This is a genomic window from Gemmobacter sp. 24YEA27 (genome assembly GCF_030052995.1).
Taxonomy (GTDB): domain Bacteria; phylum Pseudomonadota; class Alphaproteobacteria; order Rhodobacterales; family Rhodobacteraceae; genus Pseudogemmobacter.
The window spans coordinates 2,221,048-2,276,789 of the sequence record NZ_JASJPW010000001.1; the positions used below are offsets into that span (position 1 = coordinate 2,221,048).

The 55,742-nt window shown below is 63.5% G+C and carries 52 protein-coding genes, 2 tRNA genes, 1 other RNA gene and 8 pseudogenes (2 of these 63 only partly in view); 15 read left to right on the plus strand and 48 right to left on the minus strand.

Going from position 1 to position 55,742, the window contains the following annotated elements; genetic code table 11:
* The 8 genes from QNO18_RS11080 to QNO18_RS11115 all read right to left on the minus strand — a co-directional run.
* Positions 1–816 carry the 5' portion of a 2'-deoxycytidine 5'-triphosphate deaminase gene (locus tag QNO18_RS11080; protein WP_283177714.1) on the minus strand. Its footprint begins 261 nt before the window's first position, so 816 of the gene's 1,077 nt are visible here — the first part of the coding sequence; it begins with the start codon at positions 814–816; the stop codon falls past the left edge of the window.
* A 115-nt stretch (positions 817–931) separates the two neighbouring features.
* A tRNA-Pro gene (locus QNO18_RS11085) sits at positions 932–1,010 on the minus strand.
* A 113-nt stretch (positions 1,011–1,123) separates the two neighbouring features.
* A complete protein-coding gene (locus QNO18_RS11090; RefSeq protein WP_283177715.1) occupies positions 1,124–2,242 on the minus strand; it encodes a MerR family transcriptional regulator in 1,119 nt (372 codons plus the stop codon).
* A 137-nt stretch (positions 2,243–2,379) separates the two neighbouring features.
* A complete protein-coding gene (gene ihfA / locus QNO18_RS11095; protein WP_092896980.1) occupies positions 2,380–2,682 on the minus strand; it encodes an integration host factor subunit alpha in 303 nt (100 codons plus the stop codon).
* A 119-nt stretch (positions 2,683–2,801) separates the two neighbouring features.
* Positions 2,802–3,773, minus strand: coding sequence for a beta-ketoacyl-ACP synthase III (locus QNO18_RS11100; protein WP_198838791.1), 972 nt, complete (start codon positions 3,771–3,773; stop codon positions 2,802–2,804).
* Complete coding sequence (gene plsX, locus QNO18_RS11105; protein WP_283177716.1) at positions 3,770–4,936, minus strand: phosphate acyltransferase PlsX; 1,167 nt, start codon at positions 4,934–4,936, stop codon at positions 3,770–3,772. Before plsX ends, QNO18_RS11100 begins: the two co-directional genes overlap by 4 nt.
* Positions 4,937–4,963: 27 nt before the next feature.
* Positions 4,964–5,170, minus strand: a complete 207-nt coding sequence (rpmF, locus tag QNO18_RS11110) for a 50S ribosomal protein L32 (RefSeq protein ID WP_092896987.1) — start codon at positions 5,168–5,170, stop codon at positions 4,964–4,966.
* Between the two features lie 369 nt (positions 5,171–5,539).
* Positions 5,540–6,058, minus strand: coding sequence for a DUF177 domain-containing protein (locus QNO18_RS11115; protein WP_283177717.1), 519 nt, complete (start codon positions 6,056–6,058; stop codon positions 5,540–5,542).
* Between the two features lie 289 nt (positions 6,059–6,347).
* Between QNO18_RS11115 and bamE the strand changes: the two genes are divergently transcribed.
* Positions 6,348–6,788, plus strand: a complete 441-nt coding sequence (bamE, locus tag QNO18_RS11120) for an outer membrane protein assembly factor BamE (protein ID WP_283177718.1) — start codon at positions 6,348–6,350, stop codon at positions 6,786–6,788.
* Between the two features lie 58 nt (positions 6,789–6,846).
* Here bamE and msrB read toward each other — a convergent pair whose 3' ends face one another.
* Positions 6,847–7,245: a peptide-methionine (R)-S-oxide reductase MsrB gene (gene msrB / locus QNO18_RS11125; protein ID WP_283177719.1), complete on the minus strand. Its 399-nt coding sequence runs from the start codon at positions 7,243–7,245 to the stop codon at positions 6,847–6,849.
* A 56-nt stretch (positions 7,246–7,301) separates the two neighbouring features.
* Here msrB and QNO18_RS11130 point away from each other — a divergent pair, with 56 nt between their 5' ends.
* Positions 7,302–8,054, plus strand: coding sequence for an ornithine-acyl-ACP acyltransferase (locus QNO18_RS11130; protein WP_283177720.1), 753 nt, complete (start codon positions 7,302–7,304; stop codon positions 8,052–8,054).
* Positions 8,055–8,066: 12 nt separating this feature from the next.
* Here the strand turns inward: QNO18_RS11130 and QNO18_RS11135 are convergent, their stop codons facing one another.
* Genes QNO18_RS11135 through QNO18_RS11145 form a run of 3 tightly spaced genes read right to left on the minus strand, consistent with a single transcriptional unit; the run spans position 8,067 to position 10,339 of the window.
* Complete coding sequence (locus QNO18_RS11135) at positions 8,067–9,050, minus strand: methyltetrahydrofolate cobalamin methyltransferase (protein WP_092896998.1); 984 nt, start codon at positions 9,048–9,050, stop codon at positions 8,067–8,069.
* A 25-nt stretch (positions 9,051–9,075) separates the two neighbouring features.
* Entirely contained in the window at positions 9,076–9,990 is a 915-nt protein-coding gene (locus QNO18_RS11140) for a methylenetetrahydrofolate reductase (RefSeq protein WP_283177721.1), read from the minus strand.
* Between the two features lie 34 nt (positions 9,991–10,024).
* Positions 10,025–10,339, minus strand: a complete 315-nt coding sequence (locus QNO18_RS11145; RefSeq protein WP_092897005.1) for a virulence factor — start codon at positions 10,337–10,339, stop codon at positions 10,025–10,027.
* Positions 10,340–10,588: 249 nt separating this feature from the next.
* On the opposite strand from QNO18_RS11145, the pseudogene QNO18_RS11150 reads away from it, so the two are divergent.
* The 4 genes and pseudogenes from QNO18_RS11150 to QNO18_RS11165 all read left to right on the plus strand — a co-directional run bounded on the left by QNO18_RS11150 (position 10,589) and on the right by QNO18_RS11165 (position 14,134).
* Positions 10,589–11,721: pseudogene (locus QNO18_RS11150) on the plus strand (Ppx/GppA phosphatase family protein).
* Between the two features lie 26 nt (positions 11,722–11,747).
* Positions 11,748–12,494: an RlmE family RNA methyltransferase gene (locus tag QNO18_RS11155; protein WP_283177722.1), complete on the plus strand. Its 747-nt coding sequence runs from the start codon at positions 11,748–11,750 to the stop codon at positions 12,492–12,494.
* A gap of 409 nt (positions 12,495–12,903) precedes the next feature.
* Positions 12,904–12,987, plus strand: a tRNA-Leu gene (locus tag QNO18_RS11160).
* Positions 12,988–13,132: 145 nt separating this feature from the next.
* On the plus strand, positions 13,133–14,134 hold the full coding sequence (locus QNO18_RS11165) for a site-specific integrase (RefSeq protein WP_283177723.1): 1,002 nt from the start codon (positions 13,133–13,135) through the stop codon (positions 14,132–14,134).
* On the opposite strand, the pseudogene QNO18_RS11170 reads toward QNO18_RS11165, so the two are convergent.
* The 21 genes and pseudogenes from QNO18_RS11170 to QNO18_RS11270 all read right to left on the minus strand — a co-directional run bounded on the left by QNO18_RS11170 (position 14,103) and on the right by QNO18_RS11270 (position 34,137).
* Positions 14,103–14,888 (minus strand): annotated as a pseudogene (locus tag QNO18_RS11170) (IS5 family transposase). The gene QNO18_RS11165 and the pseudogene QNO18_RS11170 overlap by 32 nt on opposite strands.
* Before the next feature lie 342 nt (positions 14,889–15,230).
* A complete protein-coding gene (gene lexA / locus QNO18_RS11175) occupies positions 15,231–15,962 on the minus strand; it encodes a transcriptional repressor LexA (RefSeq protein ID WP_283177724.1) in 732 nt (243 codons plus the stop codon).
* Positions 15,963–16,133: 171 nt separating this feature from the next.
* Complete coding sequence (gene glp, locus QNO18_RS11180; RefSeq protein ID WP_283178786.1) at positions 16,134–17,297, minus strand: gephyrin-like molybdotransferase Glp; 1,164 nt, start codon at positions 17,295–17,297, stop codon at positions 16,134–16,136.
* A 59-nt stretch (positions 17,298–17,356) separates the two neighbouring features.
* Complete coding sequence (gene moaC, locus QNO18_RS11185; protein ID WP_283177725.1) at positions 17,357–17,875, minus strand: cyclic pyranopterin monophosphate synthase MoaC; 519 nt, start codon at positions 17,873–17,875, stop codon at positions 17,357–17,359.
* Between the two features lie 8 nt (positions 17,876–17,883).
* Positions 17,884–18,705: an indole-3-glycerol phosphate synthase TrpC gene (gene trpC / locus QNO18_RS11190; protein ID WP_283177726.1), complete on the minus strand. Its 822-nt coding sequence runs from the start codon at positions 18,703–18,705 to the stop codon at positions 17,884–17,886.
* A 144-nt stretch (positions 18,706–18,849) separates the two neighbouring features.
* A complete protein-coding gene (locus QNO18_RS11195; protein ID WP_283177727.1) occupies positions 18,850–19,533 on the minus strand; it encodes a uracil-DNA glycosylase in 684 nt (227 codons plus the stop codon).
* A gap of 828 nt (positions 19,534–20,361) precedes the next feature.
* Positions 20,362–21,375 carry an anthranilate phosphoribosyltransferase gene (gene trpD / locus QNO18_RS11200; RefSeq protein ID WP_283177728.1) on the minus strand — a complete coding sequence of 338 codons (1,014 nt, stop codon included), beginning with the start codon at positions 21,373–21,375 and terminating at the stop codon, positions 20,362–20,364.
* Positions 21,372–21,959 (minus strand): aminodeoxychorismate/anthranilate synthase component II, encoded by a 588-nt coding sequence (locus tag QNO18_RS11205; protein WP_283177729.1) that lies wholly within the window; start codon positions 21,957–21,959, stop codon positions 21,372–21,374. The genes trpD and QNO18_RS11205 overlap by 4 nt, the downstream gene beginning before the upstream one ends.
* A 190-nt stretch (positions 21,960–22,149) precedes the next feature.
* A complete protein-coding gene (locus tag QNO18_RS11210; RefSeq protein WP_283177730.1) occupies positions 22,150–22,521 on the minus strand; it encodes a hypothetical protein in 372 nt (123 codons plus the stop codon).
* 172 nt (positions 22,522–22,693) lie between these two features.
* Positions 22,694–23,338 (minus strand): hypothetical protein, encoded by a 645-nt coding sequence (locus QNO18_RS11215; protein ID WP_283177731.1) that lies wholly within the window; start codon positions 23,336–23,338, stop codon positions 22,694–22,696.
* 44 nt (positions 23,339–23,382) lie between these two features.
* Positions 23,383–23,826 carry a D-aminoacyl-tRNA deacylase gene (gene dtd / locus QNO18_RS11220; protein ID WP_283177732.1) on the minus strand — a complete coding sequence of 148 codons (444 nt, stop codon included), beginning with the start codon at positions 23,824–23,826 and terminating at the stop codon, positions 23,383–23,385.
* Positions 23,823–24,756: pseudogene (locus QNO18_RS11225) on the minus strand (carbohydrate kinase). Before QNO18_RS11225 ends, dtd begins: the two are co-directional and overlap by 4 nt.
* A 51-nt stretch (positions 24,757–24,807) precedes the next feature.
* Positions 24,808–25,788: a phosphoribosylaminoimidazolesuccinocarboxamide synthase gene (locus QNO18_RS11230; RefSeq protein WP_283177733.1), complete on the minus strand. Its 981-nt coding sequence runs from the start codon at positions 25,786–25,788 to the stop codon at positions 24,808–24,810.
* Positions 25,789–26,001: 213 nt separating this feature from the next.
* Positions 26,002–27,135 carry a primosomal protein N' (replication factor Y) - superfamily II helicase gene (locus QNO18_RS11235; protein ID WP_283177734.1) on the minus strand — a complete coding sequence of 378 codons (1,134 nt, stop codon included), beginning with the start codon at positions 27,133–27,135 and terminating at the stop codon, positions 26,002–26,004.
* Between the two features lie 3 nt (positions 27,136–27,138).
* A pseudogene (locus tag QNO18_RS11240) lies at positions 27,139–28,235 on the minus strand (SPFH domain-containing protein).
* A 156-nt stretch (positions 28,236–28,391) separates the two neighbouring features.
* Positions 28,392–28,892 carry a DUF4241 domain-containing protein gene (locus tag QNO18_RS11245; RefSeq protein WP_283177735.1) on the minus strand — a complete coding sequence of 167 codons (501 nt, stop codon included), beginning with the start codon at positions 28,890–28,892 and terminating at the stop codon, positions 28,392–28,394.
* Positions 28,889–29,116 (minus strand): hypothetical protein, encoded by a 228-nt coding sequence (locus QNO18_RS11250; protein WP_283177736.1) that lies wholly within the window; start codon positions 29,114–29,116, stop codon positions 28,889–28,891. The genes QNO18_RS11245 and QNO18_RS11250 overlap by 4 nt, the downstream gene beginning before the upstream one ends.
* Positions 29,113–30,072, minus strand: coding sequence for a DUF2927 domain-containing protein (locus QNO18_RS11255; RefSeq protein WP_283177737.1), 960 nt, complete (start codon positions 30,070–30,072; stop codon positions 29,113–29,115). Before QNO18_RS11255 ends, QNO18_RS11250 begins: the two co-directional genes overlap by 4 nt.
* Positions 30,069–31,250: a toxic anion resistance protein gene (locus QNO18_RS11260; RefSeq protein ID WP_283177738.1), complete on the minus strand. Its 1,182-nt coding sequence runs from the start codon at positions 31,248–31,250 to the stop codon at positions 30,069–30,071. The genes QNO18_RS11255 and QNO18_RS11260 overlap by 4 nt, the downstream gene beginning before the upstream one ends.
* Positions 31,251–31,265: 15 nt before the next feature.
* Positions 31,266–32,180 (minus strand): 5-bromo-4-chloroindolyl phosphate hydrolysis family protein, encoded by a 915-nt coding sequence (locus QNO18_RS11265; RefSeq protein ID WP_283177739.1) that lies wholly within the window; start codon positions 32,178–32,180, stop codon positions 31,266–31,268.
* Positions 32,181–32,709: 529 nt separating this feature from the next.
* On the minus strand, positions 32,710–34,137 hold the full coding sequence (locus tag QNO18_RS11270) for a pseudouridine synthase (protein ID WP_283177740.1): 1,428 nt from the start codon (positions 34,135–34,137) through the stop codon (positions 32,710–32,712).
* Positions 34,138–34,242: 105 nt separating this feature from the next.
* Between QNO18_RS11270 and QNO18_RS11275 the strand changes: the two genes are divergently transcribed.
* The gene (locus QNO18_RS11275) at positions 34,243–34,704 is read left to right on the plus strand and encodes a nucleoside deaminase (RefSeq protein ID WP_283178787.1); all 462 of its coding nucleotides are present in this window, start codon (positions 34,243–34,245) and stop codon (positions 34,702–34,704) included.
* Positions 34,705–34,943: 239 nt separating this feature from the next.
* Here the strand turns inward: QNO18_RS11275 and QNO18_RS11280 are convergent, their stop codons facing one another.
* Positions 34,944–35,639: a metal-dependent hydrolase gene (locus tag QNO18_RS11280; RefSeq protein WP_283177741.1), complete on the minus strand. Its 696-nt coding sequence runs from the start codon at positions 35,637–35,639 to the stop codon at positions 34,944–34,946.
* A gap of 263 nt (positions 35,640–35,902) precedes the next feature.
* Here QNO18_RS11280 and gatC point away from each other — a divergent pair, with 263 nt between their 5' ends.
* The 5 genes from gatC to rnpB all read left to right on the plus strand — a co-directional run bounded on the left by gatC (position 35,903) and on the right by rnpB (position 39,665).
* The gene (gene gatC, locus QNO18_RS11285) at positions 35,903–36,190 is read left to right on the plus strand and encodes an Asp-tRNA(Asn)/Glu-tRNA(Gln) amidotransferase subunit GatC (protein WP_092897176.1); all 288 of its coding nucleotides are present in this window, start codon (positions 35,903–35,905) and stop codon (positions 36,188–36,190) included.
* A 2-nt stretch (positions 36,191–36,192) separates the two neighbouring features.
* Entirely contained in the window at positions 36,193–37,677 is a 1,485-nt protein-coding gene (gatA, locus tag QNO18_RS11290; RefSeq protein ID WP_283178788.1) for an Asp-tRNA(Asn)/Glu-tRNA(Gln) amidotransferase subunit GatA, read from the plus strand.
* Positions 37,678–37,767: 90 nt separating this feature from the next.
* Positions 37,768–38,541, plus strand: coding sequence for a hypothetical protein (locus QNO18_RS11295; RefSeq protein WP_283177742.1), 774 nt, complete (start codon positions 37,768–37,770; stop codon positions 38,539–38,541).
* A 76-nt stretch (positions 38,542–38,617) separates the two neighbouring features.
* Entirely contained in the window at positions 38,618–39,211 is a 594-nt protein-coding gene (locus QNO18_RS11300; protein WP_283178789.1) for an N-acetylmuramoyl-L-alanine amidase, read from the plus strand.
* Between the two features lie 34 nt (positions 39,212–39,245).
* An RNA gene (rnpB, locus tag QNO18_RS11305) (RNase P RNA component class A) lies at positions 39,246–39,665 on the plus strand.
* Between the two features lie 183 nt (positions 39,666–39,848).
* On the opposite strand, the pseudogene QNO18_RS11310 reads toward rnpB, so the two are convergent.
* The 5 genes and pseudogenes from QNO18_RS11310 to QNO18_RS11330 form a co-directional block, all read right to left on the minus strand.
* A pseudogene (locus tag QNO18_RS11310) lies at positions 39,849–40,816 on the minus strand (IS5 family transposase).
* Between the two features lie 790 nt (positions 40,817–41,606).
* A pseudogene (locus QNO18_RS11315) lies at positions 41,607–42,080 on the minus strand (ATP-binding protein).
* 68 nt (positions 42,081–42,148) lie between these two features.
* Positions 42,149–42,340, minus strand: a pseudogene (locus tag QNO18_RS11320) (ATP-binding protein); the annotation flags it as partial.
* Between the two features lie 45 nt (positions 42,341–42,385).
* Positions 42,386–42,864 (minus strand): annotated as a pseudogene (locus tag QNO18_RS11325) (IS21 family transposase); the annotation flags it as partial.
* 331 nt (positions 42,865–43,195) lie between these two features.
* Positions 43,196–43,741 carry an HNH endonuclease gene (locus QNO18_RS11330; protein WP_198836412.1) on the minus strand — a complete coding sequence of 182 codons (546 nt, stop codon included), beginning with the start codon at positions 43,739–43,741 and terminating at the stop codon, positions 43,196–43,198.
* 776 nt (positions 43,742–44,517) lie between these two features.
* Here QNO18_RS11330 and QNO18_RS11335 point away from each other — a divergent pair.
* Positions 44,518–44,991 (plus strand): lytic transglycosylase domain-containing protein, encoded by a 474-nt coding sequence (locus QNO18_RS11335; RefSeq protein ID WP_283177743.1) that lies wholly within the window; start codon positions 44,518–44,520, stop codon positions 44,989–44,991.
* A 70-nt stretch (positions 44,992–45,061) separates the two neighbouring features.
* On the opposite strand, the gene QNO18_RS11340 is transcribed toward QNO18_RS11335, so the two are convergent.
* The 4 genes from QNO18_RS11340 to QNO18_RS11355 form a co-directional block, all read right to left on the minus strand.
* The gene (locus QNO18_RS11340) at positions 45,062–46,186 is read right to left on the minus strand and encodes an aminotransferase class V-fold PLP-dependent enzyme (protein ID WP_283177744.1); all 1,125 of its coding nucleotides are present in this window, start codon (positions 46,184–46,186) and stop codon (positions 45,062–45,064) included.
* Between the two features lie 73 nt (positions 46,187–46,259).
* On the minus strand, positions 46,260–46,718 hold the full coding sequence (locus QNO18_RS11345; RefSeq protein WP_283178790.1) for an Lrp/AsnC family transcriptional regulator: 459 nt from the start codon (positions 46,716–46,718) through the stop codon (positions 46,260–46,262).
* A 36-nt stretch (positions 46,719–46,754) separates the two neighbouring features.
* Positions 46,755–47,111: a hypothetical protein gene (locus QNO18_RS11350; RefSeq protein ID WP_283177745.1), complete on the minus strand. Its 357-nt coding sequence runs from the start codon at positions 47,109–47,111 to the stop codon at positions 46,755–46,757.
* A gap of 214 nt (positions 47,112–47,325) precedes the next feature.
* On the minus strand, positions 47,326–47,790 hold the full coding sequence (locus tag QNO18_RS11355) for an Lrp/AsnC family transcriptional regulator (protein ID WP_283177746.1): 465 nt from the start codon (positions 47,788–47,790) through the stop codon (positions 47,326–47,328).
* A 132-nt stretch (positions 47,791–47,922) separates the two neighbouring features.
* Between QNO18_RS11355 and ilvC the strand changes: the two genes are divergently transcribed.
* Both ilvC and QNO18_RS11365 read left to right on the plus strand, forming a co-directional pair.
* Positions 47,923–48,945, plus strand: a complete 1,023-nt coding sequence (gene ilvC / locus QNO18_RS11360) for a ketol-acid reductoisomerase (protein WP_198836408.1) — start codon at positions 47,923–47,925, stop codon at positions 48,943–48,945.
* A gap of 400 nt (positions 48,946–49,345) precedes the next feature.
* Positions 49,346–50,647 (plus strand): MFS transporter, encoded by a 1,302-nt coding sequence (locus QNO18_RS11365; RefSeq protein WP_283177747.1) that lies wholly within the window; start codon positions 49,346–49,348, stop codon positions 50,645–50,647.
* Between the two features lie 57 nt (positions 50,648–50,704).
* On the opposite strand, the gene QNO18_RS11370 is transcribed toward QNO18_RS11365, so the two are convergent.
* The 5 genes from QNO18_RS11370 to QNO18_RS11390 form a co-directional block, all read right to left on the minus strand.
* Positions 50,705–51,547: a hypothetical protein gene (locus QNO18_RS11370; protein WP_283177748.1), complete on the minus strand. Its 843-nt coding sequence runs from the start codon at positions 51,545–51,547 to the stop codon at positions 50,705–50,707.
* A 108-nt stretch (positions 51,548–51,655) separates the two neighbouring features.
* Positions 51,656–52,999 (minus strand): phosphoglucosamine mutase, encoded by a 1,344-nt coding sequence (glmM, locus tag QNO18_RS11375; RefSeq protein WP_283177749.1) that lies wholly within the window; start codon positions 52,997–52,999, stop codon positions 51,656–51,658.
* Between the two features lie 69 nt (positions 53,000–53,068).
* Positions 53,069–54,112 carry a dihydropteroate synthase gene (folP, locus tag QNO18_RS11380; RefSeq protein ID WP_283177750.1) on the minus strand — a complete coding sequence of 348 codons (1,044 nt, stop codon included), beginning with the start codon at positions 54,110–54,112 and terminating at the stop codon, positions 53,069–53,071.
* A 63-nt stretch (positions 54,113–54,175) separates the two neighbouring features.
* Positions 54,176–55,072, minus strand: coding sequence for a dihydroneopterin aldolase (locus QNO18_RS11385; RefSeq protein ID WP_283177751.1), 897 nt, complete (start codon positions 55,070–55,072; stop codon positions 54,176–54,178).
* Between the two features lie 204 nt (positions 55,073–55,276).
* Positions 55,277–55,742, minus strand: partial view of a cell wall hydrolase gene (locus tag QNO18_RS11390; RefSeq protein ID WP_283177752.1) — the end only. It continues 575 nt past the right edge of the window; the window shows 466 of its 1,041 coding nt (coding positions 576–1,041); the start codon falls outside the window, past its right edge; it ends in the stop codon at positions 55,277–55,279.

Genomic DNA, 55,742 nt, shown 5'->3' on the forward strand with positions numbered 1-55,742 from the left:
GTAGGGCGCCATTTCGGCGGCATGATCGGGCGGGATCGTCACGGCCTCGCGCGAGACGAGGATATAAAACGCGCCGGGGTCGAGGATAATACTGCCGTCTTCGCTATGGACCTCTTCCCAGAAATCGCGTGCCGGGTAATGGGCGATGCGGTCAAGGTCGATCACCCCGGTATGGGGTTTGGCACGGTAGCCGGCCAGGGTGCCTTCGGTCGGGCGCAGATCGACGGAAAAGCCGAGGCCTTCGGAAATCACCGGGGTGCCATCGACCAGCGGCACCTCCTGGTGCAGCTTCGCAAGATCGGCATCCGAGAGGCGGGCTTCGCCGGCACGAAAGCGGATCTGGTTCAGGCGCTGGCCCTCGCGCACCAGGACCGAGAAAGAGCGCGGGCAGACCTCGGCATAAAGCGGGCCGCGGTAAGCTTCGGGGATCCGGTCAAATTCGGTGCCGCCATCGGTGATGGTGCGGGTCAGCAGATCCAGCCGCCCGGTCGAGCTTTTGGCATTGGCGACCGCGGTGATGCCTTTGGGCAAAGCGAGGCTCTCGGCCAGTTCGATCAGATAGACGCAGCCCTTCTCCAGCACCGCGCCTTCGCTGAGGTCGATGCGATGCATTGCAAATTCTTCAAGCCGCGCACTGACGCGGCGGTCGCGGCCGGCGAGGAACGAGGCCCGCACCCGCCAGGCATACCGCCCGAGGCGCAGGTCAAGGCTCGCGGGTTGCACCTGGGCATCAAGGATCGGGCTGGTTGCCAGGATGGCGCGCGATTCTATCAGGCTGCGAATTGCGTGATCGGGCAGGACGCCGCTCTTTGCCATGCTGTGCTTCCTTTCGTCCGATCCGTTGCCGTCCGGTTTTTATCCGAAACTCTCGCTCCGGGATGCCGCAAATGAAAACCGCCCGCGCTGCGAAAGCAGGCGGGCGGTTTTTCGATGGTCGGGCCGGTGAGATTCGAACTCACGACCTCCCGCCCCCCAGACGGACGCGCTAAACCAGGCTGCGCTACGGCCCGACACTGGCGCCTGAATAACGATTTCCCACGCAGGTTCAAGCACAAAGCAGCGCCGTCCTCGTCGATTTTCATCCCGGCTCTTTCGCGGGTTTAGATCCCGTGCAGGGCAGGGTTCAGCCGCTGTGCTTTTGCGCTTCGGAAAGCCTCTGGCGGAGTGCAGCGATCCGCCGTGAAAGGGCGCGAAGGGAATCATTGCGCGGAGAAAAGCTGCCCGGCGGCAGCGCCCGAAGCCTTGCGGCGAGTGTCTGCGGACGGAAGGCGGGGGCTTCGCTGGCTGCCGCAGGCTCTGGCCCGGCTGCGCCGGGGGCATCCGTGTCATACGCTGCATCCGCGCTCTGTTCTGCCACAGGATCCGTCTCGGCAACGGTCACGCGGTCCGTCTCGGGAAGCGGGAAGGCAGTGATGCTTGCCGTTTCTGCGGCGAGGTCATCTTCAGGGCCGATATCAAAGGCGAAAGGCGCCTCTTCATGATCGGCCAGATCCGCATCCGCACCGGCCACGGCAGGAAAATGATCTCCGGGCTGCGCAGACAGACGATCGGAATTGTGATCCTGCGCCTCTTCCTCTTCCTCTTCTGCCTCTTCCGCAGCGGTCATCACCAGGGTTTCGCCCGGATCATGGGCCGGTTCAAAGCCCGGGAACATCGACTGACGCGGATCGAAGGCAGACAAGGGAGGCTCTTTCTCGGGCGGTTCTGTGGCTTGCGGCATGGTTTCCGGGGCAGATTCCCGGGACGGCTCGCCGGGGAAGGCAATGACGGTTCCGGTGATCTCGCCTGCGGAAAGATCACCTGCGTCAGAATCAGGCCTGTCATTGCGCGCCTGTGCGTCATGCACTTCGCTCTCAAGCGCTTCGATACTGGCCTCATTGGCCTCGCGCGGGGTCAGCCTGGTCACCTCGGCGCCGCGCCGCGTGGTTTTGACCGACATCGCAGAGATCAGCGCCTCTTCCTCGGCGCTGGTGTCATCGGTCAGACCGGCGACATGGCGCACACCCTGTTCGCGCAGGATCTTCTGCACGCCCCGGATCGTCATGCCTTCTTCATGCAAAAGCCGCCGGATCCCGGCCAGAAGCGCCAGATCCGAAGGGCGGTAATAGCGCCGCCCGCCCGCCCGTTTCACCGGGCGAATCTGCGGGAACCGCGTTTCCCAGAAGCGCAGCACATGGGCCGGGGTCTCCAGCACCTCGGCGACTTCCGAGATGGTCCGGAAGGCGTCGGGAGATTTGTCCATCGGACGCTCCTGCCTCATCATGGCCGCAGCGTCTGAACCGCTCCGGCCGCTTTGCATATTCTCTGCCTTTGTCGACCGGGACTGCGGCGGGCGTCAGCCGGGCTGCGGGTCACAGTGCAGCACCGGCCAGCGGGGCTTCAGCTGCCGGATCCAGCCGCCACGCGGTCTTTCATCAGATGCGAGGGACGGAAGGTCAGCACCCGGCGGGGCGAGATCGGAACCTCGTCGCCGGTCTTCGGGTTACGCCCGACCCGCGCCGTTTTCGCCCGCACCGAGAAGGTGCCGAAAGACGAAATCTTGACGGTCTCGCCGGCAACCAGCGCGTCGGAGACATGCTGCAGCACGGTTTCAACCAGGTCGGCAGATTCATTGCGGCTCAGCCCGACTTCGCGGAACACCGCTTCGGTCAGATCCATCCGCGTAAGCGTTTTCTCACTCATGTCTCAAGGTCCCCCCCGGGATTGACCTCGCAAGGATGGCGAGTCCGGAATTGCTTTGTCAATATCAAAGACTTGTGCCGCAGGCTTCAGGCCGCGTTTCCGGCGAAAACCGGCTGGAATTACCAGCGCAGAACGACCGAACCCCAGGCGAGACCGCCACCGATTGCCTCGGCGACCAGCAGGTCACCCTGTTTGATCTGGCCACGTGCATGGCCGACCGACATGGCGAGGGGAATCGATGCGGCCGAAGTATTGCCGTGATCCTGCACGGTGACGACCACCCGCTCCATCGGAACCTTCATCCGTTTCGCGGTCGATTCGATGATGCGGATATTGGCCTGATGCGGCACGATCCAGTCGACATCGTCGCCCGTCAGCCCCAGCTTGTCGAGCGAGGCATGCGCGGTCTCGGCCAGTTTCTCGACAGCATGGCGGAAGACTTCCTTGCCTTCCATCCGCAGATGCCCGGTGGTGCCGGTCGAGGTGCCGCCATCGACGTAAAGCAGATCGCGGAAGCGCCCGTCTGAATTCAGATCGGTGGCGAGGATGCCGCGATCTGCGTTGTCACCCTGGCCTTCGACCGCCTCCAGCACCAGCGCGCCGGCACCGTCGCCGAACAGGACGCAGGTGCCGCGATCAGTCCAGTCCATCAACCGCGAGAAGGTCTCGGCCCCGATCACCAGCGCGCGTTTCGCCTGGCCCGACACGATCAGTGCATTGGCATTCGAGAGCGCGAAGACGAAACCGGCGCAGACCGCCTGCACGTCAAAGGCGAATCCCTTTGTCATGCCGAGCCGGCCCTGCACCATGGTCGCAACCGAGGGGAAGGTCAGGTCAGGAGTCGAGGTGGCGACGATAATTGCGTCAATATCATCGGCGGTCAGTCCGGCCTGGGCCAAAGCGGCCTCGGCCGCCTTGCAGGCCAGATCCGAGGTCATCTGACCTTCGGCCGCGAAATGGCGGCGCTCGATCCCCGAGCGCGAGCGAATCCATTCGTCAGAGGTCTCGACCAGTTTTTCGAATTCGGAATTCGGAACTACCCGCTCGGGCAGGTAATGCCCCACGCCCCTGACGACTGCACGCAAAGTCATACGGATGAACCGCCCTCTTTCGCGGGACCGGTTCCGGTTGTACCGGCAGGTCCCTCCATGGACCCCTCTGGCCCCGTTTCCTCAGACGCGCCATCCTGACGCGCCGTTTCGATAGATGCAAGCCGGGCCGCGATCCGTTCGGTCAGCCCGCTGAGCGCGAGACGCCGCGCCAGCCCGATGGCTGCCGAAATGCCGGTCGCATCGGATCCGCCATGCGATTTGACCACGGTGCCTTTCAGCCCGAGGAAGACTCCGCCATTGACGCGGCGCGGGTCGATATTCTTCTGAAACCGTTTAAGCGAGCGCATCGCCAGCAGTGCCGCGATTTTGGCAAAGAACCCGGCGGTAAAGGCTTCGCGCAGGCGTTCGACCACCAGTTTCGCGGTGCCTTCGCCGGTTTTCAGTGCGACATTGCCGGTAAAGCCATCGGTCACGATCACGTCAGCGCGGGCGCCGGGGATCTCATTGCCTTCGACAAAGCCGACATGGGTAAAGCCGCCCGAAGCCGCATGGGCGGCAAGGATCTCATTGGCTTCTTTCAGCTCGGCCCGGCCCTTGTGGTCCTCGGTGCCGACATTCAGCAAACCGACCCGCGGGCGCTGGATCGACAGGCCGAGCGAGGCATAGGCCGACCCCATCACCGCATATTGCAACAGATCCGAGGGCTCTGCCTTCACATCGGCGCCGACATCCAGCATCACATTAAAGCCGCCGGGATTGCGCGAGGGCCAGAGGCAGGCAATCGCCGGGCGGTTGATCCCCGGCAGCTTGCGCAGCCGGATCATCGACACCGCCATCAGCGCGCCGGTATTGCCGCATGAGACCGCAGCGCCCGCCTCGCCATTTCTGACACAGTCGATCGCCGCCCACATCGAGGTGTTCTGGCCATGGCGCATCACCTGGGCGGGCTTGTCCTCCATCGTCACGACTTCGGTCGCGTGACGCAGTTCGACCCGGCCTGCGAGGACCGGGGTCTTTGCAACCAGGGCAGAGAGCTGCGCCTCGTCGCCATGAAGGATGACGAAGAGGTCTGGATGCCGGGCGATGGAATCAGCAAGGCCGGCGACAAAAACCGCCGGGCCCTGGTCACCGCCCATAGCATCCGCAGATATGATGACGCGGGCAGCAGTGCCGGCAGGCGAGGTGTCTTTCACGCTCTTCATGCTGGGGTGCCGCTGCCCTGGGCAGGCTTATGCTGCGTCTTCGTCGATATCGACTTCGCGCGCCACAGCCACGACTTCTTTCGAATCGTAGTGGCCGCAGGACGGGCAGACATGGTGCGGGCGCTTCAGTTCGCCGCAGTTGTTGCACTCGTTCGGATTCGCGGCAACCAGCGCATCATGAGCGCGGCGCATATTGCGGCGGGATTTGGTAACTCGGTTCTGAGGGACGGCCATGTCACAACCTCGGGGCTTGGCTAGCGGGGACAAGCCCCTGATTTCTATAGGGCCTTCTGTTGCCAGCGGGCCTGCTTTTCCTTGTGATACAACGCTGGCCGGACCATGCCCTCAGGGTCACAAGGACCATTTGGACAATAGAAAACCATTGCTGTTTCACAGCTTGAATGAGGCGCGGAAAATACTCGCTTTCGGCGGAGGTTCAACCCCTATTCCGCTGCGATCCTGACCTTAGCCCGATATGTGCGCCCTGGAGCCGGTCACGATGGTCTGTATCGACCTGCGATCACGATTCCGGTGCACCATCGGGCTTGTCGCCTTTTTTCAGGAGACCCGCAAGCCCGGCAAAAGGTTTCAGCGCCTCCTGCGTCAGCGGCGTCTCTCCGGGGGGGCAATGACCGTCTCGCCGAGCTCTGCGCCTTCGGCGCGCGGCCAGGGCGGCAGCGCCAGCGCCAGCGCCTCACGGGCGACATCGGCAATGTCGAGCATTTCGGGAAGCGGCTCTTCGCTGTCGCCTTCGGGGATCTCGAATTCCTCGGCCTCAGGCGGCGTCCAGTCCGAGAGGAAGCTGCGCCTGACCTCTTCGTCGATCCGGGCGGGGACGGGGGCGAGGGTGACGACACAGGACTGGGTCACATCGGCCTGCATCCTGGCGACCAGACGGAAATCAGCGCGGCCTTCCGGCAGGATCTCGCCGACAAAGGTAAAGCGGTCGATTCGTGGCAGATCGAGGCTCCGGGCGAGTTCGGCCCGCCCCGCCGCGTCCGGGCGCCAGCGAAAGCGCGTGGGCTTGCGATGCGAAAGCGTGGCCGCGCGCAGAATCGGCGCGGCGCTGTCGCGGCCTTCGGCGGCTGCGGGGGCGGGCGGATTGGGGGTCTTGGCTGCCATGAGTGTCACTTTGCCTGAATTTGCTGCGGTCTTATGCCCTTCCTCAGGGCGCGGTCTTCGGATCAGATCTTTCCGGGCCTTGTCGCGGCACGGATCGCGGGCCGATACCCCGAACCGGCAGTCCCGGGCCCGGTCCCGCTGAGGTCGGAGAGTGCTGCCTTGAACAAAGGGCGATCCTTCTGCTATCTCAGGGCGCAAGAGGGTATTGCCGGCCGGGACGGGCGGTTATCGACCTTATCGCAGAGAATTCGGGCAGAGCAACGGGGCAGGAATGGCAGGCAGGACTGGAATGGCGCTGCGTATGGCGGCCCTGGGGCTTCTGCTCATGGTCGCGGCCTGTGCGAAAGTCTATCGCAATCACGGCTATGTTCCCGATGATACCGAACTGGCAAAGGTCGAGGTCGGCGTCGATACCCGCGACACGGTGGCGACAAAAATCGGCCGCCCCTCGGCCCAGGGTCTGCTGAATGACCTAGGCTGGTTCTATGTGCAGAGCCGGTTCGAACATTACGGCCCGAAAGAGCCGACAGAGATCGAACGCCAGGTCGTCGCGATCAATTTCTCGGAAAACGGAACGGTGCAGAATATCGGCCGCTACGGGCTTGAAGATGGCCGCGTGATCGAGCTGTCGCGCCGTGTGACGGAAACGAATATCAAGGGCGTAAGCCTGATCGGCCAGCTTCTGGGCAATGTGGGCCGTATTCAGGCCGGCGACCTCGTCCGGAACTGATCTGATGCATTAAAGAAAAACGGCGCCGGTCTTCCCGGCGCCGTTTTTCTTTTGTCTGTCAATCGTCCTGGCGGTCGAATTCCAGCGCCACACCATTGATGCAATAGCGCAATCCCCCCCTGTCTGGCGGGCCATCGGGGAAGACATGCCCCAGATGCGCATCGCAACGCGCGCAATGGACCTCGGTACGGACCATGCCATGTGTGGTGTCGCGCGAGCCCTCGATGCTTTCATCGGCAACCGGTGCGGTAAAGGCGGGCCAGCCGCAGCCCGACTCGTAGCGCTCCTCTGAGGTGAACAGCGGCGCGCCGCAACAGATGCAAGTATAGACGCCGTCGCCTTCCGGTGTCTCGTCATGGGTAAAGGCGCGCTCTGTTGCATGGCGGCGGGTGACCTCATATGCGAGATCCGAGAGCTGTGCGCGCCAGTCCTGATCTGATTTGACGATCTTGCTCATATCGCTCTCCCTGAGATGATGGGTGTCTGAGCACGAATCTAGGGCGTGGGATGGGAATGTCGAGGGGCGGGGCTACGATCATTGCGCCACAAATGGCCGGTATCGCGCGCGGCGGGATGCGGGCGCGGCTGGCAGACGGTGCCGGTGATACCGACGCGGTGATGGCGCTGAGGCACCAGGCCTGGCCTTCGGATGGCGCCGATCCTCTGGATGCGGTCGCGGGGCAGCTGATGATCGAGGGCAGGGACGGGCGGCTTCTTGCGACAGTGCGGGTGGGGCTGGTGCCCGCACTGTCGCTGGCGGGCAGCTATTCGGCGCGGTTCTATGATCTTGCGCCCCTGGCAGCGGAAGGGGGGCTCTGGCTGGAGCCGGGCCGTTTTGCCGCAGCCCCAGGTGCCGGCTGGGAGGCGCTGCGGCTGTGCTGGGCGGCACTGGCGCGGATCGCGCTGGAGGCGGGGGTGCGGGGGCTCTTCGGCTGCGCCTCGTTTCCGGGCGCAGACTGGCAGCATCACCGCGAGGCGCTGGCGCTGCTGGCCGCGCAGCCTGTTTCGCCAGGCGTCCTGCGCCCGGGGCCGCGCGCGCCAGAGCGGGTGGCGTATCCGGCCCTGGCCGGTGTGGTCAGCGACCAGAAGGCTGCGCTGGCGGGGACGCCGCCCTTGCTGCGCTTTTATCTCTCGCTTGGCGGCCATGTGTCGGATCATGCGGTGGTGGACCGCCAGCTCGACACGCTGCATGTCTTCACCTGCGTCGAGACCGACAAAATACCAAAGGCGCGCAGAGAGTCCCTGCGCGCCCTGGCTATGGACTGACGAGCCGAAGGGTCAGCCGCGCGCGCGGCGCCCGCCACGACGGCCACCGGCCGCACTTGTCGCAGCCGCAGCCGAGGCCTCCGAAAAGGTCTGGCCGCCCTCAACCGCCTCGATCACCTTCGAGAAGCGGATCCATTCGCCGCCATTCGCATCATGGTTCATCAGGAAATTGGCAGCGCGGATTGCCTCCATCTCCTGCTGGCGGACCGGGTTCATGATCGCACTGGTCATGCCGGCGCAGATCGCCATCGGCAGGAAGGCGCCGTTGATGCCATGGCGATGGGGCAGGCCGAAGGAGATATTCGAGGCGCCGCAGGTGGTGTTGACGCCCAGCTCGTCGCGCAACCGGCGCACCAGCGTGAAGACCTGCTGCCCGGCAGAGCCCATGGCGCCAACCGGCATCACCAGCGGGTCAACCACGATATCATGCGCCGGAATGCCGAAATCGGCGGCACGTTCCACGATCTTCTTCGCGACGGCAAAGCGCACATCGGGATCGGGCGAGATGCCGGTATCGTCATTCGAAATCGCCACCACCGGCACATTGTATTTCTTGACCAGCGGCAGCACGAGTTCCAGCCGTTCCTCTTCCCCGGTGACCGAGTTCAGGAGCGGGCGGCCCTCGCAGGCCATAAGCCCGGCCTCAAGCGCGCCCGGGACCGAGCTGTCGATGCACAAAGGCACGTCGACGGTCTGCTGCACGATCTCGATCAGCTGTTTCATCAGCGGCGGCTCGACAAAGTTATTGTCGGCGTAGCGCGGGTCTTTCGCCATCATATTGGTGAAGACAGCGCCCGAATTGATATCGAGCACGGTTGCGCCACAGGCGACCTGTTCCAGAGCATCCCGGATGACGGTGTCGAAATTCCCCGCCTCAAGCTCGGCTGCGAGCTTTTTACGCCCCGTCGGGTTGATCCGCTCGCCGATGACACAAAAGGGCTCGTCGAAACCGATGATCACGGTTTTCGTTTTAGATTCAATGACGGTACGGGTCATTCCTGATCCTGTTGATTAAGTATGTTCAGGCAGCGCGTGCGGGTTTTCCGGCGAGGCCGCCATTGGCGGTGACCCATTCCGCATTGGTCTTGATGCCGCCGAGCGGGAAGAAATGCACCTGCTCGATCGCGAAACCGGGATTGGCGGCCTTATGGGCGGCAAGCGCGGCAAGCACATCGGTCGGCTCATAGGGCAGCAGCAGCTTGGTCACATCCAGCGCGCGTTTTTGCAGCACTTTCAAAGACGGGCCAACACCGCAGGCAATGGCGAATTTGATCAGGGTCTGCAGCTTTGCCGGCCCTGCGATGCCGATATGGACGGGCAGGGACACGCCCTCCTGCTGCAGCCGGTTGACCCAGGCAATCACCGGTTCCGCGTCGAAACAGAACTGTGTCGCCATCGCCATTTTCGCATCCGTCCGCTCGGCAAAGGCCGATTTCCAGCGCGCCGCCTCCATCACCGCACGATCCGAGCCATCGGCGTCGATATCCTTATTGCCCTCCGGATGGCCCGCGACGTGGAGACGCTCGAACCCGTCAAAGGCGCCTGATTCCAGCAACTGCATCGAGGAGTGGAAATCGCCATAGGGTTTTGCGACCCCGCCCGCGAGCATCAGCCCCTGGCGCACGCCGACATCTTTGTAGCGCGAGATCCAGTCGACCAGCACCGCCTTATCCTTGATGATGCGGGCCGGGAAATGCGGCATCACCGTATAGCCTTCCTCGCCGATCCGTTTTGCGGTGGCGACCATTTCTTCGATCGGCGTGCCCTCGATATGGGCGATATAGACCCGGGTGCCCTCGGGGAGCAGCGCGCGGAAATCCGGGATCTTCTCGGCGGTGCGCGGCATGACCTCGATGGAATAGCCTTTCAGAAAGCTTTCCAGAGCACCGCCGGATGTCGCGGGAGCGGCGGGTTTGCGGAAGGAAAACAGGGCCATCAGTCGCTCCTTTAACGTCAGTTGCATTCAGAGCTCAGCCCGCGGTGGGGGGCGTGGCCCAGCCATCATTGGCAATCAGCGCTTTGATCCGGTCGGTGTCGTATTCGGCCTCAAGGCGGGCGGCGGCATCGCGGGCGATGTCATCGGGATCGCCTTCGGCCTCGCCTTCGACGGCCTTGCGCCACTCTGCGAGATAGGCGTCAGAGTCCCGCGCGCCGATCTTCATCGCGCAGCGGTCGATTGCCTGTTCAAACCGCTCGGGCAGCTGCACTTTTGATCCGCGCCTGCCCTTGCCGACGATGACCTGGGCGGGAATGTCTCGCCAGCGAACGATGGTGATTTCCGGCATTGCTGCGATTCCCCCCTCAAGCCTCTCCGTCTTTGTGTAGACGTCGCAAACCAGCCACCATGGTCGGTTTTCGACATGGCGACGACTTGCAGCGACAGCGGGCACAGGCCTGTCCGGCGCGCCGATCTCTGCGCGCCGCCGGCGCCACGCCCTCCTGGCCGCCACCCTGCCATGCCGCGCCCCGTGATGAAACCTTGTCATACCAGGGCCGCGCTATTACATTCGTCTCAACCACATATGGAGGGCGGTATGACGCCCGAGCGTCCCCAAGGGGCGGACGCGGCACCAGTCAGGGTCGAGCCAGAGCAATCCGGCTCCCTCCCGGGTGTTTCGTCACCCGCGAAGGCCGGGGGTCAGCGCTTTATGCTGCGCTGGATCTTGGCACGAATTCGTGCCGCATGCTGATCGCCCAGCCATCGGGCGCGCAGTTTGCGGTGACGGACAGTTTTTCCAAAACCGTGCAGCTTGGCGCGGGGCTGGAAGCATCGGGGCGGCTCAGCCGGACCTCGATGGCGCGCACCATCCAGGCGCTGCGCATCTGTCAGAAAAAGATCGAAAAGCATGGCGTGACCAGAATGCGTCTGGTCGCGACCGAAGCCTGCAGGCGGGCGAGGAATGCCCGCGAGTTCATCCGTCAGGTGCGACGCGAAACCGGCATGAGCCTCGAGATCATCTCGGCCGAGGAAGAGGCGCGGCTGGCCGTCGTCTCCTGCGCGCCCTTGGTCAGTGCAAAGACCGAACAGCTGCTGGTGGTCGATATCGGCGGCGGATCGACGGAACTCGTCTGGATCGACCTCTCCGCAGTTCCGCCCGAGGACCGCGCCAAATCGATCATGCGGCTCAGGACCGGGTTCAACCAGACCTCCGATCTGCCCCAGGCGCGGGTGGTGGACTGGATTTCGGTCAAGCTTGGTGTGGCGACGCTGAAAGAACAATTCCAGGATGTCGAGGATGACGCCGCGCGTTTCGCGCTGATGTCCTGGTTTTTCGAGGAAAACCTCGCCTCTTTCAGCCCCTATCACGCGCAGTCAAAACGCGACGGTTTTCAGATCATCGGCACCTCGGGCACCGTAACCACGGTTGCGGCCTCCTGGCTGGGGCTTAAACGCTATGACCGCGCCAAGGTTGACGGGCTCGAGATGACCTCGACCCAGATCGATGGCGTGATCCGCGACTATCTGGCGCTTGGCCCCGAGGGGCGCCGCTCTGACCCGCGGATCGGGCGTGACCGTCATACGCTGATCATGTCGGGGGCGGCGATTTTGCAGGCTCTGATGCGGATCTGGCCCACTGAACGGCTGTCGGTTGCGGATCGCGGTCTGCGCGAGGGCCTGCTATATGCCCAGATGAGCGCCGATGGCGTACTGGACGAGGCGCCGTGACGGCGCCGTAAGAGAAGGGCCACAGGATGTCGAAACCGCCAGAGGGCAAGAACACGTCGGGCCGTGGTGCGCGCGATCTGCGCGTCAAGGTCAAGACCGCCAAGGGGCGCAAGCTTTCGTCAACGCTCTGGCTGGAGCGGCAGCTGAACGACCCCTATGTCGTCCGCGCCAAACGCGACGGCTTTCGCGGGCGGGCGGCCTATAAAATCATGGAGCTTGATGACCGCTACGGGTTTCTGAAGCCGGGTGCGCGGGTGGTTGACCTTGGCTGTGCACCGGGCGGCTGGTGCCAGGTCGCAGTGCCGCGCGTCAATTCGCTGGGCGAGAACCTGAAAAAACCGCAGGGCTATGTGCTGGGGGTCGATCTTCAGGAGGTGGAGCCGATCCCGGGGGCCGAAATCCACCAGCTCGATTTTCTTGAGGACGGCGCCGATGACAAGGTCAAGGCCTGGCTGGGCGGGCGCGCCGATGTGGTGATGTCGGATATGGCGGCGGCGGCCTCGGGCCATAAGGGCACCGACCACCTGCGGATCATTGCGCTGATCGAGGCGGCGCTGGCCTTCGCCTATGACGTGCTGGATGATGGCGGCACATTCGTTGCCAAAGTGCTGGCCGGCGGCGCCGAGAATCAGATGCAGGCCGAGCTGAAGCGCAACTTCACCAAAGTCGCCAATGTGAAACCGCCTTCAAGCCGCAAGGATTCCTCGGAAAAATTCGTGATCGCCATGGGCTTTCGCGGCCGTAACCGCGAGCAGAGCCCGGGCGAGGAATGACCTGTCCGGTCGGCGTGCAAGAGCGAGGACCAGAAACCGGGCCGGAACTGCTGCGACCGTGAGGGCAGGTGACAGTCAGCGCGCGCGCGGGGCAGGGGCCGACTGCCGGAACCTGCCCCCGGCTCTCGCGGCTGATTACTGCGCGTGATGCCCCCTTTGGTCCGGCCGCTCCGGTAAAGCTGCGGCCCGCCGAACGCCGCCCCGTCGCTTTTCATCCATGCCTGAGGGACGAACATAGCCCGGATCCCAGGGTTGCGCCTCCAGGACCCTTGACGCCCGCCCCGCATTGACGCCATAAGCGCGGCAGCGGGCGAAGCGCCCCGGGTGTAACGGCCCGGAGCACAGACCGCGAAACGGTTCCCTCCGGCCGGATCCTGATCCTGCCGCTGCCATGCGGGTGCCGTGCGTTGCGGGTGTGGCGGAATGGTAGACGCGACAGACTCAAACTCTGTTTCCGCAAGGAGTGTCGGTTCGAGTCCGACCATCCGTACCACTAATTTCCCGGCGCTTCCGGGAACCCAGTAAAATAAGGGAAATTTGTACCGATAAGGTGAGGAATTTCTCCCCTTGGGTTGCCATTCCAGCAAGATTTGTCCTTCATGATACGCACAAATTACGCACGCGCGTAGAAGGTGCTCATGGCAACATTCCGCAAGCTTCCGTCAGGCGCCATCAGGGCAGAGGTCTCTTGCAAAGGCAGGCGATCATCTAAGTCATTTCCGACGAAGCAGGCTGCGAAAGAATGGGCTGCGCGGCAAGAGTTCAGGATCACCGAGTCCGCAGAGGCGCCGGTCGATCATGGGACCTTCGGCGATGTTCTCAAGCGCTATGCGAATGAAGTGTCGCCATCCAGGCGCGGCGAGCGTTGGGAGATTCTTAAGATCAGAAATTTTCGGAGCGATCCGATCTCGTCATATAACATGGCAGACCTCACCCCAGAGGTCTTTGCTAAATGGCGGGACAAGAGGTTGTCCGAGGTGCAGCCAGCCACGGTCAGCCGCGAGATGCAGCTGATGTCTGCCGTCCTGAATTGTGCGCGAAAAGAATGGAGTATGTTAACTGTCAACCCGCTCTCGGATGTCCGCAAGCCCAAGAAGCCTGAGCCTCGGAACCGCTTGCCATTACCGGACGATATGGAACGGATGGCTTATGCGGCCGGTGATGATCTCTCCACTGCGACCGCCCGAGCTTTTCATGCATTCAGGTTCGCGATCCAGACTGCGATGCGCGCGGGCGAGATTGTGGGCTTGACCTGGGATAGGGTTGATCTGCAACGGCGCGTCGCAAGGCTTGATCGGACGAAAAACGGTCGATCGCGTGAGGTGCCGCTCTTTTCTGAGGCGGTGCGGCTGTTGCAGGCGTTGCCAAAGACAGATCAGGTATTCAATCTGACCAGTGCGCAAATTGATGCTTTATGGCGAAAAGTCCGCGACAAGTCGCAGGATGTGGGGCTGAAATTTCACGACAGTCGGCATGCCGCAATTACCGCGCTTTCGAAAAAGCTTGATGTCCTGGCGCTGGCCCGAATGGTTGGGCACAAAGACCTCCGCATGCTCCAAGTGTATTACAAAGAAACGGCGGAGGAGTTGGCAAAGCGCCTTGACCAGGTCATGTTGACAAATGGCGAAGCCAGAGCCTGATGCAGGCGATGTCGATGAAGCCGAGGAAACTGTCTGCGGTTTTGTCGTAGCGGGTTGCCAGGCGGCGACTGTTCTTGAGTTTGTTGAAACACCGTTCGACCATATTGCGCAGTGTGTAGATGGCCATGTCGACGGCCTTGCGCACTTTTCGGTTCTTTCGCATCGGGATCATTGGCAGGGCGTTGCGGCTCTCGATATCTTCCCGAATTTTACCAGAGGCGTGGCCCCTGTCTGCGACCAGGACGGCTGGCTGCGGCAGGTTGGCGGCCATCACCCGATCATAGCCCGTGTAGTCTTAATCCTGCCCGGGCGTGATCTAGGTCCTCATCGGGAGGCCAGCACCGTTGACGAAGGACGATGGATCCTGGTCGAGAACCCACCTCTTGAACGGCCAGGAGCCTCTTGTCAGCAGTGCCCCTTTTGCGCCGGCCGCATTGTGGTGGGCCCTGATCACGGTGCTGTCGATCATCTGGAGCTTGTCGGGCGCGATCCCAGCGTGGTTCAGCGCATCCAGGATGTCCTCCCACAGCCCGGCGAGCGTCCAGCGCCGGAACTGCCGGCAGACAGATGACCACTTGCCAAACTCCTCTGGCAGGTCCCGCCAGGGCGCACCGGTCCGCGCGACCCAGAAAATGCCATCCAGAACAAGTCGATGGTCCCCAGGCTTGCGCCCGTTCGGATGCCGGACGGCTCGGATGAAGCCCTCAAAGAATGCCCATTCGTCATCGCACATCAGGTTGCGTGCCAGGCTCATCTCCCACGTAGAGATGATCTTGAAACACAGCCGACCGCGCAGGGAAATCCTTTTTGTTAACACAGCCTACGACAGCGCGGGTGGTTTTCTGCGCGACAGAGATCTGCGAGTTCACCATGTGAGACTTGCCGTTTCGCAGACGTGATCCGCTCGTCCGCCGGATCTCAACGAAAACGCCAGGCCGGAACTTTCATGATTGTCCGGCTTCCGGCAGGGATCACTGCAGCCGAGAGTACCCCGGCGCATTTCACCCGATGCCTGGCTCAACATGAAATTCTGCGCCTTACTCCGATGCTCAAGACATCCAATTCGGGAAAAGGAATCGCATCGCGGAGGCAGCTCTCAGTAGCTGCGGATCAGCCCGACCAGCCGCCCCTGAACCCGGACCAGGTGATCCGGGATAACCCGGGTTTCATAGGCTGGATTGGCAGCCTCCAGCGCGATCATATTGCCGCGGCGGCGATAGCGTTTCAGGGTCGCTTCCTGGTCCTCGACCAATGCCACCACGATATCGCCATTATCGGCGGTTCCCTGTTCGCGGATCACCACGATATCGCCATCGTTGATCCCGGCCTCGACCATGGAATCGCCTTTGACTTCAAGCGCATAGTGATTGCCGCGCCCCGAAAGCATCGACCCCGGAACCGCGATGTGATGCGAGACCTCGGCAATAGCCTCGATCGGCACACCGGCAGCGATCCGGCCCATGACCGGCAGTTCCAGCGCATGAACCGCTGAAACCGGCAGCGCATTTGCGGGCTGGGCGACGCGGTCGCCGTCGATCACGCGGGGCGAGAAGCCAGGCGCTGTGGCGGTGACATCCCCTGCAGGCGCGGATGCGGCAGAACGTTTCTCAAGCGCTTCGGGGAGGCGGATGATCTCCAGGGCACGTGCGCGATGCGCGAGCCGGCGGATGAAGCCGCGTTCCTCAAGCGCCGTGATCAGCCGGTGGATCCCCGATTTCGACCGCAGATCCAGCGCCTCCTTCATCTCGTCAAAGGAGGGCGGGACGCCATCGCGGTCCAGCCGGTCCCGGATGAAATTCAGAAGCTCGAGCTGTTTGCGCGTCAGCATATCTTTCTCCGCCAGAGATCCGGGTTGCCCTGAATGACTGCGACGTATGTCACGACACATATCACGAGGCGTTGATGTAATGTTCTGACGATGTTCTCTGTTTGTGTCAAGCCCCGTGCCGGTTTGAGCCGGTACCGCAATCGTGGATTGTGACGGCTTTATCGCAGCCGCTCAGATCGGGATATAGCGGACGGGGTCGCCTGCATGACGCGCGCCGTCGCCGACCGGGCGCAGTAAAAGCGCGTTCGAGGCGCTCAGCACGGTCAGCAGCGCGCTGTCCTGGCGGTCAAAGGCGGTGATCCTGCCGTCCTCGACACGGGCGCGCATGTAATGCGCGCGCGGGCCATTGGCGGGCAGGTCCTGAGCGAGTTCGGCCGTCAGGAAATGCGGTCCCGGCGCGGGGTCGCCCTGCATATGGCGCAAAAGTGGGCGGAGGAACAGTTCGGCGCAGATCAGCGCCGAGACCGGGTTGCCCGGCAGCCCCAGCATCGCCGCGCCGAACAGCCGCCCCGCCATCAGCGGTTTGCCGGGACGCAGCGCGATCTTCCAGAACCCCGCCTCCATCCCGAGGCTTTTGGCCACCGGGGCCACCAGGTCGTGATCACCCACTGACGCACCGCCCGAAGTCACGATCACATCTGCATCCTGCGCGAGGGTGAAGACCGCGCTCAGATCGGCTTCGGTGTCGCGTGCGATGGGAAGGAAACGGGCAACTGCGCCTTCCTCTTCGGCTATCGCTTTGATCGCAAATGAATTTGAGGCGATGATCTGATCGGGGCGGGGGGTGTCTCCGGGCATGACCAGCTCGTCTCCGGTCGAGATCACCGCGACGACCGGGCGGCGTCGCAGCGAGACGCTGGCGACATTCATCGAGGCGATCAGTGCCAGGTCGGCGGCGCGCAGCCGGCGCGGGCCGATCTCGGATCCGATGCGGAAATCCTGACCGCGCGGGCGGATATTGGCGCCTGAATCGCGGTCGGTGATGGTGATGCGGTCGCCTTCGCGGCGTGTATTTTCCTGGATCACCACGCGCGAGGCGCCGTCCGGGACCGGGGCGCCGGTGAAGATCCGCACCGCCTGGCCCTCGCCGATCACGTCGGTAAAGGCATGACCTGCGCCTGCTTCACCGATCACGCGAAAGCTCTCGCCGGGGGCGGGCGTTCCGGCCAGCGCATAACCATCCATTGCCGAAGCATCAAAGGGTGGCTGGTCGCGACTTGCGATCACCGGGGCGGCAAGCCAGCGGCCGGCGGCGTCGCGGAGCGGCACCTCTTCGGTCTCCAGTTCTGGCGCAAGGGCAAAGAGCCGCGCCATAGCCTCATCAACCGGGATCAGGGGGCCGGGGTTTTTCGGGCCGGGGCCCGTATCGGTGGGGCCAGTATTGGTGGGGCCGTTCATAACCCGGCCTCGAAACTGCCGGATTTGCCGCCTTCTTTGCGCAAAAGCCGGATGCCTTCGATCCGCATTCCCTTTTCCGCCGCCTTGAGCATGTCATAGACCGTCAGCGCCGCGACAGAAACGGCGGTCAGTGCCTCCATCTCGACGCCGGTCTGGCCGGTGGTGCGGACGGTCGCGGTGATATGGACGCCGCCCTGGCCTCTATCCGGGGTCAGCTCCAGCGCGACTTTGGTCACCGGCAGCGGGTGGCAGAGCGGGATCAGATCGGCGGTGCGTTTCGCCCCCATGATCCCGGCAAGCCGCGCCGTTCCCAGCACATCCCCCTTGGCCGCGCGGCCTTCGGTCACCAGGGCCAGCGTCGCGGGTTCCATCATCACCCAGCCCTCGGCCAGAGCAAGGCGCGAGGTCACGGGCTTGTCGGAGACATCGACCATATGGGCATGACCCTGATCGTCGAAATGACTGAGCGGCGAGGGGGCGGCGGTGGGCGTTTCAGCGGGCGTTCGCGGGGTCATGGCGCCTCTCAGAGCGGCATTCCGCCCTGGGCGGTCAGCGGGCGGGAAAGAATTTCGCGGGTGGCGGCGGCAACATCGTCCTGGCGCATCAGGCTCTCGCCGATCAGGAAGCAGCGCGCACCGTAACGGGCGAGATCGGCGAGATCTTCGGGCGTGTGGAGCCCGGATTCCGCGACGATAAGCCGATCCTCCGGCACCCGGCGCGCAAGGCGGCGGGTGGTGTCGAGAGTGACCTCGAAAGTGTGGAGATTGCGGTTATTGATGCCGATCAGCGGTGATTTCAGATGCTGGGCGCGTTCAAGCTCTTCCTCGTCATGCACCTCGATCAGCACATCCATCTTCCACTCAAAAGCGGCCGCTTCCAGCTCCATCGCCTGGTCATTCGACAAAGACGCCATGATCAGCAGGATGCAATCGGCCTTGAGTGCACGGGATTCAGCAATCTGCCAGGGGTCATAGATGAACTCCTTGCGCAGGCAGGGCAGTTTCACTGCATCATGCGCCTGCGTGAGGAAGTCGTCATCGCCCTGGAAAGACGGCGTGTCGGTCAGCACGGAAAGGCAGGTGGCGCCACCCTCTTCATAGGCGCGGGCAAGGGCGGGCGGGTCGAAATCGGCGCGGATCAGGCCCTTTGACGGGCTGGCCTTCTTGATTTCGGCAATCAGCCCGTAGCCGCCACTGGCCGCCGATTGCAGCGCCGCCGCAAAGCCACGCGGGGCCGGAGCCTGGCGGGCGCTGTCCTCGACTTCGCTTTGGGAGCGCAGCGCTTTGCGGGCCGCGATCTCTTCGAGCTTATAGGCCCTGATGCGATCGAGAACGGTCTTGGACATGGGGCAGTCTCCGTCTTGGCAGTGCGGTTTGCCCCGGCGGCAGCGCCGGGGTTTCACACCCCCGGACCCCCGTGGAGTATTTCCATCAAGAGGAAGAGGCGCTCGTTTCCTGTTCTAACCGGCTGACCGGCTGAAGGAAAGGCTTCAGGCGGACCAGTCGATGATGGGGTCACCCCGGGCGGCCAGCCAGGCATTGGTCTGGCTGAAGGGGCGTGAGCCAAAGAAGCCGCGATAGGCCGAGAGGGGGGAGGGATGTGCGGATTCGAGGAAGAGGTGATTTTCCCGGGGGAGGCGGGCGCAGAGTTTTTGCGCGGGACCGCCCCAGAGGAGGAAGGCGCGGGGGCCGTCCTGTGCGGTGGCACTGAGGATCTGGGTCGTGAGGGTGTTCCAGCCCCAGGTCTTATGGCCAAAAGCCTGGCCCACCGGCACGGTGAGGGTGGTGTTGAGGAGGAGGACGCCCTGTGCGGCCCAGGCGCTGAGGTCTCCGTCGGCTTTGATCTGACCCGTGTCGGAGGCGAGTTCGGTCAGGATGTTTTTCAGCGAGTCGCGCGGGGGCGCGCCGGGGGGGAAGGAGAAGGCGAGACCCCGGGCGCGGCCTGGCGTGTGATAGGGGTCCTGGCCGAGGATGATGACGCGCACCTTCTCGCGCGGGGTCAGGGTGAGCGCGCGGAAGATGTTTTGCGCTTCGGGTTGCCAGCCGGGAGAGGCCGCGAGACGGGTCCAGAGCGCGGGCCAGTCGGTCTGGAAGAAGGGAAGCGAGGCCCAGGATTCCGGGATTTCGGGGGAGGCGGGGATTTCGGAGCAGGCGGCGATTTCGGGCGGGATCATCTCGGGTTACCTCGATGCCTGGGCGACGCCCGGCCGGTCGGTCGGCGCGGGCTGACGCTGTTCCAGGACTTGCGTTGCATGTAGTGAAGCGGCGGGCGCCGGGAAACCCGCATGGGCCGGTTTGTCTGGCGGAAAAGTGGATGGTCCCTGACCATTAACTCCGGTCAGGGGTGGTGCATTTCGGGCGGCCATGATGCGGAGGTGAGCTTTCGCATCCTCCCCGGCAGGCCCGGGGGCAGGGGCAGGCGCTGCCTGCGGCATTTTTCGCGGCGGCAGCTTTATCAGGAACTCACCGGGCAGGCGCCGCCAGCCCGGGCCACTTTTGAAAGACGTCAGATGCAGACCGGGTCGGCCGGTCTCACCTGGCACCCGATGGTTCAGAAGCGGGCTTTCCCCGGGCACCGAATCTGTCGGATTGCCGTTGCGGGGGGCGCTGCCAGGAATGGTGCGAAGCCCCTCCCGCAAGGAGACGATGGTGGGAACAGTCGGGAGATCCTCACCAGTCGCAGGGGGCCGGGCCGGGCCGCAGGAATGGTCTTCCCCGGGGTTGGGGCTCCGTTCGGGGAAAGCGCCGCGCAGTCCTTCGGGCGGGGGCAGGTCCAATGCGCGAAAAATCAGCGTGGGAACAGGGGGCAGGCCGCGGCCCGATCCGGTTTCCGCAAAGGCTGCCGCATGGCTAGAATGCCGGGCCCGGTCATGATCTGCGTCGGACTGCCGCAAAAAGCGCTGGTCCGGCCAACTGCTTTTGCCGGACGTGCGTGCAAGAGGGGGCTGGAGGCACTCCGCCTCCTTCCTGTGGTCTGCGGTCAGAGGCACGCCGGAACGCCCTCAGGCATTCGATACCCTGACCAGAGCCTCCAGCTTTGCCTTTGCCGCGCCGCTGTCGATGGCGGTGCGGGCAAGCTCTGCGCCCTCTTTCAGGGTCGCGGCCTTGTCGGCCACCACGAGGGCCGCCGCAGCGTTCAGGAGGACCGCGTCACGATAGGCCCCCGCCTCGCCTTCGAGCAAGACCCGCAAGGCTGCGGCGTTTTCCGCAGGATTGCCGCCCATGATCTTCTCAAACGGGTGGTAGGGCAGGCCCGCATCTTCCGGATGCAGGGTGAATTCGCGGATCTCGCCCCCCTCCAGCGCCGCCACTTTCGTCGGCGCGGCAATCGAGATCTCATCGGTGCCGTCGCCGCCATGCACCAGCCAGGCCTTGACGCTGCCAAGGGCGCGGAGCGTTTCGGCCATCGGGCGGATCAGTGCGTCAGAGAAGGCGCCGGTCAGCTGGCGGGTCACCCCGGCCGGATTGGTCAGTGGCCCGAGGATGTTGAAGATCGTGCGGGTGCCAAGCTCGGTGCGCACCGGCCCGACATGGCGCATCGCCGGGTGATGCATCGGGGCCATCATAAAGCCGATGCCAGTTTCCCTCAGGCAGGTCTCGACCTGCTCCGGTGAGAGCATCACATTGAGGCCAAGCTCTGTCAGCGCATCCGCCGCGCCCGATTTCGAACTGAGATTGCGGTTGCCGTGTTTGGCGACGGCGACGCCCGCGCCTGCGACGACGAAAGCGGTCGCGGTCGAGATGTTCAGCGTCCCTTTGCCATCGCCGCCGGTGCCGACGATATCCATCGCGCCTTCGGGGGCGCGGACGCGGTGGCTTTTCGCGCGCATCACGGCACTGGCGGCGGCATATTCATCGACCGTCTCGCCACGGGTGCGGAGCGCCATCAGGAAGCCGCCCATCTGGGCCGGTGTCGCGGCGCCCTCGAACAGCGCGTTGAAGGCGGCTTCGGCTTCAGCACGGGTCAGCGGGCGACTGGCGGCAAGGCCGATCAGCGGTTTGAGAATATCGCTCATGCGGTGACCTTAACGCCTGCTTCTTCAAGGAAATTCGCGAGCAGCCGGTGGCCGTGTTCCGAGGCGATGGATTCCGGGTGGAACTGCACGCCCTCGATCAGTTTTTCGCGATGCCGGAGCCCCATGATGGTGCCGTCTTCCAGCCATGCGGTGACCTCAAGGCAGTCGGGCAGGCTCTCGCGCTCGACGATCAGGGAATGGTAGCGGGTGGCCTCGAACGGCGAGGGCAGGTTCCGGAACATGCCCTCGCCTGCATGATGCATGGAGCCCATCTTGCCATGCACGATCTCATGGCAGCGCACGACCTTGCCGCCAAAGGCCTCGCCAATGGTCTGATGGCCAAGGCAAACCCCCAGAAGCGGCACATCGGCCTCATAAGCGGCGCGGGTCAGGGGCAGGCAGATCCCGGCCTGGGCCGGATCACAGGGACCGGGCGAAAGCACGATGGCCTCGGGGCGCAGCGCCAGCGCTTCCTGCACCTCAAGCGCATCATTGCGCTTCACCACCACATCGGCGCCAAGCTCGCCGAAATAATGCACCAGATTCCAGGTGAAACTGTCGTAATTGTCGATCAAGAGCAGCATATGTCTTCACCCTCCAGGCCCTGGCGGTTCCATCGCGGGGATCGGCGGGATGCGGCCGGGAGGCGCCCGTGGGCCCAGGTTTGGGCTGCGGTCTCCTGTCCGGACGGGTATCGGCCCCGGGGAACATGAGACGCTTATCGCGCATCTGCCGGGGGGAGCAACTGCCCCCGCACCCGGCTTTGGTGTCAGATCAGTCTCTGGAATTGACGAAGCCGCCGCCGAGGCCGAAGTCGATATTGCGGGTGCCGATATTGTAGCCGAAATTCGCGTCGACATAGCCGCCATCGCCGACATAGGAGATGCCGAGATTGGGGCGCAAAGACTCGGAAGCGAAATGGTAATCCAGCCCAAGCGAACCGGCCGAGTGGTCTTTGTCGCGGTCGGTGAAGATTTTTGCGCCAGCGGCGAGGCCACTGTTTCCGCCGCTGCCAAACACCCAGCTCAGGCCAATGCCAAGCCCGGCATCACCGGCCTGTGCAGGGGTGGAGGTGCCGGGAGCGATGCCGGCGATAAGGGCGCTCAGCGCAAGGCCGAGCCCGAAGGCTTTGCTGATTTTGGTCATGGCGTTTCTCCTGCCCGATCGCAGATCCTGTCTGAGGGAAGCATGTATCCCCCTGGATCTGGCGTTGATTATGGGCGGAGCTTAGACCATTTTGTACGGGTTGAAAACCCTCGCGGCGGCGACTGGCAGGGGCTTGGCCCCCGGTCAGCGGCGCAAAGCCTAGGGCGCAGGTTCAGAAGATAGGGAAGCCAGTGGCGGAAATCGCGCGGCCCGCGACCGGCACCGCAATGTTGGCGATCAGCACGGCGGCGGCCAGGCCATTGCCCTCGTCATCACACCAGATGGTGTTGTCGGAGCCGCGATGGATGAGCCGCACATTGGCAATGGTCGTGAGACTGGTGGTGCCAGCCTCGAAGGCCGAAGCAGACAGGGTGCCTGCCACCACCCCGCTGCCAAAAAAACGCCACCGAGAAAGGGAGCATTTCAGTCCCGACACTGGCCGCGATCGTATCGGCACCCGGACCGCTGCGCGGAACGTCACCGTCGCCGGGCCTATGGTCGCTGCGCCCGTGCTGGCGGTCAGCACGTTGTTCCCGTTGCTGCCGGTGAGGGCGCCGCTCAAGATGCCTTGCTGCGTTTTGACCAGATCGCCGGTGATCGTGCCGCTCTTGAAGATCCGCGTCGTCGTACCGGATAAGGGAGGGGCGTCTCGGGGGATAAGGCTGAGGGGGAGGGCGTCAGAGCAGGCCGGCGCAAAGGCATCGTGAGGCTGGCACGCGTGGCGGCGCCGGTTTTCCCGCAGGACAGAAATCACCACGCCGCAGGCAGACCAGCGGTAGTCCGGCGGCATCTGGCGCGGTGAAAATCTGAAAATCAAGCGTTTTATGCAGGGCAGGGCGATCGGTGCAGGGCGGGCAGGGCTCAGCCCGCCGCGCTGTCGATCCAGATGGTGACCGGCCCGTCATTCGTCAGGCTCACCGCCATATCGGCGCCAAAGATGCCGGTCTCATTCGGCACACCTTCGCGGGCGAGACTGGTCGCGAAATGCTCATAGAGCCGTTTGCCCTCTTCGGGCGGCGAGGCGGTCGAAAAGCCCGGCCGGTTGCCGCGCAGATCGGCGGCCAGGGTGAACTGGCTGACAACCAGCGCCGAGCCGCCGATATCCCTGACCGAGAGGTTCATCTTGTCCTGGTCGTCTTTGAAGATCCGCATCTTAGCGATCTTCGCCGCCAGTTTTGCCGCCACCGCCTCGTCATCGCCCTGCATGGCGCAGATCAGGATCATCAGCCCGGGACCGGAGCGCCCGACCACCTCGCCCGCCACCGCCACTTCGGCGCGGGTGATGCGTTGCAAAACGGCTCTCATCCGCGCAGTCCGATCTCATGCGCCCAGGGCGGATTGGCGCCCGCGCGCGAAACGGTGACGCCGGCGGCCCGGATCCCGAGGTCGAGACAGGCATCGATCTGCGCGTCCGTCAGCCCGGCCAGGCGCGCGCGGCTCAGCGCGCCTTCGCGGGCAAGGCCTGCGAGGAAGCCGGCATTGAATGTATCGCCCGCGCCGACCGTATCGATCACCGTGACCTTCCCTGCCGGGCGATGACGGCTGCCGCCTGCCGAAAAGGCCCGCGCGCCGTCGGCGCCTTCGGTGATCAGCACCAGTGCCGGCCCCTGCGCGAGCAAGCGGGCAGCAAGCGCTTCGGTGGCGCCCGCACCTTCCAGCCAGCGGAGGTCTTCATCCGAAAGCTTGACGATATCGCTTTGCGCGATCATCCGGGTGATGCGGGCGCGGTAGGTTTCTTCCTGGCCGGCGATGAACCCAGGACGGATATTCGGGTCGATCATGATCAGCCGGTGCCCGGCCTCGCGCGAAAGCAGCGTCTCGTAGCTTGTCGCCGCCGGGTCATTCACCAGCGAGATGCCCCGAAAAACAGCGCCTGGACCCGGTCGGGCAGGGCCGGAAGATCCGGGGGCGCAAGCATCCTCCCGGCTGTGGCCTCGTCGTAAAAGGCATAGCTCGCCTGGCCATTGGTCAGTTTGACGAAAGCCACGGTGGTCGGCCGGTCTGAACGCGCAAGCAGGCTGGTATCGACCTTTGATGCCGCCAGCGTATCCGCCAGGATCTCGCCGAGCATATCGGTCGAAACCCCGGAAAAGAACCCCACCGGCGTGCCAAGCCGGCCAAGCGCGATGGCAGTATTGAACACCGCCCCCCGGCATAGGGCGCGAAACAGGCCTCCCCCGCGGTCGAGACCCGCGGCAACATATCGATCAACGCCTCACCACAGCAGAGAATCATCGAAGCCTCCCGGTTTGCCTGTGCTTTGTTAGCGCAAACATGGTGGCGCTGTCAGGCGGTGAAATACGGCGCCAGATTGGCACGCACCCGCGCCAGTGGTGTTTCACCCGAGCTGTCGGGGCGGAAGGTCGCACCAGTGATCCGCTCATAGGCGGCGATATAGACCTCAGCGGTCTGCGCGATCATTTCCGAGGGGATGTCCGGCACCGGATCCTTATAGGGATCACAGCGCGCCGCGACCCAGGACCGGATCACATCCTTGTCGAAAGACGGTGGGCGGGCGCCGGTGGTCAGCGCCTCCTGATACCCTTCGGCGATCCAGTAGCGGCTGGAATCGGGGGTATGGATCTCATCGGCAAGCAGGATGCGGCCCTGATCATCCAGGCCGAATTCATATTTCGTATCAACAAGGATCAGCCCGCGCTCTGCCGCGACTTTCTGGCCAAAGGCGAAGAGGCGCAGCGCCTTGTCCGAAACCTCGTCCCATTGTGCCTGGGTGAGGAGCCCCTGGGCGACGATCTCGGCTGCTGTCAGCGGCTCGTCATGGCCGCCGTCAAAGGCTTTCGAGGTGGGGGTGATGATGGCCACGGGCAGGGCCTCATTATCGCGCAATCCATCCGGAAGGCGGTGGCCATACATCTCTCGCGCGCCAGACTTATACTGGGTCAGAACCGAGGTAGATGTGGTACCGGCGAGATAGCCGCGCACGACCACCTCGACGGGCAGAATGCTGACATGGCGCCCGATCACGACATTCGGATCGGGATAGGCCACGACATGATTGGGACAGATATCGGCGGTGCGGTCAAACCACCAGCGCGCGGTCTGGGTCAGGACCTGGCCCTTCCACGGGATCGCGGCCAGAATGCGGTCAAAGGCCGAAATCCGGTCCGAGGAAATCAGGATCCGCCTGCCGTTCGGGAAATCCGCATCCGGAGCCAGATCGTAGCAATCGCGCACCTTCCCGAAATAGGGCGAGGGCAGTTCAGGAATGCGCGCCTCGCTCAGCACGCGGGAGAGATCAATCGACATATGCGCCTGCCTTCCTCTGGTGACGCGGCTGCTATGAGCGCGGGGCGCGCCCATGTCAACGCCCGGAAAGGGGCACAGCCCCCAGGCCCTTGCAGGGCCTCACCCGAAGTATTTTTGCTCAAGAGGAAAGAGCAGGCTTCCTCTTGCCTTAAATATTCCTGGCGGAGGCAAAGGCTGGCAAAGCCCGGCTCAGTCCAGGGCTCAGTCCAGGGTTCAGTCCAGCCAGTCGAGCGCATTGCCGCCAATGCTGATATCGCCGTCCTTCATCAGATAGAGCACGGCGCCCGCAACCAGGGCCGCCGCCACAGCTGCGAGTGCGATTTTCCAGACCGACCACGGGCGCTGGCCCTGGACTTCGCCGGTCTGGCCATTGACGAGGAACTGATAGCTTTTGCCGTTGTATTTATAGGCCGCCATCCAGATCGGCAGCATTATATGTTTGAAGGTTTCGCCACTGTAATCGGTGTCAATGCCGGAGATCCGCTGTTCATCGCCGCCGATGTCGCGGCGCACATCGGTTTCGATCACGCGGGCCATTTTCTGCTTTGATTGCAGGCTCGCGGGTTCCAGCGGCACTGTATAGCCCTCGGCCGAAAATCCGGCGAGATAATCCGGCGCATAGGGGACAAGCTTGCTCAGATCCCAGGGATCAAGCTCATTCGCATAGCGCGCCGGCACGCTCAGCGACGCCAGCACTCCGACATCATCGAAGTCGCGGGCGACGCGGCCAGAGACCGGGGTCCAGCGGATTTTGCGCTCCTGGCGGGTCTCGCGTTTGCCGTTCACCGTGACCGTGCGCGAGACGTAATAGGCATCACCCCGGCTGCCGGAATACCGCGAGCGGGTTTCGGCATCAAAAGTCCACCAGGGTACATAGACGCCGTTCATCGCCCGCCCGCGCCTCGTATATTCCAGCAACCGGTTCGGCGCGAACCAGAGCGAGCCGAGCCATTTCACCAGGGCTTCACGTGCCTCGCGTTCGGAAAGCACGAAGGGGATCAGCGCCTGGGGTTTGATCTGCCTCGTCTCGCCGGTCGAGGTTACCACAGGCGTCGCACAGAAAGGGCATTCGGTGGCGTGGCTGGCACCGATCATCTCGATCAGCGCCCCGCAGGAGGTGCAGCGCGTGGTCCGCACCACTTCCATCGCCGAAGAGGACAGATCGTCGGCGAGCCCTTTGGCGAGGTCATGTTCGACCAGCGCCCGGTCCTGATCGGCAAGGGCGATATCGGGCAGGCGCTGGTGATTGCCGCAATGTTCGCAGACCAGATCGCGCTGGCCCGGGGCATAGCGCAGCTGCGCGCCGCACTGGCTGCAGGGCCAGCGGTGTTCTCCGTTGGCGGGCATGGGTCAGCCTGCGGGCGGGGGGCGGCGGCGCAGATGCGAGAAGAGGCGGGCGAGTTCGGTCTCGGCGGCGGGTTTCCAGCCCTCCATCCCCTGCGCCCAGACCATTGTGCCGCGTGCAAGCTGGCCCGAGGCCGCAAGCCCGGAAAGCTGCGCTTCGGTATAAGGGCCTTTGGTGGCGCCGTTTTCGGCAAGATGCCATTCCTTGCCAACCGGCGGCGGGGGCGGCGGTGCATGCGAGGCGGCAGCGGGCTGCGCCCCCCAGGGGCCCATATTCTGGGCCATGCCCATCCCCATCGCCATGCCCGCCCCGGTCGCCATCGCAGAGCCGGCCCCCGAGCTGGGGTTGCCCATCGCCTCGGCTGCGTTGAACTGCATATATTTGTTCAGATCGCCCACCACACCCATCGAGGTGCGCTTGTCGAGCGCTTTCTCGACTTCTTCCGGCAGGCTGATATTCTCGATATAGAATTCCGGAATGCTCAACCCGTATTCCGCGACTTTGGGGGTGATGGCACCGGCAATCAGCTTGCCAAGGTCTTCGGTATTGGCGGCCATATCCAGCACCGGGATCTGTGATCCGCCAGCACCTGGCTTGCGGCCTGGACGATGATATTGCGGATCTGCACCGAGATTTCGTCGGCGGTGAATTCGCCATCGGTTCCGACGATCTCGGTCATGAATTTTCCGGGATCCGCGACCCGCATCGAATAGGTCCCGAAGGCCCGCAGCCGGACCGGGCCGAATTCCGGATCGCGCGCCATGATCGGGTTTTTCGTGCCCCATTTCTGGTCGTTGAACCGCGTGGTCGAGACGAAATAGATCTCGGATTTGAACGGTGACTGGAAGCCGTGATCCCAATGCTGCAGCGTCGTCAGGATCGGCATATTGTTGGTCTCAAGCTGATAGAGACCGGGGCCGAAGACATCCGCCAGCTGACCCTCATGGATGAAGACCGCCGCCTGGCCTTCGCGCACCGTGAGTTTCGCGCCGTATTTGATCTCCTGGCCGCGGCGCTCAAAGCGCCAGACCATGGTGTCGCGGGTGTCATCGAGCCAGGAGATGACGTCGATAAACTCGCCCCTGAGGAAGTCGAAGACCATGGGTTCAGCCTTTCTGTCACGCGCGGGCCGGCGGCGCCGCATCTGCCTTTGTCAAAATAGCGCGCATGCGCCCGGATTGAAGGGGAAATTTCGCCTGGCGGGGCCTGATGCCGCTATGTTCATCGCTGCTCCCGTCCGCACCTTCCCGCGCGTCGGTCATGACGTGCCGCAATCCGGAGGCAGGAGCCAGTCGCCCTCTGCGTTTTTGCCCATGAAATCGGCAAAAAGGGCGACAGTCTCACCAGTGGCCGATCGCAATCGCGCGACCGGATAGCCGCCATCGCCCCAGCCGGAGGATGCGATGGGAATCAAAGTCTTGTCGGGCAGAGGCAGGATATGACCCACCACCCAGACCTCACCGATCATCGTGTCGAACCAGCCATTATAGAGATCTTTTTCCGCGCCGAGGATCCCGGCCGAGCGGGTCACGGCCGCCGCCATGGATCTGTCGAAAAAGCCCGCAAGCCCGGTATCGACAGGGATCGTCGCAACATCATCACCGCAGGCCGGGGCGGCATCGGAAAAGACCAGCAGCGCCTTCGAGACGCGCGCTTCGTCCTGGTCAAGCGCCAGTAAAAACCGTGCTTCGCCGGCGGGCACCTCGATCCAGGGCAGATCCGCGGCTTCGGACCAGGTCAGCGGATCGACCGCAATCACCCCGCCCGGGGCAAGGGTGATCTGCCCACATCGCGAAACTCAAGCGCGAAATCCGATTGCGCCTGCATCCAGCCAAGGCTGCCAGTCTGCGCCACCTCTGCCGGTGAAATTGCAGCGCCTGGCGGGTCTTGTCCGGCGAAAAGCGCGTCCGGAACTGCCTCCTGCGCTTCGCCCGCGCCGGCCAGCAGCGCGGTCACGGTCAGAAGGCAGGAAAACCGGATCAAGCGCCACTCCCGAGCAGTCTTTGTGCGATGCGCCTCACCACCGGGACCGCTTCTGCCTCGGTCATGCCCGGCCACAGTTCCGGATCATAAAGGATCTTCAGCATCAGCTCGTCCAGTTTGGTCAGGAGCGCGAATTCCTCGTCATCATTGAAGATCGAGGGCCGCGCGCGCGGGCTGTCATTGGCGAGCCCGAGGCCCTGCGCGATTTCCTCATGATAGCAGGATTGCCGCAGAAGATCGGGGTGTTCGGCCCGGACCACGGCGACCGCGCGGCGGTAATTGCCGCTGTCCCCGTCCGAGAGAGCATAGACAAGGCAATAGGTGGTCTGGGCCATGCCGGTCACATCGGCCACATCCTGCGGGCTGAGGCCGGGAAGCTCGCGACGCAGCGTTGGGCCAAGCTGTTCGCGCTCGTCTTCCGAGACGACATGCAGCGTGAAATTGCCGCCCTGATCGACCAGGGTGATCGGGTGGCCGGTCAGGCTGGCAAGGCGTTTGATATAAGAGGCGATCCGCGCGCGGTCGGTGGCGCGGCGCTCCTTGGGCACAGAGGCGCCGAACTGGATCTGAAACCGGATCGGCACATCCCAGCGGCGCAGGATCGACGCGGTTTCACCACGCGCAAACACCCCGCCGGCGCGACTATATTCGTCGTAAAGCGCAATGCGGATGAAATTCGCGGCCAGGATGCGGGCGTCGAAAGGCGTATCCACGCCGCCGCCATCGGTACGCAGCAACCCCTGCGAGAGCAGCGAGTTCTGCACCTGGGCGTAATAGGCACGGGCCGCAGCGCTTTTCGGTGTCTCGGGCGTCACCACGACAGGAACAGGGGGGCGGGGCGGCGGCGGGCCGATCCTTTGCGGCGCCTGGCCACCCGAGGACACACAGGCGGAAAGGCCCGCCACCAGCAAGGTGGCAGGCCAGAGGGGCAGCCGCTTGCGCCGGGCTGGCGTCATGATTGCGGCTGTGCGGCGGGCGCGGTGCTCCGTGCCCGGGCCGAAGCCAGCGTTTCGCGCAGATCGGTTTCCATCTTCTGCAGCTCGACCTCGGCAGCCGCGCGCCGCGCCTTGCCCTCATCCGCGATCTGCAGGCTTTCATTGATTGTGGCGATCAGGGTCTCATTCGCGTGTTTCACCGTTTCAATGTCGAAGACCCCGCGCTCCATTTCCTCGCGCACGGTGCGGTTGGCCTGCTGAAGGTTCTCCGCATTCGATTTCAGCAATTCGTTGGTCAGATCATTGGCGTCGCGGATCGACTCGGCTGCCTCTTTCGACCGCTGGATCGTCACGGCCTGGGCGAGCTGCGTCTCCCACAGCGGTACGGTGTTGACCAGCGTCGAGTTGATCTTCGTCACCAGCGATTTGTCGTTTTCCTGCACCAGCCGGATCGAGGGCAGCGACTGCATGGTGACCTGTCGGGTCAGTTTCAGATCATGCACCCGGCGTTCCAGATCGTCCCGCGCCGCACGCAGATCGCGCAGCTCCTGCGATTTGATCATCTTGTCATTCTCGGGCGCCGCCGCGACCTCGGCCTCTTTCGCGGGGATCGATGCGCTGTCGGTCTCTTTCAGCTTGGCCTCGCCTGCCGCGATGTAAAGCCCCAGCTCATCATAGAAATTCAGCGTTTTCGCATAAAGAAGATCCAGCGATTTGATGTCTTTAAGCAGCTTCGTCTCGTGGCCGAGCAATTCGCCCGTGACCTTGTCGATCTGGCTCTGGACATCCTCATATTTCGCGACGAAATCCGCGAAAGGTGCGGCGCGACCCAGCAGACGCTCCCACCACGAGCTTTCGCGACGCAGGTCCAGCTCAGAGGTCGAGAAGCCGCGAATGGTGGTGACGATCTTGCGCAGGCTGTCTCCGGCCGGGCCGACATCCTTGTTCTTCACGTCCTGCAGCATTTCCTGAGAGATCACCTGCAATTCAGCCTGGGCCGAAGAGCCGAACGAGATGATCGACTGCGTATTGGTCAGATCCAGCTCTCCCATGCGCTTTTCAATCGCCGCAGCCTTGTCGGGCGAGGCGGCTTCCAGCGGCACGATTTCGCCCGTCGGTTCCGGCAGGATGACAGCGGTGACCTTCTCAACCTCGGCCAGGGTGGCCTCGGCGGCGGCGCGGGTGGTGTTCTCGGTCATGGCAAAATCTCACACTTAGGAAGGGTTGGAGCCGGAGGGCGTCTCGAATTTCAGCCGGTCCCGCAGCACGGAAATCTCGATATCGAGATTGTCGCGGTCACTTCCAAGCAGGCGTTCCGAGCGGCTGGCAAAGGTGGTTTCCAGATCGGTCAGCAATTGTTCATAATCGGTGCGGGCCTGCGGGTCGGGGCGGATCGCCCAGAGATCGGCGAATTTCACCGTCGCGTCGCGGGCGCCTTCCAGGTAGACGGTCAGATAGCGGCGCGCGGCGGTCAGATCACCGGGATCTTCCTCGACCCTTTGCATCAGGCCTCTTGTCTGGGCGATGAAACGATCGACCCGGGCCTCGAGCTGGCGGTCGCGGGCGCGCAGGATCGCGTCTTTCATCTGCGCGAGCGTCTTCTCGGCCCCGGCCAGGGCACGGGCCACGCGGTCGGTCTGAAAACGGTCGACGCCCTCCATCCCCTTATCGGTCCAGGGATCAAAGCCGAAGGTGCCGATATGCAGCGCCGCACCGGCGAGGCCGAAGAGGATCGGGTAAAGCGAGACGCCATGCCCGATCAGCCCGCCGGTGAACAATGCGGCCCCGGTGGCGAGGGCGCCGAAGAGGATACGCGGGATCGCAGGGCGGCGCGCGACCCGGCGGGCGTTAAACGCGGCGCGGGCGCGCATACCTTCACGGGTGAGCCTGGCACTCAGGATCAGGCCGCCGCCGGCGATCAGGCTTAAAAGCATCGCACCGGGTTCCTCGCCAAAGGCGGGGAAGAGGAAAACAAAGGCCGAGAGGAACAGGAACGTGGCGCGCCAGCCACCGGCCGGCTTTTCCGTCCCCGGGGCCGCACGCGGAATTGGCGGTTGTGGGTCGGAGCCCGATCCCGACGGTCGGGCCCCGTCAGGGCTGAACTTCCCGCCAAAGCGCTGAGCGGCCATCACATTCCTCCCGAACCGGCGACATAGAAAACAAGGGCGATCAGAATCGCCAGCGAGAGGTTGCGCAGGCCGGATTCGGACATTCTGGGTTCCGGAAAAAACGGTCGGTTGCCGCAATCCTAGCGAATGGATCTGCCGCTTGCCAGTCTGAGACAGGGCCTATGCGCGGGAATCTTCCGCCCGAATTCCCGGTTGTGTCTGGCCCGCGCCCTTCTGTGCGTGGTGAAGCGGATCCCTGATGCCGCGATGCGGCATGGAGGGCAGGGCATTCCGGCATCCCGGGCCGGGGTATCAGGACGCCCCATCAGCGCAATCCCTTGATGTCTTGCGCTTATTGGGCCGGTCACGCATCACCGCGCCACATGCCCAGGCCTGCACGCAACTGTTATGCCAGGCCGCAATGAGCTTGCCCTGCCAGAGGGCAGGTAAGCCGCGCCTCGGCAGTGCCCCCCCCGCGAGGCGCGGGGTGCGGCGAGGCTCAGAGCAGGGGGAACCTGCGCGCGCGAAAGACGCGCGCGTCCTTTGGATCCTATCCCTTGCGACCCGGGCCGCCCCGGCCGGAAGGACCGCCGGGCCTGGTGGGACCGCCGGTTTTGGCGGGACCGCGCGAGGTGCGCGCGCCGGTGGTCGCCGGCGCATTGCGGGTGCTGACGAGTTTCGGGGCACGGGGTTTGCGCAGTGCTGCCCGTTCAGAGACCGGGTCGGCACTGGCGGATGCGCTCCAGCGCCTGGCCGCGCCCGGAGCCCGGTCGGGGCGCGCGGCGTCGCCCGTGCCGCGTGCTGCTGGTTTCGGCTGATAGCTGATGCCGCCAGAGCCCTCGCTGTCTTTGCGCCCGGCAGCTTCCGCCCGGTGGGTAAAATATTCGCGTGCGGTGAGGCCAGATTTCCGCTTGGCGGTGGCCGGTTTTGCGGCCGCCTCGGTGGATGCAGCGCCGGTTGCGCGCGACGCAGCTGAGGCCGTGCGCGGGCCCCTGTCCGTGGCCGCAAAGGCCGGTCTGGTCGCATTGGCCGGTCTGTCAGAACTGGCAGCTCGGGTCGCACTGGCGGATCTGACGGGACGCGCAACGGCGGAGGCGCGTTCGGCCCCGGCGCGGTCGGTTTTGCCCGCTGCTGGTCTTGCCGGTACTGGTTTTCCGGCCCGCACCCGCGTCATCGCAGGGCGCTTGCGTGGGGCTTCTGCTGCCGCCTCGTCCGCCGCGATCTCGCCCAGCTGGTCGCGCAGCACGCGGGCCTTGACCTCTTCGACCTGGCCCGGTTCCAGACTTCCCAGCCGGAAGGGGCCGTAAGAGACCCGGATCAGCCGGTTCACGTAAAGGTCGATGGCATTCATCGCGCGACGGATCTCGCGGTTTTTGCCCTCGCGCAGGCCCACGGTCAGCCAGGCATTGGCACCCTGCTGACGGTCGATAGTGACCTGCATCGGCTTGAACCGCTCGCCCTCGATGGTGATTCCATCGCGCAGGATCTGCAGTTTCAGGTCATCGGCCTGACCATTTACGCGCACCCGGTATTTCCGCAGCCAGCCGGTCGAGGGCAGTTCCAGCCGCCGTTTCAGCCCGCCATCATTCGTCAGCAGCAAAAGCCCCTCGGAATTGAGGTCGAGCCGCCCGACCGACATCACCCGCGGCATATCTTCAGGAAGGTGATCGAAAACGGTGTCGCGGCCCTTTTCATCGGAGGCGCTGGTCACAAGCCCTTCGGGTTTATAATAAAGCCAGAGCCGCGCCTCTTCCTCTTCGGGCAGCAGCCTGCCTGAAATGGTGATGCGCTCGGTTCCGGTCACGTTCAGCGCCGGGCTGCTGATGATCTTTCCATTAACGGTGACTTCGCCTGCCTCGATGAGCCGCTCGGCCTCGCGCCGCGAGGCGACGCCCCGGCGCGACAGCAACTTGGCAATGCGCTCGCCTTCGGGCGTCCCATTCGGTTCCCGGGCGGGAGGACTTGTGTTTTCCGGCATGGGAGGCGACCTTTTGAGGGAGAGCAGAAGCCGGGGCTGGCGCCCCAGGATTTTTGACTCGTGGCCCCCAAGGATATTTCAGGACAGATGAAAGAACAATGCGGTGTGGTCTTTCGATCCCATATGGGCCTCGCGCTGGAAGAGGCGCGGGCGGCGGCCTTGCGCGGCGAGGTGCCGGTGGGGGCGGTACTGGTCTCGGGCGCGGGCGAGGTTGTGGCCCGGGCCGGGAACCGGACGCGCGAGCTGAAAGACCCGACTGCACATGCCGAGATGCTGGTGATCCGCGAGGCGTGCCGGCGCCTTGGGCAGGAGCGGCTGGAAGGCTGTCTTCTCTATGTGACGCTGGAGCCCTGTCCGATGTGCGCAGCCGCGATTTCGGCGGCGCGGATCGCGCGGCTGGTTTACGGCGCGGCGGATCCCAAATCCGGCGGCGTGACGGTGGGCGCGCGTGTCTTCAGTCATGCGCAATGCCATCACGTGCCCGAAGTTCTGGATGGAATCGGCGAGGTCGAGGCCGGGCGGCTGCTGCGCGATTTCTTTACCGCCCGGCGCGAAAGCCAGGGCTGAACTCTGGGCAAATTTAAAGCTGGAATTTGTGGGGCAGCGCGGGGCAGGGCGCTGGCAGCCGTGACGATACCCGCCGCAAATGCCAGACGCACCACTTTGCGCAGCACGTCACGCCCGGTCAGAGGGGCCGGGACAACGCCTTGCGGCCGCCGCGATGATCGTGGCCGCAGGGCTGAGTTGTCGCAGAGCATCGCCCCTGATGGCGGCTCTGCATGGCGGTCTTTCTTCCGCCAGTCGGGTCAGAACGAAATCGGCTCCAGCACCACGGGCTCAATCACTTCGACGCCGGGCGGCAGGCCGGCGCGCAACGGATCTGCATTCTGCGCCAGCAGCGGGAAGGTCTTGTAATGGCAGGGAATCACACAGCGGAAGTTGAAATATTTCCGCGCAGCCCAGGCCGCGCGCGCCATATCCATCGTGTAATGCCCGCCGCAGGAGAGAATGCCGATCTCGGGCTGATGCAGCTCGCCCATCCAGGCCATATCGGCCATGATATCGGTGTCGCCCGACACATAGATGGTGCGGCCTTCGCCTTTGATCATGAAGCCCGCCGCAGATCCGGCCGGCAAAAGCGCGCCGCCGCCGAAATCGACCGAGGCCGAATGGGTGGCATTCACCATCGTCACTTTCGCGCCGCCGCAGTCGATGGTGCCGCCCTTGCCAAAGCCGATGGTCGAGGCACCCTGGCCGTTCAGCCAGACCGAGACCTCATGGATACAGGCCACGGGAATCTGCAATTCCTTCGACAGGCTGGCGGCATCGGCGGCATGATCGCCATGGGCATGGGTCAAAAGAATATGCGTGGCACCCGCCACCGCATCGGCACGCGCCTCAGCCGGAAAGACCGGGTTGCCGGTCAGCCAGGGATCCACCAGCAGAACCGCCTGTTCGATCTCGATACGGAAACCCGAATGTCCGAGCCAGGTGATTTTCACAGCAGCACCTCCTGTTATGATTGTGCGGAAGAGACTTTACCCGCCCATTGTGACAGGTTTCCAGTCTTTTTCGAACCGGGCGGTTCGAAATGACGAGGCTGCCGTCATTTCCCCTGACAAATATAGTCCCGCCGGAGGCGCAGGCCCGCCAGGGAGACAGGATGCTGCCTTTGCCTTGCCCGGCCTTTGTCCAACCCAGCCTGTGCCTTGCGCAGCCGCCAAGCGCTCGCTAAACGGGGCCGGAGCTTAAAAGGGTCTGATCCATGTCCATCGACATTGATACCGCACGGAAAGTGGCGAAACTTGCCCGCATCCGGGTTGAGGAAGCAGCGCTTCCCGATCTTGCACGCGATCTCTCCGGCATTCTCACTTTCATGGAACAGCTGAACGAGGTCGATGTGACCGGCATCGAGCCGATGGTCTCGGTCACGCCGATGCGGCTGCGCCGGCGCGAGGATGTCGTGACCGATGGCAATATCCAGGCCCAGGTTCTGAAAAATGCCCCCGAAGCCCGTGAAGGCTTCTTTGCCGTGCCGAAGGTGGTGGAATGAGCATGACCTCCGAGTCGAACAGCTGGACGATCGAAAAGGCGCGCGATGCGCTGCGGAACGGCGAGATTTCCGCCGTCGATCTGACCATGGCCTGCCTGACCGCGATTGACGCGGGCGATGCGCTTGGCGCTTTCGTGCATAAAACCCCCGAGATCGCGCTGGAACAGGCGCGGGCGGCGGATGCGCGGCTCAAGGCCGGGGACGCGCCGTCTTTGTGCGGCATCCCGCTGGGGATCAAGGATCTTTTCTGCACCAAAGGCGTGAATTCTCAGGCCGCTTCGGGGATCCTCGAAGGGTTTAAGCCGGAATACGAATCGACCGTCACCACGAAGCTTTTTGCTGACGGCGCGGTGATGCTTGGCAAGCTGAACATGGACGAATTCGCCATGGGCTCGTCGAATGAGACCTCGGTTTACGGCCCCGCCGTGAACCCCTGGAAGATCGATGACCGCAAACTGACGCCGGGCGGATCTTCGGGCGGTTCGGCCTCGGCTGTCGCGGCGGATCTCTGTCTGGCGGCGACCGGCACCGATACCGGCGGCTCGATCCGCCAGCCGGCGGCTTTTACCGGTATTGTGGGCATCAAGCCGACCTATGGCCGCGTCTCTCGCTGGGGGGTGATCGCTTTCGCGTCCAGCCTTGACCAGGCCGGACCTATGACGAAATCGGTGCGGGACGCGGCGATCTTTCTGCAATCCATGTCGGGCTATGACCCGAAGGATTCGACCAGTTCCGAGATTGCTGTCCCCGATTTCGAGGCCGCCCTGACCGGCGATATTCGCGGCAAAGTCATCGGTATCCCGAAGGAATACCGTCTCGACGGCATCCCGGCCGAGATCGACGCGCTGTGGGAGCAGGGCATTGCCATGCTCAGAGATGCCGGTGCCGAAGTGCGCGAGGTCACTCTGCCACATGCGAAATATGCGCTGCCGGCCTATTACGTGATCGCGCCCGCCGAGGCCTCGTCGAACCTCGCCCGCTATGACGGGGTGCGGTACGGGCATCGCGCCAAACTGCGCCCGGGTGATGGTATCACCGAGATGTATGAAAAGACCCGCGCCGAAGGCTTCGGGTCTGAGGTGCAGCGCCGCATCATGATCGGCACCTATGTGCTGTCGGCGGGCTTTTATGACGCCTATTACAACCGCGCCCGCCGCGTCCGCGCGCTGATCAAACAGGATTTCGAGACCGTCTTCGCGGATGGCGTCGATGCAATCCTGACGCCCGCGACACCCTCTTCGGCCTTTGGTCTGGGCGAGATGGCCTCGGCCGATCCGGTCGAGATGTATCTCAACGATGTCTTCACCGTGACGGTGAACCTTGCCGGCCTGCCGGGGATCTCGGTTCCGGTCGGGCTGGATGCCAAAGGTCTGCCGCTTGGGCTGCAACTGATCGGGCGTCCCTGGGATGAGGCCGGGCTTCTCAATCACGCCTATGTGCTGGAACGTGCAGCAGGATTTGTAGCCAAGCCGCAAAAATGGTGGTAATTGCCGCCGGATATGCGCCCGCGCCGTCCGGTTTTTCGGTCGGATAACACATCTGTGGCGTGACTTTTTGCCGTTTTACATGAGGACGCCATGACCACCCGCCGGCAGATCATTTCGGGGTTTTCAGGTAAAAGCGCTGCCGTTCTGGGCGTTCTGGTGCTGGCGGCCTGCACGCCTTCGGTTCCCGATTCCGGCAGTGGCGTCGGCTTTCAGGATTACAACTCCTATATCCGCAGCTCCAATAGCGGCACGGGGCAAACTGCGGCGCCTGCTGCGGCGGCTCCGGCCAGAACCGGTTTCGATCCGACCGCGGCGGCAGCGGCGATTGACCGCGCTGATGGCAGCACCCCGACCGCGCCGGTCAGCGCAATCATTCCGAATACGAATTACGTGGCTCCCGCCAGCACAGGTGCCGTGCGCCCGCGGGGCAATGCGCCGGCCGGGATCAAAGAGGAATCGGGCGAGCTGGTCCATTCCAATCCGACCATCTCGGACGAGAATGACTTCACCGCCGTGGCCGCCCGCGAATCCATCGCGTCGGATGCCGAGCGGATCGCCCGAAACCGCGCCGAATATGTCGTGGTTCAGCCCGGCGCGCTGCCGGTGCGCCCTGGCGAAAGCGGGCCGAATATCGTTGAATTCGCGCTTGCGACCACCCATGCGCCGGGTGTGCAGATGTATAGTCGCGGTCGCAGCTCGAAAGATCCGATGATTGCCTGTGCGAAATACCCGTCGCCGGATCTGGCGCAGCAGGATTTCCTGGCCCGCGGCGGCCCGGACAAGGATCGGCTGGGCCTTGATCCCGATGGCGACGGCTTTGCCTGTGGCTGGGATCCGCGCCCGTTCCGCACCGCATTGCAGTGACCGCCTTCCCCTCGCCGAATTTCGGCGCGCGGCGGGGGAGGTGCTGCCTTCGCTGATCATCCTGCATTACACCGCGATGGAGAGCGCTCAGGCTGCCCGCGCGCGGCTTTGTGACCCGGATTACGAGGTCTCGGCCCATTGGCTGATCGGTGAGGATGGCCGCAGCGAGGCCCTGGTCTCCGAGGCAGAGCGGGCCTGGCATGCCGGGCGCAGCTCCTGGCGCGGCATTGACGATGTGAACAGCCATTCCATCGGTATCGAGCTCGCCAATCGTGGCACGCATCCTTTCCCCGAGCCGCAGATGGCGGCGCTGGAGGATCTTTTGCGCGGGATCATGGCGCGCTGGAACATTACCCCGGCGGGAGTACTGGCCCATTCCGACATCGCGCCGGATCGCAAAATCGACCCCGGCCCCCATTTCGACTGGCAGCGCCTTGCGCGTCAGGGTCTCGCGCTGCGGCCTCAGGCAGGGGCAGGGGCAGGGGCTGATTGCGACACTGATTTCAGCCAACTGCTGGCTGCGATCGGCTATGATCCGGCACAGGAGCCGGAGCTGCTTTTGCGCGCCTTCCGCCTGCGGTTCCGCCCCTGGGGATACGGGCCGGTTGAGGCGCAGGATATCCGCCTTGCACAAGGGGTTCTGGCCGCGATTTCCGCCGATGGCGCTTGACGACAACCGGGCAGGGGCCTAAGCCCCGCTTCGCACGGATGGCCGGATGACCGCGGGGGGCGCGCAAGCGTCGTGCCGAGGAAAGTCCGGACTCCATGAAGCAAGGGCGCCGGGTAACTCCCGGCCGGGGTAACCCGAGGGAAAGCGCAACAGAGAAGAGACAGCCGCGCCGCCGGCCTCGGTCGGAGACCGGTGCGGTGATGGTGAAACGGTGGGGTAAGAGCCCACCGCGGTCCTGGCAACAGGAATGGCATGGCAAGCCCCGCCCGGAGCAATGCCGAATAGGGGCCTCGCGCGGGCAGGTCGGGTCCGCCCGATACCGCCGCAGGGATGCTTCAGCCCGAGAGGCCCGGGTTGGCAGCTGGATCCCGTCCGTAAGGGCGGGGGCAGAGGAATGGTCATCCAGGGCAGGCAACTGCCTGGACAGAATCCGGCTTACAGGCCATCCGTGCAAACTTACCTCTTCAAACGCCTCCAGGTCCTGCCAGGCGTGAGCAAGCTTTGAAACCGGTCCCACCCAAAGCGGATTCGGGTGCCAGGAGAAACCGGAACTGCCCGTTGCGTGCAGCCGGCCTTCCCGAACGGCTTTGTTGCGCTATTGTGATTGCGACCGCAGATACCGCTTTCCCGGCTTGTGTCAGCGCATGCGAACGGTCCCGGGCGTGCCGAGTGATGTGGAAGCGGTTCATGAGTGCGATGCAGATCTGAACCTCTGCATCCTGCCTGTCGAAGTCTCTGGCCATGATGCGCTCGCCCAGAAGTTTGAAGCATCTCATCTTTGCCTCCACTCGGCTTCGTCCCTGATATTCGGACAACTTCTTCCAGTTGGCCCGGCCGAACCATTTGCAGGGACGCAGGGCCTCTTTCCGCGCTCGCAGCGCTGGATCCAGCCCCTTCCGGGCTCGGGCATTCCGTCTTGGTGGTATGATGGCATCGGCCCCTCGAGCCGCGATGGCGGCGTGACACCCTTTGGTGTCATAAATGCAGTCGGCGGTGACACTGCCGATCGGCTCATCCGTCGGGATCTGCGCCAACAGATCGGGCAGAACAGGCGCATCCCCGATGCGGTTGCTGGTCATCTCGACCGCGCGAACTTCAAGGGTTTCAGCGTCGATACCTTTGTGGATCTTGCGCCATTGCCTGCGACGGCTGGCCCCATGCTTGCGGACCTGCCACTCGCCTTCGCCTGAGAACTTGATTCCGTCTCGCCATGGCCTTGAACCAGTGGCGGCTTCATGGCTCGATGTCCACCAGCAGATTCAGCGGCCCGGACGCCGAACGATACGGGATCTGCACCTTAAGGTGCTTCTGTCTGCGGCAGAGCGTTGTGTAATCCGGCACGGGCCAGTCGAGACCAGACAGGGCCAGAAGGCTCTCCACAAACCCTGTCGTTTGACGGAGCGGCAACCCGAACAGCACCTTGAGCGAGAGGCAGAATTGTATCGCCGCCGCCGAAAACCTCTCAGGATGACCCGCCTTGCCGCTCGGGACCGCGAACCAGCCCATCTCAGAGGCAAACCATACCATCAGCGAGCCACGACGCTTCAGAGTTTGGTTGTAGCTCGACCAGCTCGTCGTGCAGAAAAGAGGGATCGGCTTGCTCATAGGCCAATCTAACCCGATGACCTACAAACAGGATTCCGTAAGCCGGCCGGATAGTGCAACAAAGCCCATAGGCGTTGCCGATCTTCGAAGCGCGACTGTGCTGTGCTGAGGAAGGCCGAGGATCTGGAGTTGGCCCCAGGAGGCATATAATTATTCGGCCCTTAACCTACCTTGACTGACCGGCCAAGCGCGACAGTCAGGGCGGGCATGTCACGGTGTGCACGCCGACATTCTGCCGAAAACCGGCAAATTGTGAATCCGATGGGCAGTCGCAACTAACAGAAAGCCCGTTCTGGTGCCTTTCATGTTAGATTTTACAAAAGCTGTATATTCCAACATAAGTATACTCCAACATAAAAAGCACAATTTTGAACGTAACCTATTGATTTTTATGAATTCATCTTCATAGGGCCTCAGCTACCCACCTATCGGATTCACAAAACCGCATCATCGGATTAACCAAAGTGGCCATTCTCGACGAAAATCGCAGATTTAATGCCAGAAACGGCATCGTTTTCGTGGAATTTCCCGGAATTATTGCAGGCCGTGAACTCGGCCATGAAGTCAGCCATCTCGACGCGCCGATAGATGGGGGACCCCAGCCACTCCGGCGCAAAGGCGGGAGCTGTTGAATCTCACGCGGAACTGAGCCGGTTTTGTCACCGAGAAGTGAGCCACCTCTGATTATGGATTTCGATTCAAGCTGTGGTCAAGGGCGGGTTTTTCTCCTTCTTTTTCCTATCTGCGGCTGCTGAGCTTGCCTTGAAGCGGAAGCTGTCGTTTCCGCTCTTCAGGTCGAGCCTTTGTGGCGCCATTGGTTCGAGCCCAATGGCGAGGGACAGCGGTGGGTGAGGCGGTCGAGCAAGTCAGTGGTCATCTTGGCATCACCAAAGACGGTGGCCCATTCGCTGAAGCTGAGATTGGTGGTGATAGTCACGCTGGTGCGCTCGTAGAGTTTGCTCGAGCCGGATGGAACAGAAGTGCCCCGCCCGAGGCGCTGAAGGGCAGATAGCCAAGTTCATCCAGGTCGACGAGGATAAGGAAACGATCCGGGGGATCGTTTCCCTGAGGAGGGGAGGTCGAGCTTAGTCAGCCCCTCGGCGATCTGCCCTGCCTTGCCCTTGGCCTTTTCCTGTTCGAGGGCGTTGACCAGTTCGATGGTGGAGAAGAACCTGACCTTTCGGCGATGGTGTTCGATGGCCTGGATGCCGAGGGCGGTGGCAACATGGGTCTTGCCGGTTCCGGGGCCCCCAATGAGGACCACGTGTCTCGCGCGCCATCCATGAACTCGCAGCGATGCAGTGTCCGGACGGTGGCTTCGTTGATCTCACTGGCGGCGAAGTCGTAGGCAGAGAGGTCTTTGTAAGCCGGGAACCGCGCGGACTTCATGTGACAGGCGATTGAGCGCACTTCCCGTTCGGCCAATTCGGCCTTTAACAGTTGCGACAGCATCGGGATGGCGGCTTCAAACGCCGGAGCCCCTTGTTCGATCAGATCGGTTACGGCCTGAGCCATGCCATACATTTTGAGGCTGCGCGAGCCATGATGACGATGGCACCAGCGGCTGGATCATGACGCATGGCGGCCTCCGGCGATCTGGGAACGCAGGCCGTCATAGCGTTCAACGTTAGCTTTGGGTTCACGATGCCGGGCCAATGCCTGTGGCGTATCCAGTGGCGGCCCGCCGATCACCTTTCCATCTGCCAGCCGATGCGAGCCGGGTTCAGCACATGGGTTTTAGTTGGCACACCCTCGGCCAGGGACAGCTCCACAGCAGTGAGCACGGTTTGTTCGTCGTGGTGAGGCACAAGTGCGAGGATATCGACCATCTCGCGATCGCCGCCGGGCTTGCGCGAGCCATGTAATCCTGCAACTGCCTGAACGCAGCTGGTAATTCCATGAAGGGTGCGCCGTTGCGAAGCGCGCCTGGCTTTCTCTGCATCGAGCCATTGGCCGCCATTGGTTCAAGGACAATGGCGAGGTGTCAGATAATGCCGCCAGTCATAAGTCGTCCTTGGTGGCAGCTTATGACTGCGTTCGATCACGCGGGTCACTCCGTTGCCCCCGCCGCTAACCGCGTTGGGAGAAGGTTCACATGGCTCAGTTCTCAGTGAAAATTATGCGCTTAAACGACTCAGTTCTGGGTGAGAAACAACAACCAGACCTTCGAATGACTATCGAACAGCATCTTCCCGACTGGGGGTATCGGAAATCTTGGTTGGCAGAGAACGGCATTCAGGTCGAAGGAATCTGACACCAAAGGTCGCGCGGCTGCCCGCGCCAGCCAGATTGTGAAGCCGATGCCTCACCACACACACCAGAAACCGCGTTCTGGTGAATTTCATGGTGTAATTTACAAAAGCCCTGGCGTCGCGCAGATCAGCTCTCCAGCTCGCTGTCCCAGTAGAGGAAATCTAGCCAGCTGTGATGGACGTCTGACTGCGGATAGCGCGGCGCGGCCATGACCAGTTCGCGCCGGGTCGGGGTGTAGGGCGCCCGCAGCAGTTTCATCCCGGCCTCTTTCGGGGTCCGGTTGGCTTTGCGGTGGTTGCAGGGTGCGCAGGCGGCGACGATGTTTTCCCAGGACGACCGCCCGCCGCGCGAGCGCGGCTGGACATGGTCGAAGGTCAGCTGGTCCGACAGAAACCGCCGGCCACAATACTGGCACAGCCATTTGTCGCGGCAATAGATGTTAAAGCGGGTAAAGGCCGGCCAGCCATCCAGCCGCTGATACTGTTTCAGCGCCACCACGCTTGGCACGCGCATCGTGATGCTGGGCGAACGCACCACATGGTCATATTCGGCCACGAGGCTCACCCGGTTCAGGATGATGGCCGTCACCGCATCCTTCCAGTGCCAGGATGAAGGCGGATTGCAGGACAGGGGGCGGAAGTCTGAATTCAGGACAAGGGTCTGTATCGCCATCACATATTACTCTCTGCCATCCGCCGCGGGGCGTTTCCCGGGGCGGAGCAAACCCGGCTGCGGCCGGCTGCGGAAAAAGAAAAAGGCGCGTGACCAGCACGCGCCCGATATGGATTTCTCGATGGTGTCGTCCGAAAGCTCGTCTGCGTGTTCATCTGGCTGACAGGACGGATGCTATGCTGACCAGGATGCGGCCAGCTGCAACTTTGCCGGAAGAAGGGGCCCGTTGCGCGGCGGTGAGGCGCGAAACACTGCCGGGTGACGCGAAGGCTGGCAGGACGGGGGCAGCTGCGGCGGGAGCGGGCAGGCGGTGGAAACCAACCGCAGTGCAGCATAAGGCAAGCCGCAGGCCCGGCCTTCTTCGCCTTATATCCAGAGCTATTGCCTTCCATATCCGTCGGCTCCTGCCTTCAGCTGGTATGGCCGCACCGTATTTGGCCCGGTCGGTCCGGGCGGCGGAGAGGGCGTCGGCCCCATACTGTTCCACCGATCCGGACGAGCCGACTATATATGGGCGCGACCCCTGTGCAACCCCCTGGTGACGGATGATCTCCGGGGCGTCGCCTCTTCCTGGCGGCAGAGTGAAACAGGGGCATGACAGCGGGCGCCGGCAAGGGTATGCCGTTGCGCCTTCAGGTGTCCGGCCTTGCCCTTGCCGGAAGACGGGCGAGCGCATAAACCCGCGCGGAAAGCTCGCGAAGACCGGGGCTGCCCTGGTCCGGAGAGACCAAAGCCCCGCCCGCCATATCTGAAACCTTTACCCGAAAGCCCTCAGGATGCATCCGGACCGCCGCTCTTTGCTTGCCCTTGCTCTTGTTGCGCCCCTGGCCCTCGTGGCCTGTTCTCGCCGGAAACCCGACGGGCCGTCGCCCTCACAGGGGCTCAATGCCGGGGAGACGCCCGAGATGCGGGCCCTGATCCGCAAATATGCAGCAGAGCATCAGATCCCGGAGAGCCTTTTGCACCGGATGATCCGGCGCGAAAGCGGCTATAATCCGTCGGCGCGCAATGGACCCTATTACGGGTTGCTGCAGATTCATCCGCAGACCGCAAGGACCATGGGCTATAATGGCCCGCCCGAAGGGTTGCTGAATGCCGAGACCAATCTGCGCTATGCCGGGAAATATCTCCGCGGCGCCTGGATGGTCTCGGATGGCAGCCAGGACCGGGCCGAGAAGTGGTACGCGAATGGCTATTATTACGAGGCCAAGCGTCGCGGGATTTTGCGCGAGACCGGGCTGAAATCGTAAGACCCGGCTGAAAGCGCAGAAAAAAGAGGGGGCCAGACGGCCCCCCGATCCTCAGATCTCCTCCGGATCTTCAGATCACCTTGTCAAGCGCTCGGGTCAGCCGCGCCACAGTGCCATCGACATCCTTCAGCTTGTCGAGGCCGAACAGCCCAAGCCGGAAGCTGCGGAAGGCCTCGCCCTCATTGATCTGCAAAGGCACACCTGCCGCGATCTGGACGCCTTCGGTACGGAATTTGGCGCCGTTCTGGATGGCGGGATCGTCAGTAAAGCTGACCACAACGCCGGGGGCAGCAAAGCCTTCGGCCGCGACCGACCGGATGCCGCGCGCGGCCAGCTCGGCGCGGACTTTGCGGCCCAGATCCCATTGCGCTTCTTTCGCGGCGTCCAGCCCCATCTCGCGGGTTTCCTGCATCGCGTCGCGGAAGGCGAGGATCGCATCGGTTGGCATGGTGGCATGATAGGCGTGGCCGCCATCCTCATAGGCCTTCATGATCGCGCGCCATTTCTTCAGATCCAGCGCGAAGCTGTTCGACGTGCTGTCGGCGAGGCGTTCCTCGGCGCGCGGGCCCAGCACCACGATCCCTGCGGCGGGCGAGGACGACCAGCCCTTTTGCGGTGCCGAAATCAGCACATCGACCGAGAGCGCGGCCATATCGACCCAGATCGTGCCCGATGCGATGCAATCAAGCACAAACAGCGCGCCGACCTCGCGCGCGGCCTCGCCGATCTGGCGGATGTAATCATCGGGAAGGATGATGCCGGAGGCGGTTTCAACATGCGGGGCGAAAACGGCATCCGGCCTGGTCTCGCGGATCTTCGCGACCACTTCCCCGACAGGCGGCGGTGCGAAAGGCGAGGTCGGGTCATTGCCGGCGGCGCGCGCCATGGCGACCTGGACCTCGCTCGCAAATCCCCCCATGTCGAAGATCTGGCTCCAGCGGAACGAGAAAAATCCGTTGCGCACGACCAGGGCGCGGCCACGGCCGAACTGGCGCGCGACCGATTCCATCGCATAGGTGCCGCCGCCGGGAACGAGTGCCACGGCGCTGCCATTATAGACTTCGCGCAGCCAGCCCGAGACATCGCGCATCACCTGCTGGAACCGCGCTGACATATGGTTCAGCGAACGGTCGGTGAAGACGACCGAAAATTCCTCCAGCCCCTCGGGGTCGATATGGTCATGCGGCAGTTTCATAGTGTTCCTCCTGTGGCAGCGTGACGCTAGCGCCGCAAGCAGGGCTCCGCCACCGGAATTTCAGGCCGAAGGGTCAGCCGAAAGGCCCGGGGCGGCGCTCTTCGGTCAGGACGACATTGGCCTCGACATTTCCGACCCCGGGCAGCGTCATCACCCGCCGCCGCAGCACACGCTCGAAATCCGCAAGATCCCGGGCAACGACGCGCAGGCGGTAGTCGAACAGGCCCAGCACATGCTGCACGACCTGGACTTCGGGGATGGCGGTGGCGGCGCGTTCAAAATCCTCAAGGCTGACGCGGCCTTTGCTCGCCAGTTTGATCCCCAGAAAAACCGTCACGCCAAAGCCGAGGCTTGCGCGGTCAACCTCGACCCGGCGGCCTTTGATCACGCCGGTCTCTTCCAGCCGCCGGATCCGCCGCCAGGTGGCGGGCTGCGACAGACCATGGCGCCGCCCGATCTCGCCCGCGCCGAGATTGGCATCCATCGCGAGGTCGCGCAAAATGGCGCGGTCGGTCTCATCCAGTCCGGCGATGGTCATGCAGCTTCCTTTTCCCAGCTGCGGCCCGTGTCAGTAACGCCCGATGCCAATTGTCACACTTTCCAGCGCTTTGCCTTTGGCATCCACCGCAGTCACATCGACGGTATAGCTGTGACCCTTGCCTCCCGAACAGGGGGGCAGATAGCCGGGCGAGGCATATTTTCCTTTGGATCTGGCCTTTTTCACCACACTCACGCCACCGGGGAGCTGTTTCGTCATGCCCGGAACCGAAGGCAGTTTTGCCGTGTCGCCCGCAACGGGAAAACCGATCTGGCCATGGCCGCCGCCTTTTGACAGGGGCTTGTAGCCCTGGTCATTGAAGGACAGCACCACCATCGCCGTGCCCGCCGGCAGGCCGCTGACCTCCATCGGGGGGGGGGCTGCCATTGCCGCCATCAAGCTTGCATTGCTGCCCGGCCGGAACGGATTTGCCATCCCAGTTCGCACCGAGTTTCACGCCGATTTTCGCCGCCGCGATGCCAGGGATCTGCAGCGCGAGGACGCAGAAGGTGATGCGGAAAATGGATCTCATCATATTGGTCTCCTGATCTGGAAATGCAGTCTTGTGAGGAAAGATGAAAAGGGAGTGAACGGCAGCGGCTCATAATGGCAAGGCGCTGTCATCCTTGATTGTAGAAATCAGCATCAGCGCGTCAACTTCGGCGATATGCGGCAAAGCGAGGATTTTTTCGCGATAGATTTCCGTCCAATGGCTCATGTCGCGGGCGATCACGTTCAGGCGCACATCGACGCGGCCAAGGAAGGTCTCGATCGCCAGCACCTCGGGCACCTCGCGCGCGGCATCGATGAAATCGTCGAACGCCCTTGGCTCGGTCTTGTCGAGGGTGAAGCGCAGGCTGACTTCCACCTCATAACCAATCGCGCGCCAGTCGATCACCATGGTCTCGCCACGCAATATGCCCGCCTCGCGCAACCGCTCGATCCGGCGCCAGAGCGTGGCCTGGGTAACACCGGCGCGCAGCGCCAGATCGCTGCGGGCGAGATCCGGCTCTGCCAGCCAGTGGCGCAGGATGCGGCGGTCTGTATCGTCGAGAGTAAGGCTCATTGCATGATTGTTTCACAAAATACCGGGATGATGAATGATAATATTCATCTACCCGTCATCTGGGCGATTTTTGAACGGAGCGCGCGAGAAATATTCCTATTCTGCCCCCATCTTCAGCAAAGGAGTGCTGTTATGCGCGTCTACTACGATCGCGACTGCGATGTGAACCTGATCAAGAACCTGAAAGTGGCGATCCTCGGCTATGGCAGCCAGGGCCATGCCCATGCGCTGAACCTGCGCGATTCGGGTGCGAAAAACCTCGTCGTTGCGCTGCGCGACGGCTCGCCTTCCGCGAAGAAAGCCGAAGGCGAAGGCCTGAAGGTCATGGGCATTGCCGAAGCGGCTGCCTGGGCTGACGTGATCATGTTCACCATGCCCGACGAGTTGCAGGCTGAGACCTATAAGAAATACGTGCATGACAATATCCGTGAAGGCGCTGCAATCGCATTCGCCCATGGTCTGAACGTGCATTTCGGCCTGATCGAGCCGAAAGCCGGCGTTGACGTCATCATGATGGCACCGAAAGGCCCGGGCCACACGGTGCGCGGCGAATATACCAAAGGCGGCGGCGTGCCCTGCCTCGTGGCGGTTCATACCAATGCCTCGGGCAAAGCGCTCGACATCGGTCTGTCCTACTGCTCGGCCATCGGTGGCGGCCGCTCGGGCATCATCGAGACCAATTTCCGCGAAGAATGTGAAACCGACCTCTTCGGTGAACAAGCTGTCCTTTGCGGCGGTCTGGTCGAGCTGATTCGTTGCGGCTTCGAGACCCTGGTTGAAGCCGGCTACGCGCCGGAAATGGCCTATTTCGAATGCCTGCACGAAGTGAAGCTGATCGTCGATCTGATCTATGAAGGCGGCATCGCCAATATGGATTACTCGATCTCGAACACCGCAGAATACGGCCAGTATGTCACCGGCCCGCGCATTCTGAAATATGATGAGACCAAAGCCCGCATGAAAGAAGTGCTGGCCGACATCCAGCAGGGCAAGTTCGTCCGCGACTTCATGCTGGAAAATGCCGTTGGCCAGCCGACGCTGAAAGCTTCGCGCCGCGCCAATGACGAGCATCAGATCGAGAAGGTCGGTGCGAAACTGCGCGAAATGATGCCCTGGATCTCCAAGGGCAAAATGGTCGACAAGGCCCGCAACTGATTGCAGAATGACAGGGCGCCGGAGAGATCCGGCGCCCTTTTTCTTTCAGGGATCACTGTTGCCCCTTAAGATCTGGACCGCTCCGCCGGATGGGGGCGGGGAAGGTCTGGCGCTCAGCCGCCCGACGCCGGAGGCAAATCGCGCCCGCCAGCCCCGGGCCGGGGTTAACCCTGGCGCGGAGGCAAGCTTCCGCTTTTGCCCTCTGCGGCAGCGTCCGCTTAACAGAGGGAAGTGCGTTCAGAGCAGGATGGTGTCCCCCGCAAGCCATGCATTTCGCGCAATCCAGCCAGTCACCCGCGCTTTGCCGCTTTCACCCTGGTTGACAAAGCTTTACCGCAACCAGTCAGCGCGGATTGCTAAAAGCGACCCGCCAGTGCAACAAAATTACCCGGATTGAGAAATGTCTGACACCACTCTGGCCGGCGGCAGCGCCGCCGAAGGGCCGAAGAATTCGCCGCGGCGTGTGCTGCTGGCAAGTCTGATCGGTACCACCATCGAATTCTTTGACTTCTACGCCTATGCCACCGCTGCCGTGCTGGTCTTCCCGGCGCTGTTCTTCCCGGGCTCTGACCCGATGACCGCGCTGCTGGCCTCGTTTGCGACGTTCTCGATCGCCTTTTTCGCGCGGCCTTTCGGCGCCATCGTCTTTGGGCATTTCGGCGACCGCATCGGCCGCAAAGCGACGCTTGTGGCGGCACTGCTGACCATGGGGGTCTCGACCGTCATCATCGGCATGCTGCCGACCTATGCGCAGATCGGTGTCGCGGCGCCCATGCTGCTGGCGCTGTGCCGCTTTGGCCAGGGCTTTGGCCTGGGCGGCGAATGGGGCGGCGCGGTCCTCCTGGCCACGGAGAACGCGCCCGAGGGCAAGCGGTCCTGGTATGGCATGTTCCCGCAACTCGGCGCGCCGGTTGGTCTGTTCCTGTCGTCGGGCTTTTTCTGGATCCTTTTGCATTTCATCTCGGAAGAGCAGTTCATGGCCTGGGGCTGGCGCCTGCCATTCCTCGCCTCGATCTTTTTGATCGTGCTGGGGCTCTGGGTGCGGATGTCGATCTCGGAAACCCCGGAATTCGCCAAAACCATCGAGAAAGAGGAACGCGTGAGCGTGCCGGTCGCCGAGGTGTTCAAAAACCACAAGCGCAACCTGTTTCTTGGTACCTTCGTGGCGCTGGTGACCTTTGTTCTGTTCTACATCTGCTCGGCCTGGCTTCTGGGCTACAACATCAAGACGCTGGGCATTCCGTTCAAGGATGCGCTGCTGATCCAGATCTACGGCTCGGTGATCTTTGGCCTTGCGATCCCCTTTGCGGGCAAGGTCGCGGACCGGGTGGGTCGCTACGGCTTTCTGATCGTGGTGACGGTACTTATCGGGATCTTCTCGTTCTTCCTCGGCCCGCTGATGCAGGGCACGGCCGATGATGAAAGCTCGATCTACCTCTTTGTCACCATCGGCATGTTCCTGATGGGGCTGACCTATGGCGTGATCGGTGCGGTATTGGCGGCGCCATTCCCGACCCGGGTGCGCTATACCGGCTCGTCGATCACCTTCAACTTTGCCGGAATCTTCGGCGCCTCGCTCGCGCCCTATGCCGCGACCTGGCTGCAGGCGAATTACGGCATGGCCTATGTCGGTTATTACATGCTGCTGGCGGCGGTGATCACGCTGGTCTGCATCATCGCCTCGGGCCGCAAAGAGGTCTGATCCCTGCCTGACAGACTGAAAAGGGCCGGAGCGATGCTCCGGCCCTTTTGCTTTGTCTCAGTTCGCGCCCCCCGCCGAGGACGCAGCATCCAGCTGCACCCATTCCGGCCAGCTTCCCGGATCGGCGGGCCAGGTCTTCGGCATCTCGTCATCCCCGCCCTTCCACATCGTGAACGCCTGCTGGCTGGCCTGGTCAATCCAAAGGATCGCCCATTCCGTGTCACAGATCAGCTTGTTGCAGGCGCTGCCGCGATAGCCGCCTTCGACCAGATCCCCCGAGCCAAGCTGGGCCAGGATCCCGGTATAGGCGTCCCAGTCCTCAGCGGACATGCCCGCCTTGACCTCGGCATAGACCGGCGCGAAGCCAAGCGCGTCGATGGGATGCGCGCTGTCGAGGCTGGCGAAATTCTCCCAGCCCTGGCCGGATTTTGGGGTGAAGCCCTCGGGCGAGGCCTCGGTCAGGCCCGAGACCGGGCTCCATGTCCAGATCTCGGCAGGGCTGCCGGGGAAGGCCTCGGAGTGGAAGATCAGGGCGCCGTCCTGCGGGGTCATCTCGAACCAGGAACAGCTGTCAATCGGCCCGTCGATCACCGGCTTGCCGTCTTTCAGGGACAGCACGAAAGGGGTGCTGTTGCAGGCATTACCGCCGGCGCCCGAGATGCCGGTGACGACCTGCTGGCCCGCAACTTCGGTGATGCCGTCCAGCAGGACCTGTCCGTCCTTCAGCACCTCGACACCATCGACGCTGATCACCTGTTCGAAATCGGCATTCTCGCTGCGGGTGACCTCATGGCCCTGCAGGTCCAGCCGGTCGGGCGGGGTGTCCTGCGCGAAGGCCGCGAAGGGCAGGGCGAATGCGCTGCCGAGAAGGGCGGTGCGCAGCGGGGTGAATAGGGTCATGCTGACCTCCTGTCGGGTATCCTGCCCCACCCTGGCGCAAAGAGGGGCGGGATACCAGTCAGGCAAACCCTGGCCCCTGTCAGGACCCGGCATCGTGATCGGCGGGGATCAGCCAGCACGCGCCACGGTGGCGGCGATCTCATCGACCACTTCGGTCAGAAGGGCCGCGTCGACGCATTCCGCCATCACCCGGATCAGTGGCTCGGTCCCGGATTTGCGGATCAGGAGGCGGCCCTTGCCATTGATACGCTTTTCGCTGGCCTGGATCACCGCCTTGACCCGCGCATCTTCAAGGGGCTGCGCGCCGGCGGTGTAGCGGACGTTTTTCAGAAGCTGCGGCACGGTTTCGAACTGATGCGTAAGCTCGGAGGCTTTTTGCCCCGACCGCGCCATCTCGGCCAGGAATTGCAGCGCCGCCGCCAGCCCATCGCCGGTGGTGGCGTAATCCGTCATCACGATATGGCCCGACTGCTCGCCGCCAAGGTTGAAGCCGCCGGCGCGCATCCGTTCCACCACATAACGGTCGCCTACAGCGGTGCGCTCCAGCCTCAGGCCTTTGGCCTCGAGAAACCGCTCCAACCCGAGATTAGACATCACCGTCGCGACCAGCGCGCCGCCCTTAAGCCGCCCATCCGCCGCCCAGCGGCTTGCCAGAAGCGCCATGAACTGATCGCCATCCGCGACCATGCCATTCTCATCAAGGATCATCACCCGATCCGCATCGCCATCAAGCGCAATCCCCAGATCGGCGCCATGGGTGATCACCGCCTCGGCCGCCGTCTGCGGATGGGTCGAGCCGCAATTCTCGTTGATATTGGTGCCATTCGGGGTGACGCCGACCGGAATCACCTCGGCGCCAAGCTCCCAGAGCACTTCGGGCGCGGCGCGGTAGGCGGCGCCATTGGCGCAATCGACCACCACTTTCAGCCCGTCAAGCCGCAGCCCCGCCGGGAAGGAGGTTTTGACGAATTCCTGATAGCGCCCGCGCCCGTCTTCGATCCGCTTGGCGCGGCCGATCATGCGGGCCTCGGCCAGCTCGATCTCGCCCTCGACCATGGCCTCGATTTCCGCCTCGGCCTCATCCGAGAGTTTGAACCCGTCGGGCCCGAAAAATTTGATGCCGTTATCCTCATGCGGATTGTGGCTGGCCGAGATCATCACGCCGAGATCGGCGCGCATCGAGCGGGTCAGAAACCCCACCCCGGGCGTCGGAACCGGGCCAAGCAGCAGCACATTCATCCCTGTCGAGGTCAGGCCGGCGGTCAGGGCGTTTTCCAGCATATAGCCCGAGAGCCTTGTATCCTTGCCGATCACCACCCGATGCGCCGCCGATCCGTCGCGGCGGAAATAGCGCCCGGCAGCGGCGCCAAGCTTCAGAGCCATCTCGGCCGTCATCGGCCAGCTATTGGCCCGGCCGCGCACGCCATCAGTGCCGAAAAGCTTTTTAGACATGATCAATCCTCTTTGCCGGGCCGCGCCCTGACCAAATAGTTACCGGGCACGGGCGTCAGACCTGACGCCTCATGCCTCACTGATGTTGCCCTGGATCGCCTGCCAGATCGACAGGGCCTGCCGGGTCTCTCTGGTGTCATGGACACGCAGAATATGCGCGCCCATCGCAGCGCCCTGCAAGGCCACCGCAACCGATCCGGTGACGCGTTCCGCGGGCGTTGCCGCCCCGGTCAGCGCGCCGATGAATTTCTTGCGCGAGGCGCCCAGAAGCAGCGGCAGCCCGAAATCATGAAACCCTGCAAGCTCGCGCAAGAGCCGCAGGTCATGCGCGGTCGTTTTGCCAAAGCCGATACCGGGGTCGAGGATCAGGTTTTCCGGCCTGATCCCCGCGCTCAGGGCTGCCGCGACCCGCTCGTAGAGATGGTCGCGCACCGCCCAGAGCACATCGTCATAGACCGCGTGTTTCTGCATCGTCTCGGGTGTGGCGACCGAATGCATCAGCACCACCGGCACGCCGCGCGCCGCCACCAGTGGGGCCATATCGGGGTCGAAGCGCAGGGCGGACACGTCATTGACGATATCGGCCCCGGCCTCCAGCGCGGCTTCGGCCACGCGCGCCTTGCGGGTATCGATCGAGATCGGCGTGGTGATCCCGGCCTCGCGCAGCGCGCGGATCACCGGGGCGGTGCGCTCGATTTCCTCGGCCACCGGCACCTCGGCAGCGCCGGGGCGGGTGCTTTCGCCGCCGATATCAAGGATCTCCGCATCGCGGATCATCTCACGGGCGCGGTCGACCGCCGCCTCGAGGGCATTGTGGCGCCCGCCATCGGAAAAGCTGTCCGGGGTTACGTTCAGGATGCCCATGATCCGTGGCCGATCCAGTGTCAGGCCGCACAGATCGGCACGGCTCCGGCTGATCGCTGCTGTCTCTGCAGGCGGAAGCCGCGCCAGCGGTGCCGCCCGGGGGGCGCCCCTGCTCAGACGGTCAGCGCTGTCCCACCACAGATGTCGCGATCCCGCGAGCGCATGGCGGGACGCAGATGCAGGTCCCGCAAGCGCACTGCGCGGCAGCGGAGACAGGATCTGGTCAGGATGGGGCAGGCGCACAGGCATTAATGGCTCCGCAGGAGGGTGCGGGGGTTCTGCCTGCGGCGCCGGAATTTGACAAGCGGGGTCTCAGCCCTTTACCGCCGGGATGCGGCTTCCCGCCGGCACTGAAACATCGCCGTGAAGAACGAGGCCCGAGGCCGCCATTTCCTCGGCCAGCCACAAAGCCAGCGCCACCGGGTCACGGGTCTGTGGCCCGTCGACCGCGTCGAGCACCAGTTTCGACGGCGCCCAGACCACCGATCTGCCGCGTTTGATCGCCCAGTCGATCTCGGTGCGCGAGGAAACGACCACGCAACGCGGATCGCGCGCGGCCAGCACCCAGGCGTTTTGCTCGATCGCCAGCAGATCGACGCGGCGCTGCGTCGGGCGGTGGCCGGTCTGCGGCCGCGGCAGATCGGGCAGGCCGACACAGAAGACCGCGGGCTGACCCGAGGACAGCACCCCATCGATCCGGGAGGTCAGGTCAGGCGCATGGATCATCGCATTGTCAAAGTAAACGACCAGCGGATGCAGCGTGTCATCGCCCGCCCGCACCGGCACTTCGGCGCGCGAGCGCACGATCTCGACCCCAAGCGCATAGGGGCCGACATCGAGCTTTTCGATCCGGATGAAGGCGCGCATCGCCTGGGGCTCGGCAAGGAGCCGCTCGGCCAGGTGTTCTGCAAGGGTTTCCAGAAGGTTCAGCCGTTCTGTCGCGAGTTCTGTCGCGATGGATTCGGTGATCCGGTCATAGGACAGGATCCGGTCGACATCATCTTCCAGCGGCTGCGGTGTCGGGCGCACCTCGATCACGATATTGAAACGAAGCCGCTGTTTATGGCCGCGTTCCTTTTGGAAAGCGCCGATATCGGCCTCGACAACATGGTCGCGCAGACTGATCCGGTCACGTGGATCGGCGCTGGCCGAAGCCTCGGCACGGGCTTCGGGATGGCCGAAGGCGAGGGCGCTGTCGCTGGTGGTCATGATGGGCGGCCTCTTCCGGTGCTATGGCTGCGGCTGACAATGCTGGTGCTGCAAATCCCTAGCAGCCTGTGTCGCCGATCCCAAGCCCTTTACCGACAGGAAAAGCTTTTGCCCCGACCGGGTATTACCGGGCCGGGGCAAAGTGCCTGGGGCAAACTGGCTGGATCAATCCGGAAGGGGCAGGTTCTCCCGCCCCGGGCGGCCTCAGCCGCGGGTACCGGGCTGACGGTAGAAGAGATGCGACCCGATTGAGGTTGTCCGGGCAAAGCGCTTTGACCAGGAGGGGCTCACGCCGCGGGTGTGGAAATGGGTTGCGCCCGCGGTCAGATTGCGCGGCGCGCCCGAGAGCATCAGCGACGCGATCCGGCCAGCCACTTCACGCGAATAGCCGTCGCGCATCTGGGTCGAACTGCCATTGCAGGTATAAGAGAACTGGCAGCTGCCGCCGCCCGCCTGGCGCACCACGCCGCAGACGGAAGCGGGGTAGAGGCCGCTGTCACGCCGGTTCAGGATCACTTCGGCCACCGCGAACTGGCCCTGGAGGCTTTCGCCGCGCGATTCGAAATAGATTGCCTCGGTCAGGCATTGCCATTCGCGCCCGCCCTGTTCCAGCGGCTGGGACCTGAGCCAGGCGGTATCATAGCGGATTTCGGGTTTTGCAGTCCCGGGT

Excerpts from the sequence above, each read along its gene's own strand:
- QNO18_RS11090 (WP_283177715.1), bottom strand. The coding sequence starts at position 2,242 with ATGGACAAATCTCCCGACGCCTTCCGGACCATCTCGGAAGTCGCCGAG.
- QNO18_RS11385 (WP_283177751.1), bottom strand. The coding sequence starts at position 55,072 with ATGACCACCAGCGACAGCGCCCTCGCCTTCGGCCATCCCGAAGCCCGT.
- QNO18_RS11130 (WP_283177720.1), top strand. The coding sequence starts at position 7,302 with ATGTCGAGGGGCGGGGCTACGATCATTGCGCCACAAATGGCCGGTATC.
- trpC (WP_283177726.1), bottom strand. The coding sequence starts at position 18,705 with ATGTCCAAGACCGTTCTCGATCGCATCAGGGCCTATAAGCTCGAAGAG.
- ilvC (WP_198836408.1), top strand. The coding sequence starts at position 47,923 with ATGCGCGTCTACTACGATCGCGACTGCGATGTGAACCTGATCAAGAAC.
- QNO18_RS11260 (WP_283177738.1), bottom strand. The coding sequence starts at position 31,250 with ATGACCGAGAACACCACCCGCGCCGCCGCCGAGGCCACCCTGGCCGAG.
- QNO18_RS11195 (WP_283177727.1), bottom strand. The coding sequence starts at position 19,533 with ATGATCCCGCCCGAAATCGCCGCCTGCTCCGAAATCCCCGCCTCCCCC.
- trpD (WP_283177728.1), bottom strand. The coding sequence starts at position 21,375 with ATGAGCGATATTCTCAAACCGCTGATCGGCCTTGCCGCCAGTCGCCCG.
- QNO18_RS11255 (WP_283177737.1), bottom strand. The coding sequence starts at position 30,072 with ATGACGCCAGCCCGGCGCAAGCGGCTGCCCCTCTGGCCTGCCACCTTG.
- QNO18_RS11265 (WP_283177739.1), bottom strand. The coding sequence starts at position 32,180 with ATGGCCGCTCAGCGCTTTGGCGGGAAGTTCAGCCCTGACGGGGCCCGA.
- gatC (WP_092897176.1), top strand. The coding sequence starts at position 35,903 with ATGTCCATCGACATTGATACCGCACGGAAAGTGGCGAAACTTGCCCGC.
- rpmF (WP_092896987.1), bottom strand. The coding sequence starts at position 5,170 with ATGGCCGTCCCTCAGAACCGAGTTACCAAATCCCGCCGCAATATGCGC.
- QNO18_RS11165 (WP_283177723.1), top strand. The coding sequence starts at position 13,133 with ATGGCAACATTCCGCAAGCTTCCGTCAGGCGCCATCAGGGCAGAGGTC.
- QNO18_RS11135 (WP_092896998.1), bottom strand. The coding sequence starts at position 9,050 with ATGACCCGTACCGTCATTGAATCTAAAACGAAAACCGTGATCATCGGT.
- QNO18_RS11335 (WP_283177743.1), top strand. The coding sequence starts at position 44,518 with ATGCATCCGGACCGCCGCTCTTTGCTTGCCCTTGCTCTTGTTGCGCCC.
- QNO18_RS11300 (WP_283178789.1), top strand. The coding sequence starts at position 38,618 with ATGGAGAGCGCTCAGGCTGCCCGCGCGCGGCTTTGTGACCCGGATTAC.
- QNO18_RS11115 (WP_283177717.1), bottom strand. The coding sequence starts at position 6,058 with ATGGCAGCCAAGACCCCCAATCCGCCCGCCCCCGCAGCCGCCGAAGGC.
- QNO18_RS11155 (WP_283177722.1), top strand. The coding sequence starts at position 11,748 with ATGTCGAAACCGCCAGAGGGCAAGAACACGTCGGGCCGTGGTGCGCGC.
- QNO18_RS11350 (WP_283177745.1), bottom strand. The coding sequence starts at position 47,111 with ATGGCAGCCCCCCCCCCGATGGAGGTCAGCGGCCTGCCGGCGGGCACG.
- QNO18_RS11140 (WP_283177721.1), bottom strand. The coding sequence starts at position 9,990 with ATGGCCCTGTTTTCCTTCCGCAAACCCGCCGCTCCCGCGACATCCGGC.
- QNO18_RS11145 (WP_092897005.1), bottom strand. The coding sequence starts at position 10,339 with ATGCCGGAAATCACCATCGTTCGCTGGCGAGACATTCCCGCCCAGGTC.
- plsX (WP_283177716.1), bottom strand. The coding sequence starts at position 4,936 with ATGAAGAGCGTGAAAGACACCTCGCCTGCCGGCACTGCTGCCCGCGTC.
- msrB (WP_283177719.1), bottom strand. The coding sequence starts at position 7,245 with ATGAGCAAGATCGTCAAATCAGATCAGGACTGGCGCGCACAGCTCTCG.
- folP (WP_283177750.1), bottom strand. The coding sequence starts at position 54,112 with ATGCCTGTGCGCCTGCCCCATCCTGACCAGATCCTGTCTCCGCTGCCG.
- gatA (WP_283178788.1), top strand. The coding sequence starts at position 36,193 with ATGACCTCCGAGTCGAACAGCTGGACGATCGAAAAGGCGCGCGATGCG.
- QNO18_RS11210 (WP_283177730.1), bottom strand. The coding sequence starts at position 22,521 with ATGACCAAAATCAGCAAAGCCTTCGGGCTCGGCCTTGCGCTGAGCGCC.
- QNO18_RS11365 (WP_283177747.1), top strand. The coding sequence starts at position 49,346 with ATGTCTGACACCACTCTGGCCGGCGGCAGCGCCGCCGAAGGGCCGAAG.
- QNO18_RS11235 (WP_283177734.1), bottom strand. The coding sequence starts at position 27,135 with ATGCCCGCCAACGGAGAACACCGCTGGCCCTGCAGCCAGTGCGGCGCG.
- QNO18_RS11270 (WP_283177740.1), bottom strand. The coding sequence starts at position 34,137 with ATGCCGGAAAACACAAGTCCTCCCGCCCGGGAACCGAATGGGACGCCC.
- QNO18_RS11340 (WP_283177744.1), bottom strand. The coding sequence starts at position 46,186 with ATGAAACTGCCGCATGACCATATCGACCCCGAGGGGCTGGAGGAATTT.
- dtd (WP_283177732.1), bottom strand. The coding sequence starts at position 23,826 with ATGAGAGCCGTTTTGCAACGCATCACCCGCGCCGAAGTGGCGGTGGCG.
- QNO18_RS11100 (WP_198838791.1), bottom strand. The coding sequence starts at position 3,773 with ATGACTTTGCGTGCAGTCGTCAGGGGCGTGGGGCATTACCTGCCCGAG.
- QNO18_RS11205 (WP_283177729.1), bottom strand. The coding sequence starts at position 21,959 with ATGCTGCTCTTGATCGACAATTACGACAGTTTCACCTGGAATCTGGTG.
- lexA (WP_283177724.1), bottom strand. The coding sequence starts at position 15,962 with ATGCTGACGCGCAAACAGCTCGAGCTTCTGAATTTCATCCGGGACCGG.
- ihfA (WP_092896980.1), bottom strand. The coding sequence starts at position 2,682 with ATGAGTGAGAAAACGCTTACGCGGATGGATCTGACCGAAGCGGTGTTC.
- QNO18_RS11330 (WP_198836412.1), bottom strand. The coding sequence starts at position 43,741 with ATGGCGATACAGACCCTTGTCCTGAATTCAGACTTCCGCCCCCTGTCC.
- QNO18_RS11370 (WP_283177748.1), bottom strand. The coding sequence starts at position 51,547 with ATGACCCTATTCACCCCGCTGCGCACCGCCCTTCTCGGCAGCGCATTC.
- QNO18_RS11295 (WP_283177742.1), top strand. The coding sequence starts at position 37,768 with ATGACCACCCGCCGGCAGATCATTTCGGGGTTTTCAGGTAAAAGCGCT.
- QNO18_RS11230 (WP_283177733.1), bottom strand. The coding sequence starts at position 25,788 with ATGTCGATTGATCTCTCCCGCGTGCTGAGCGAGGCGCGCATTCCTGAA.
- QNO18_RS11355 (WP_283177746.1), bottom strand. The coding sequence starts at position 47,790 with ATGAGCCTTACTCTCGACGATACAGACCGCCGCATCCTGCGCCACTGG.
- bamE (WP_283177718.1), top strand. The coding sequence starts at position 6,348 with ATGGCGCTGCGTATGGCGGCCCTGGGGCTTCTGCTCATGGTCGCGGCC.
- glmM (WP_283177749.1), bottom strand. The coding sequence starts at position 52,999 with ATGTCTAAAAAGCTTTTCGGCACTGATGGCGTGCGCGGCCGGGCCAAT.
- moaC (WP_283177725.1), bottom strand. The coding sequence starts at position 17,875 with ATGACCCCGCGAACGCCCGCTGAAACGCCCACCGCCGCCCCCTCGCCG.